Genomic DNA, 57671 nt, shown 5'->3' with positions numbered 1-57671 from the left:
ACATGCAGGGCCGGTTGCAGGGCAAGAGATTCCACGCCCCCTACTTCCTCGAGCACGTGGTCGCGCACGGCAGCGAGGGTTGCAACTACCTGCTCGCCGTGGACGTGGAGATGAACACGGTCGACGGGTATGCCATGTCGAGCTGGGAACGCGGCTACGGCGACTTCGCGATGAAGCCCGACCTGACGACGCTGCGCCGGGTGCCCTGGCAGCCGGGGACGGCTCTGCTCCTGGCCGACCTGGAGTGGCTGGACGGCTCCGGCCCGGTGGTCGCCTCACCCCGGCAGATCCTCCGTCACCAGCTCGACCGGCTGGCCCGGCACGGGCTGACCGCGTACGCCGGCACCGAGCTGGAGTTCGTGCTCTACCGCGACTCGTACGAGGATGCCTGGCGGCGTGGCTACCGGGAGCTGACCCCCGCCAACCAGTACAACGTGGATTACTCGCTGCTCGGCACGGCCCGGGTCGAGCCGCTGCTGCGGCGCATCCGCACCGAGATGGCCGGCGCGGGGCTGACGCCGGAGAGCGCGAAGGGCGAGTGCAACCTCGGCCAGCACGAGATCGCCTTCCGTTACGACGAGGCGGTCGCCTGCGCCGACCACCACGTCGTCTACAAGAACGGCGCGAAGGAGATCGCCGCCCAGGAGGGCATGGCGATCACCTTCATGGCCAAGCCGAACGCCCGGGAGGGCAACTCCTGCCACATCCACTTCTCGCTGCGGGACGTCGACGGCAATCCCGCGCTGCCCGGTGACGGGCCGGCGCGGTTGAGCGTGACCGGTCGGCGGGTGCTCGCCGGGCTGCTCGCCACGATGCGCGAGTTCAGCCTCTTCTTCGCGCCGAACGTCAACTCGTACAAGCGCTACCAGCCGGGGTCGTTCGCGCCGACCGCGCTGCGCTGGGGTACCGACAACCGCACCTGTGCGCTGCGGCTCGTCGGGCACGGCCCGGATCTGCGGGTGGAGAACCGGGTGCCCGGCGCGGACGTGAACCCGTACCTCGCGATCGCCGCGCTGGTCGCCGGGGCGGTGCACGGGATCGAGCAGGAGCTGGAGCTCGGCGAGGAGTGCACCGGCAACGCCTACGCCGACCCGTCCGTCGAACGGGTTCCGGGCACGCTGCGCGACGCACTCACCCTCTGGGAGCCCTCGGCGCCGGCCGCCGAGGCCTTCGGCGCCGAGGTGGTCGCGCACTACGCCAACCACGCCCGGGTCGAGCTCGCCGCCTTCGACGCCGCGGTCACCGACTGGGAGCTGTTCCGTGGCTTCGAACGCCTCTGACCCGCCCACCCGCGCCGTCCGGGGCGGCTGTGCGGGCGTCCTCACCAGCGGGTCGACGGCGGGGGGAGGGTGGATGTGACGACGCTGGTGAACCCGGCCACCGGGGAGCGGATCGGCGAGGTTGCGGCCACCGGGCCGGAGGAGGTCGACGCGGCCGTCGGACGGGCCGCGAGGGCGTACGAGCGGTGGCGGTGGACGGCGCCGGGGGAGCGGGCGCGGCTGCTGCGCCGGTTCGCGACAGTCGTCGACGCGCACCTGGCGGAGCTGGCGCAGCTGGAGGTGCGCAACAGCGGGCACACGATCGGCAACGCCCGCTGGGAGGCCGGCAACGTCCGGGACGTGCTCGACTACTACGCCGGTGCCCCCGAGCGGCTCACCGGCCGGCAGATACCGGTGCCCGGCGGGCTGGACGTCACCTTCCACGAGCCGCTCGGCGTGGTCGGGGTGATCGTGCCGTGGAACTTCCCGATGCCGATCGCCGCCTGGGGCTTCGCCCCGGCGCTCGCTGCCGGCAACACCGTGGTGCTGAAACCGGCCGAGCTGACCCCGCTCACCGCGCTGCGCCTGGCCGAGCTGGGCCGCGAGGCGGGCCTGCCCGCCGACGTGCTCACCGTGCTTCCCGGCGAGGGCGCGGTGGTGGGGGAGCGTCTCGTCACCCATCCGGCGGTACGCAAGATCTGCTTCACCGGCTCCACCGCCGTCGGCACCCGGATCATGGCGGGCTGCGCGGCGCAGGTGAAGCGGCTGACGCTGGAGTTGGGTGGGAAGTCCGCGAACGTGGTCTTCGCCGACGCCGACCTGGCGAAGGCAGCGGCCACCGCGCCGTACGCGGTCTTCGACAACGCCGGCCAGGACTGCTGCGCCCGGTCCCGGCTCCTCGTTCAACGCTCGGTGTACGACCGGTTCCTGGAGCTGCTCGAACCGGCGGTGCGCGCGTTGCGGGTCGAGGACCCGGCCCGGGAGACGGCCGAGATGGGCCCGTTGATCTCGGCGGCCCAGCGGGAGCGCGTGGCCGGTTACGTCGACGGAGCGACTGTCGCCTTCACCGGCGTCCGGCCGGACGGGCCCGGCTTCTGGTACGCGCCGACGGTGCTGCTCGCCGACTCGCCGGCGGACCGGCACTGGCGGGAGGAGATCTTCGGTCCGGTCGTGTCGGTGCTGCCGTTCGAGGACGAGGCGGACGCGATCCGGCTCGCCAACGACACCGATCACGGACTCTCCGGCTCGATCTGGACACGCGACGTCGGCCGGGCGCTCCGGATGGCCCGGGCCGTCGAGTCCGGGAATCTCAGCGTCAATTCGCACTCCTCGGTGCGCTACTGGACTCCCTTCGGCGGGATGAAGCGCTCCGGCCTCGGCCGCGAGTTGGGCCCCGACGCGCTGCACGCATTCACCGATGTGAAGAACGTCTTCATCGCGACGGAGGAGTGAACAGGGTGCGGGATCGGTTGCGGGACCGGGTGGCCGTGGTCACCGGCGCGGGCAGCGGGATCGGACTGGCCACGGTTCGGCGGTTCGCCGCCGAGGGTGCCCGCGTGGTCTGCGTGGACATCGACGCCGAGGCGGGCGAGCGGGCCGCGGCCGAGGTGGGTGGCGAGTTCGTCGCGGCGGACGTGGCCGACGAGACCGCCGTCCGGGACCTGTTCGACGGGGTGGTCGAGCGGCACGGCCGGGTCGACGTGGCGTTCAACAACGCCGGCATCTCCCCGCCGGACGACGACTCCATCCTGGAGACCAGGCTCGACGCCTGGGAGCGGGTGCTGCGGGTCAACACCACGAGCGTCTACCTGTGCTGCAAGTACGTGATCCCGCACATGCGGCGGCAGGGCCGGGGCTCGATCATCAACACCGCTTCGTTCGTGGCGTTGATGGGCGCGGCCACCTCGCAGATCGCGTACACCGCGAGCAAGGGCGGCGTCCTGGCGATGACCCGCGAGCTGGGTGTGCAGTTCGCCCGGGAGGGGATCCGGGTGAACGCCCTCTGCCCCGGCCCGGTCGCGACCCCGCTGCTGCTCGAACTCTTCGCCGCCGACCCGGAACGGGCCGCCCGCCGGTTGGTGCACGTGCCGATGGGCCGGTTCGGTAGCCCCGAGGAGATCGCCGCGGCGGTGGCGTTCCTGGCCAGCGACGACGCGTCCTTCATGACCGCCACGCAGTTCGTGGTGGACGGCGGCATCACCGGCGCGTACGTCACCCCGCTCTGACACCGTCTCTCCCCGGCGGTGGCCGACGGCGGCGACGGCCCGCCCGGCCCGAGCGCGGCCCGAGCGCGGCCCGAGCGCGGCCCGAGCGCGGCCCGAGCGCGGCCCGAGCGCGGCCCGAGCGCGGCCCGAGCGCGGCCCGAGCGCGGCCCCGAAGCAGCGCGCCGTGAGGCAAATGTGTTACGTCGCGGGTCCGCCGGGGTACAAGGCCGTGCACGGCACGTTGAAGATCATCCTTGAAGCGGCCGGGCCGGGAGGTTGCATGAGTTCGGCGCTGGGGGACGCGGGCGCGGCGCCACTGTCGGCCGCCGACGCGGAACTGCCCCCACAGCTGGCCGCGGCGTTCGCCGCCGGCGGCGAGATGGGGCGGCGTCTCGCGAACTTCGACTGGTCCGGCACGCCGCTGGGGCACCCCCGGCACTGGCCGGCCGCTCTCGTGAACGCGGTGGGCATGATGCTCGCCTCCAGCGCGCAGATCGTCATGTTCTGGGGCGAGGACGAGCTCGCCTTCTACAACGACGCCTACCTCCCGACGATCGGCGGCAAGCACCCGGACGCGCTCTGCCAGCCGGCCCGTACGCACTGGGCCGAGACCTGGGACGTGCTCGCGCCGTTGCTGGCGGGGGTACGCCGGACGGGTCGCTCCTACCACGCCGAGGACCATCCGTTCCTGCTCGACCGGCACGGGTTCCTGGAGCAGACGTACTTCAACGTCTCGTACGATCCGGTCCGCGTCGCGGACGGCTCGGTCGGCGGTGTCTTCTGCATCGTCGCCGAGACGACCGGCCGGGTGCTCGGCGAGCGGCGGCTGCGTCTGCTGGCCGAGCTCGGCTCCGAACTCGCCGATGTCGGAACCGCCGGCGTGCTCGGACAGGCCGTCGCCGCGGTGCTCGACCGGCACCGGTCGGACGTCCCGTTCGCCCAGGTCTGGCTGCGCGACGAGGCGCAGCAGCTCACCCTCGTGGGGCACAGCGGTGGTGTGCCACCGGCGGCCGCACCGGCGGCGCTCGTCCGGGCGCTCGACGATCGCGTCGGCGGTGTCGAGGCGGGCGACCTGCTCGACGAACCGCCGGTCGACGCCGCCGACCGGGCGCTCGTGCTGCCGATCACCGCGGCGAACCAGACCGCCGGTGCCCTGGTCGTGGGGGTGTCCCGCCGTCTGCCGTTGACCGGCGGCTACCGCGACCTGTTCAACCTGGTGGCGGTCCAGATCTCCCGATCGGTGGAACGTGGCCAGATCATCCGGCGCCTGCGGGCACTCGCCGACGCGGCGGTGGCGGTCAACACCGCCCGCTCGACCGCGGACGTGCTCCGCGTCGCCGCCCGGCACGCGCTCGACCTCGTAGAGATGGTCCGGGTGGTGGTGACCGCGGGCGGGATCCGTGCCGAGGAGGACACCGGCGACGGTGCCACGACGGACCCCTCGTTCGTGCTCCCGCTCACCGGCACGGGCACCGCACCGCTGGGAGAGCTTCGGGTGTGGGGTCCGGCAATCGACGGCGCGGAGACCGACGAGGCGGCGCTGACCCAGCTGGCGCGGCTGGTCGGCGTGCGGCTGGAGAACGCGCAGCTCTTCGAGGCCGAGCACCGGGTCGCCACCACGCTGCAGCACAGCCTGCTGCCCCGGTCGCTGCCCCGGCTGGCCGGCGCGGTGGTGGCCAGCCGGTACCTGCCGGGCACCGCCGACGTCGAGGTCGGCGGGGACTGGTACGACGCGATCGTCCTGAACGATCAGGAACTGGTGCTCGTCATCGGGGACGTGGTCGGCAAGGGCGTGCAGGCCGCCGCCGCGATGGGTCAGCTGCGCAACGCGCTGCGTGCGTACCTGCTCGAGGGCTTCGACCCGGGGGAGTCGTTGACCCGGTTGAACCGCCTGGTCGCGTCGACCGAGCACCGTTCCTTCGCCACCGTGTTCTGCCTGCTCTTCCATCCGGGCACCGGGCGCCTGCGGTACGCGAGCGCCGGCCACCCGTCCCCGTTGCTCATCGGCGGAGGCGGAGTCACCTTCCTGCACGACCGTGCGTTGGGGCCACCGGTGGGGGCCGTGCCGGACGGTACGTACCGCACCGTCGAGGGGGAATTGCGGTCCGGTAGACGGCTCCTGCTCTACACCGACGGCCTGATCGAGGACCGGCAGGTCGACATCGACGAGGCGCTGGCACAGCTGTGCGTCGACGCGGCCGGCCCGAGCGAGCACGTGGCGGACCTGATCGACGCCGTGCTGGGGCAGGTCGACGGACGGCCCCGGCGGGACGACGTGGCGGTGATCGCGCTGGAGGCGGCCGAACCGCACCGGTTCAGCCTGCGTCTGCCGGCGGACCCGGCGCGGCTCAGCGTGCTGCGCAAGCGGCTGGAGGATTTCCTCGTCGCCCACGGTGTCGGCGAGACGGATCTCTTCGACCTGACCGTGGCGATCTCCGAGGCCGCCGCCAACGCGATCGAGCATCCGGTCGACCCGGCCGAGCCCACGATCGGCGTCGAGGTGGCGATCGAGGAGCGCACCGTGGTCGCCACGGTGCGGGACAGCGGGCGTTGGCGAGAGCCGACCGGTGCCGGCTTCCGGGGCCGTGGGCTGTCGCTGATCCGGGCGTTGGGGGAGCTGTCCGTCGGGCGTACCCCGACGGGCACCGAGGTGACGCTGCGCCGCCGGTTGCAGGAGTGAAGGTTGAGGCCCGCCGGTGTGGCCGGGCGGTGGACGGCGCCGGCGGTCAGTCCGGTCGCAGCCAGACCTGACCGCCGAGGCCGGAGACGTCGAGCACCCGGCGGACCTGCCGGGACGGCAGCACGGTGAGCGCGTCGGGAAGCTGCCGGGCGAGCCGGACCAGGGCGTGGATCGCGGCCGAGTCGAAGAACGTGACAGCACGCAGGTCGAGCGTCACCCGGGCGGCGGGTTGGCGCAACGCCGTCTGGAACATCGTGTCCGCGGTGGCCATGTCGACCTCACCGGTCACCGTGACGCGGACGTGGTCGTCGGCGGTCTCGACGGTGGCCGAGAAGACGGGCGGCCGGGCCCCTAGATCCACCCCGCAACCATGGCACACCGGGGCAGACAGGGCAACAAGCGTCGGACGCCCACCGCGACGGGACCGTGCCGTGTCGCGGCGATAGGCTTGTTCCATGACCGTCCGTGCGCCGCTGACCCCAGGCACGCTCTCCCCGATGCGGGCTGTTCCCGCCCGCATCACCCGCCCGGAGTACGTGGGCAAGAAGGCGCCCAAGGAGTGGCGTGGGTCGCACGTGCAGACCCCGGAGACGATCGAGAAGATGCGGGTCGCCAGCCGGCTGGCCGCGCAGGCGACCCAGCTCGCCGGGGAGCACTGCAAGCCGGGCGTCACCACCGACGAGATCGACCGGGTGGTGCACGAGTTCCTCTGCGACCACGGCGCGTACCCGTCGACGCTCGGTTACCGGGGCTTTCCGAAGTCGTGCTGCACCAGCCTCAACGAGGTCATCTGCCACGGCATCCCGGACTCGACGGTGCTGCAGGACGGCGACATCATCAACGTCGACGTCACGGCGTACCTCAACGGGGTGCACGGCGACACGAACGCCACCTTCTGCGTCGGCGAGGTGAGCGAGGAGGCCCGGCTGCTGGTCGAGCGGACCCGCGAGGCGATGATGCGGGGCATCCGGGCGGTCGCCCCGGGCCGGCAGATCAACGTGATCGGCCGGGTCATCGAGTCGTACGCCAAGCGGTTCGGCTACGGCGTGGTGCGTGACTTCACCGGCCACGGCATCGGCGAGTCCTTCCACAGCGGGCTATACGTGCCGCACTACGACAGCCCCCGGCCGACCGAGGTCATCGAACCGGGCATGACGTTCACCATCGAGCCGATGATCACGCTGGGCACGTACCAGTACGACATGTGGGACGACGGCTGGACCGTGGTCACCAAGGACCGGAAGTGGACGGCCCAGTTCGAGCACACCATCCTGGTGACCGAGGACGGCCACGAGATCCTGACCCTGCCGTGACAGACGGTCCGGCCGCGTTGCGTGAGGCGCACCATGCGGACGTCTCCGGTGGCTGGCTGCGGCCGGCCGTGTTCGGAGCCATGGACGGGCTGGTCACCAACATCGCCCTGATCGCCGGTGTCGGCGGTGGCGGGGTGTCGTCGCGCAGCATCGTGCTCACCGGCGCGGCCGGGCTGGTGGCCGGAGCGATCTCGATGGGGCTGGGCGAGTACACGAGTGTCCGGTCGGCCAACGAGCAGGTCGCCGCGGAGGTGGCCAAGGAGCGGCGGGAGTTGGAGCGGCACCCCGAGGCGGAGGCCCGGGAGTTGGCCGACGCGTGGGTGGCCCGAGGGCTGCCCCGCGACCTCGCCCAGCAGGTCGCCGAGGCGGTTCGACGCAACCCGGAGGAGGCGCTGCGGGTGCACGTCCGGGAGGAGTTGGGCGTGGACCCGGACGACCAGCCCAGTCCCTGGGCGGCCGCGATCTCGTCGTTCTTCTTCTTCTCCGCCGGGGCGTTCGTGCCGTTGCTGACCTACCTGCTCGGCTTCACGAGCCTCTGGCTCGCCCTGGGCGTCGGCGGGCTCGGCCTCTTCGCCGCCGGGGCGGTGGTGGCCCGGTTCACCAACCGGTCCTGGTGGTCCGGTGGGCTCCGGCAGCTCCTGCTGGGCACCCTGGCGGCCGCCGCCACCTACGCCATCGGCACCCTGATCGGCACAAACGCCCTCGCCTGACCCCCTCACCAGGGCATGCCGCCTCTGTCACGGAAAGCGTGGTCATCCGCGCGTGAATGGCGACTCTTTCCGTGAAAGAGGCCGTTCGGGAAGTGGGGGAGGTCAGGGGGTGAGGAGGTCGTCGACGGTGCCGTCGACGGGTTGGCCGCGGGCGGCCAACTCGCCGGCCTGCCGGGTCAGCACCGCGCCCACCTCCGTCATGTCCGCACCGGCCAGGCCGGTACGCCGAACCGCGTCACCCGGGTCACGGAAGTAGGTGCGGCCGAGCAGGCCGTTGACCGTCGCCGCCGCCAGCCGGGCCTTGCCGAGCATGAGCAGGGCCTGGTCCGTCTCGTACCACTCGGCGAGCTTGGCGGCCCGGGCGTGCGCCGCGTACCCCCGGTACCAGGCCCGGCGGGCGGCGGCACTGAATTCGGCCGGCCGCGCCCGGGCCAACCGGCCGAGGTGCTCGTCGCGCAGGGTGCGCAGCCAGCCGGTCGGGTCGTGCAGGGGCCGGGTGGTGACGTACCGGTCGGCGGCCAGCGGCCAGCGTGAATCGATCACCCGGGCCTGCCGGAGGTAGTCGTCGGCGCCGGCCACGGTCAGGTCGACCAGCACCTTGTCCACCCGACGGGTCGCCGGGACCGGCCCCGCACCCGACCGGTAGGTCACCACGAGCACCCCGACCTCACCGTCACCGCCGCCGTCGTCGTCGCCGTGGGCCAGCGGACCGTGCACCGCGATGGCGAGCACATCGGCGGGAAAGCGGCGTTGGGCGGCTTGCGCCACCTGCTCGGCGACCGTCCACCGGGGGTCGGCCAGGTGCCGGTCCATCTCGACGTCCTCGCTGTCGGCATTCACGTCGGCCACTCCTGCGACGTTTGTGGACGCGCGCGTCCGCTGCCAAGTCAGGGGGTCGACGGCGGGCCCGCGTAGCCCGCCCTGTCGACCGCAGGCACCGCCGGCCGGTCACGCCCGCCCCGCTCTCACCACCCTAGTGCGGTGTCGCCGTCGACCGGCGCGCCGCGCCCGGCCGGGACCAGCCGGAAGACGCGGATCTCCCGGCCGCCGGCCCGCCGCTCGTACGTCTGGTACGCCGGCCATTCGGTGACCAGCAACTGCCAGAGGCGGTCACGTTCGGCGCCGGTGGCCGGTTCGGCGCGTACCGGGATCCGGCGACCCTTCACGGCCACCTCCGCCGCCGGGTCGGCGAGCAGGTTCATCGACCAGCCGGGCTGGTGGGTCCGGCCCCAGTTCGAGCCGACCACCACGTACGCGTCGCCGTCCGGTACGTAGAGCAGCGGGTTGCTCCGTGGCTTGCCGGAGCGGCGGCCGGTGGTGGTCAGGATCAGGGAGGGAACGAGCCCGAGTGCGACCACCCGACCCCGGGTGAGCCGCCCCACGGCCCGATCGGCCGGCACCAGGAGGCGGGCGGCGGCGCCGAACCAGCGGTGGTGGCCGACGCGGCGGGTGATGGCTCCGAGCACGGACACGCGGACAGTCTGCCGCCTGCCGGGCTCCGGCGGCACCCTCGGACGGCCGTCCCCGGGGCACGGCCCGCACGGCTCAGTCGAGGCGGCGCTCGATCGGCAGCCGGGACCGGGTGAACAGCCCTGCGCCGAGCATCGCCACCAGTGGCACCACCACGAGGACGCCGAGCGCCGTCCAGGGCACGACGATCGGGTACGGATCCTGGATCGGCCAGGTGTCCGCGTACTGCCGGTTACGCGAGCTGAGGATGATGACGGCGGTGCCGAGGCCGGCCACGATGCCGAGCAGCGAGCCGAGGCCGGCGATCACTCCGGCCTGGCAGAGCGCGAGCATCCGGCGTACCTGCGGACTGGCGCCGACCGCGGCGAGGATGGACAGATCGGCGCGGCCCTCGGCGGCGGCGAGCCCCGTGGCGATCCCCGCCGCGCCCACGGTGATCATGCCTGCCGCGGCGACGAGCAGGAGCAGCAGCGGGTCCTTCGAGGACGGCCGGCCCCGGTTCACATCCAGGACGAACTCGCCGTACGGCCGCAGCGCCTCGGCGAGCCGTTGCTGCTGTTCCTCGTCGGGCGCGTCCGGAACCGGGATCGCCCACGACCGGGTGTACCAGGTCAGGCCGAGCCGGGTGGCCGCCGCGGAGGAGAGCAGCAGCCGGGTGGGCCCGACGGCGTCGGGCAGCGCGTAGCCGGTTAGCACGCTCACCGTGCGGGCCGCGGGCTGCGTCCCCTCGGTCTGGAGGGTCCGGTCCACCGCGACCGCCACGGAGCCCCGGTGCAGGTAGCGCGGATCGGTCACCACCGCGCCACCGGCCCGCAGCACGGCGGTGGCCGTCGCGGTCTGCTCCGCCGAGGCGCGGGTGAGCACCGGCAGCGCGGTGCCGTCGTCCACGAGGACCTGGACGTACTCGCTGTCGAAGCCGGGGCCGGAGAGTTGGCAGCGGGGGTCGGCGCGGGCGAGGCGGCGCTGCTCCACGCTCAGCCCGTCGCCCGGCCGCCAGGGGCAGACCTGATCTGGCGGCAGCACCGGTTCGACCGAGCAGGTTTCCGCCGGTCGGTGCGCCGGATCACATCCCGGAAAGTCCATCGGCGCCACGATGTCCGCGGCGAGGTGGGCGCGGGCGGCCGAGGCGACCTCGGTGAGCGGTGGCGGGCGACCGTCCTGCTCCGTCCAGAAGAGCTGCGCCGTCCCGCTGGGCACGCCGGGCTGAAAGTTCCTGGCGTCCCGGGCCGAGTCACTGGCCAGGTAGGTGCCGAGCGCGACGCTCGCGGCGACGGCGGCCATCACGGCGGAGATGGCGGGTGCGGCGGACGCCCGGTTGCGGCTCGCGTCGCGCAGTGCGATCCGCGGTGCCAGCGGCAACGCCCGGCCGAGCCGGGCGAGCAGGCCGATCAGCGTGGGGGTGCAGAAGACCAGGCCCAGCTCGCCGAGGATCAGACCGATGAGAATCACCCAGGTGCGGTTCTGGGTGGCACCGAAAGCGGCGATCATGGAGCCGCCGGCCGTCAGAGCCGATCCGAGCGCCAACCAGCGGCCGTGGCCGCGGGGCGGAGTACGCCGGCCGGCCAACCCGGCCACCACGTCCTGCCGGGCCGCGGTCCAGGCCGGTGCCAGCGCGGCGAGCACACCGGCCAGCACCGCGACCCCGCCGACCGCCACCAGGGCCACCGGCCAGCAGCGGTACCCGCCGAAGCGGGCACCGAAGACGTACTGCTCGACGAGGGGACGGGCGGCGAACGCCGTGGCGACGCCGAGCAGCAGCCCCGCCGCGGCGCCGAGGAGACCCAGCACCACCCCGTCGGCCAGGACCACCCGGCGCAGCTGTGCGGCATCCCCGCCGGCCACCGCGACCAGGGCGAGGTCGCGGCGCCTCCGGCGTACGCCGACCGCGAAGGCGGGTCCGACGAGCAGCACCACCTCCAGCAGGCCCAGCCCGCTGATCAGCACGCCGGTGCCCAGGGCGCTCATGTCCGCGGTGCCCGCGCCGGGCCAGGCGCGCAGGAACGGGTGCTCCTCGGCGCCGGTATGTCTGATGACGACGAAGCCCCGCTCGTTGAGTCGCTGGACGAGGCCGGCGTCCATCGTCTTCGGCAGGTCGACCAGCCAGCTCGTCTCGGTGCTCCCGGGATCGGGGGGCGGAACCGCGGACGGGTGCAGGGCGATGAGCGGGCCCAGGTCGTCCGGAAACTCGACCACCCCGACGACGCGGTACGAGCCGCCGTCCGCGCCGAGCACCGTGTCCCCGAGCCGTGCGTGCAGGTCCCGTAGGGCGGCCCGGTTCGCCGCTATCTCGCCGGCGGCGACCGGGGCCCGTCCCTGCGGTAGCCGCGCCGCACCCCGGGCGAGCGGATCGCTGAGGTCGAGCGCCCGGCCGATGAAGCTGTTCCTCCGGCCGTCCACCCGGAGGCCGACCGGAGTCCATCCGCGCACCTCGGCGGCCCGGCTCCCCGGCCCGAGCAGCCGCGTGACCACCTCGGTGGTGGGCGGTACGCCTGCGGTCAGGGCCTCCTTGTCGCGGGGAAACCAGTCCTCGCCCCACTCGTCCTGGACGACCGGGAAGTCGCCGGCCCAGTTCAGCTTGGCGTCGGCGACGCCGAGCTGGCGCGCGGTCCGCTCGTCGCGGGTCAGCTCCGACATGTCGTAGCTGGCCGCGAGGAAGGTCGACGCCAGCACCGGCAGCGTGATCATGGCCAGCACCAGACCGGTGCGGCCGCGGGCCCGTCGCGCCTCCCGGCGGGCGATACGCAGCGCCGCCCGCCACGACCCGATCAGTTCGGCGCCGCGCCGCCGGCCATCGACGACGGACGGCGGCGGGCCCGGTGGGAGCGCCGGTCGCGAGCCGGCCCGGAGGCGGATACGGCCGCCGGGGCGTACGGTCACCGGCCGCTGCCGCTCAACAGCTGCTCGACGCTGCTCAGCGGTGCCGTCGAGTCGACCAGCACCCCGTCGCGTAGGAAGATCACCCGGTCCGCCCAGCCGGCGTGCCGTGCCTCGTGGGTGACGAGCAGTCCCGCCGCGCCGGCGTCCACCCGGCGGCGCAGCAGATGCAGCACCGCCTCGCCGGTCTGCGAGTCCAACGCGCCGGTCGGCTCGTCGGCCAGGACCAACCGCCGTTCCCCGACCAGCGCCCGGGCGATCGCCACCCGTTGCTGCTGGCCGCCGGAGAGCTGCTCCGGAAAACGGTCGCCCAGTTCGGGTAGGCCCACCTCGGCGAGCGCGGCCAGGGCCAGCGCGCGGGCGCGCCGCACCCCGGTGCCGTCGAGCTCCAGTGGCAGCGCCACGTTCTCCACCGCGGTCAGGCTGCCCAGCAGGTTGAGGTCCTGGAAGATGTAGCCGACCCGGCGGCGGCGCAGCTGGGCCAGCCCGCGACGATCGAGCGCGGCAAGCGGTTGCCCGTCGACGTGCACTTCCCCGGCGGTCGGACTGTCGAGGCCGCCGGCCAGCGCCAGCAGGGTCGACTTGCCCGACCCGGACGGCCCCATCACGGCGACCAGCTCGCCGGGCCGCACGGCCAGACTCACCCCACGCAGGGCGTGTACGGCGGCCGGGCCGGTGCCGTGGGTGCGGTGGACGTCACGTAGCTCGAGGACCACGGCGTCCACTCCGCTCACCGCCGGGCCTCCTCGTCGGTCGGTGGCACCGCCTCGGCGGAACCGTCCACTTCGACCGGCGGTCGCCGTCCGGGCACGCTCGGCCGGTAGCGCACGAGGCTTGTCTCACAGTGGTCCAACCAGCGCACCTCGGCCTCGGCCTGGAACACCATGGCGTCCAGCACCAGCCGCCAGGGCAGCTCCTCGGGCTTGTCGCTGGCGTACTTCAACCGGGTCAACTCCTGCAACGTCCGCATGGTCGCGGCGCGCTGGGTCTGCACCACCGAACGTACGTCCACGCCGGGGGTGGTGAGTGCCAGGGCCAGCTTGATCGCCAGCTCGTCGCGGGGCCGGTCGGTCCGGCTCACCGGGGTGGCGAACCACAGCGTGAGGTCGGCCCGGCCGGCGTCGGTGATCTCGTACGGGCGCTGCCCGGCTTCGCTCTCCGGTAGCGAACGCACCAGCCCGTCCCGCTCGAGACGGGCGAGCGTGGTGTACACCTGTCCGATGTTCAGCGGCCAGGTCGAGCCGGTCGACTCCTCGAACGCGGCCCGCAGCTGGTAGCCGTACATCTGGCCGCGTTCGAGCAGGGCGAGCAGCCCGTGACGGATGGACATGGCCCGGAGTATGCATACCTGGTATGCGACCCGCAACCGATGGTGATCTGCGCCGCTCCGGGCGCCTCAGGTGGGTCGACCGGGGAACGGCACGGTCAGCGGGGTGATCTTCGCCGTCCGCCGCCAGCGGGTGGCCTGCACGGCGTAGTCGACCAGGGCGTCCAGTGCCTGGTCCCGGTCGCTGCCGCTGGTGGCGGCCAGCGCCGCCCGCCAGTGCGCCGCCGTGCGCTCCTCGACCTCGATCGCCAGCCGCAGCGCGCTCGCCCGGTCGGTGATCGGGAACGGCAGCGTGTACCCGGCCTGGTCCGGCGGAACGGTGGCGCCCGCCGTACTGAGCTGCACGACCAGCGCGTCCCGGCGACGCCGGTGCGCGGCCTCGGCCTGCCGGGCGGCCGTGCGAGCGGAGCCGGAGAGCCGTACGCCGATCGGACCGTACGCGAAGATGGCCGCGTACTCGGCGCTGAGCGCCGCGGCGAGCGCCTCGGCGGGCGTGGGCGGCGCGCTGTGCTGGCTCACTTGAGGGCCTCCAGATGGGTGGCGCGGGCGGCCGCGATCGAGCCGACGAGCGCGGCGCGGGCCGCGGGCGCGGCGGCGCAGGCCGTCAGCGCGCCGTCCCGGCCGACGCGTTCCCGCTGTCGGAGGTCGGCGATGGCGGCGTCCGGGTCGGTGGCGGCGGTGCTGCTCGGTGTCACGCCGGCCGACGGGAGGCCGACACCCAGAACCCGGGCGAGTTCGGCGGCGTGCGCCTGGTGCGCCTCGGCGATCGGGCCGAGCAGCGCGGCAAGGTCGGCGTGCGCCGTGGCGGCGTCCCGGTACGCGGCGGCGAGAGCCAGCGACTCGTCGAGCAGCGGCCGCAGCGGGTCGGGCGGCCGGGGGCCCGCCTCCTCGCGGCCGAGGGGGTCGCAGGCGGTCAGCGGTGCCGCCGCGGCACCGAGGGCCAGCAGCCCTCCGGTGCGCAGCAGACTGCGCCGGGAATGCCGTGATGCGTCGATGCGCTGTGCATTTGTGCCTCTGACCACCGCACAAGTCAACACCATGCGCCGCGGTACGTGGGGCATCGCTGTCGGTGCGCCGCCCGGCCGGGTGGCAGCGCGGCGCGTTACGCTCTGCGCAGCCACCGGGCGCGTCCGCCCCGGTGGCGTGCCGGCATGGGGCGGGACAAGGGTCGCCGTCTGGTAGGAGAGGGTGCGAGATGACGCAGCGTGGCCGTGCGACCAGGTCGACGGGGCGGCCCCGCGGCGCGGAGCGCCCCCGCGGTGGCGACCTCGCCGCCCGGCGCAACCGGTTGCGGGACGTGATCGAGCCGGTGGTCGCCGAGGCGGGCTACGACCTCGAGGACCTCTCCGTCTCCCGGGCCGGCCGACGGCACGTGGTGCGGGTGATCGTGGACGCCGACGGCGGGATCAACCTGGACGCCGTCGCGGACGTCTCCCGGGCGGTCTCCGCCGCGCTCGACTCCGCGGAGGAGACCGGCGGTGACATCGTCGCCGGCGAGTACCAACTGGAGGTCAGCTCGCCGGGTGTGGACCGGCCGCTCACGCTGCCCCGACACTGGCGGCGCAACGTCGGCCGGCTGGTCAAGGTGACCACCCGGGCCGCGGCGGCGCTGCCGGAGCAGCGTGGTGAGCAGCCGGCCGGCGACCGGCAGGTGACCGGCAGGATCGTGGCGGCCGACGACGAGCGCGTGGTGTTGGAGACCGACACCGGCCGCGCGGAGTGGGCCTACGCCGAACTCGGCCCCGGGCGGGTGCAGGTCGAGTTCAGCCGCCTCGACGAGATCGATGAGGCGGACGAGTTCGGTGACACCGGCGAGACCGGTGATTCAGACGAGATCGACGACGAAGATGTGGAGGACGAGGAGAGGTGAACATCGACCTCGCGGCGCTGCGCGCACTCGAGCGCGAGCGGGAGATCCCGTTCGACACGATCCTCGCGGCGATTGAGACCGCGTTGCTCACCGCGTATCGGCACACCGAAGGCGCGGAGCCGCACGCACGAGTGGAGATCGACCGCAAGTCCGGCGCGGCCTCGGTGTACGCGCAGGAACTGGACGACGAGGGCGCGGTGGTGCGGGAGTGGGACGACACTCCGCACGACTTCGGCCGGATCGCGGCAATGACCGCCAAGCAGGTGATCCTCCAGCGGCTGCGGGAGGCCACCGACGAGGCCCACTTCGGTGAGTACGTGGGCCGGGACGGTGACCTGGTCACCGGCGTGGTGCAGGCGCACGAGGCGCGGGCGGAGAAGGGCATCGTCAGCGTCGACCTGGGCAAGCTGGAGGGTGTCCTGCCGCAGTCGGAGCAGGTGCCCGGCGAGCGTTACGTGCACGGCGAGCGCATCCGGTGCGTCGTGGTGCACGTCGCCAAGGGCCTGCGCGGACCGCAGATCACCCTGTCCCGGTCCCACCCGGGGCTGGTGAAGAAGCTCTTCGCGCTCGAGGTACCGGAGATCGCCGACGGCACCGTGGAGATCGGCGCGATCGCGCGTGAGGCAGGTCACCGTACGAAGATCGCCGTTCGCTCCACCGCGCCGGGTGTCAACGCCAAGGGCGCCTGCATCGGCCCGATGGGTCAGCGGGTCCGGGCCGTGATGAGCGAACTGCACGGCGAGAAGATCGACATCATCGACTGGTCGGACGACCCGGCCACCTTCGTCGGTAACGCGTTGTCGCCGGCCAAGGCCCTGCGGGTCGAGGTGGTGGACCTGGCCACCCGGACCGCCCGGGTGACCGTGCCGGACTTCCAGCTCTCGCTCGCGATCGGCCGGGAGGGGCAGAATGCCCGCTTGGCCGCCCGTCTGACCGGTTGGCGCATCGACATTCGTTCAGACGCGGAGCAGGCCGCACCGGCGGGTCGGAGCGGAGCTGATCACGTGCGGGAGCCGGGCAGCGCGATCTCCGGCAGCTAGGGGTAGACTTTCTCAGTGGCACGACGCGCGCAGCCGGAGCGCACCTGTGTGGGCTGTCGGCGGCGAGCGCCGGCCGGCGAACTGCTGCGGGTCGTGGCGGTCGGCGACGAGGCTGGTTACAGTCTCCGACCCGATCCAGCCCGCAGACTGCCGGGTCGGGGAGCGAACATGCACCCGGATCCGGCCTGCTTCGCGCTGGCAGTGCGGCGGCGCGCCTTCGGGCGGGCGCTGCGCATCGCCGGGGTCCTCGACCACGGTGAGCTTGCGGAGCACATCGATGCGCCAACCACGACGTCCGGTCAACCCGACCGGGCGCGGGTCGCTAGCAGGGTAGGACGACCGACATGAGCACACGATGAAGTCGCAGAAATGACCAGGCTTCAAGTGCACGAGTGAGGTCGCTGCGGGTGCTGCCCGCACGACCTCGGAGTGAGGAGTGCAGTGGCAGGTAAGGCCCGCGTACACGAGCTTGCGAAAGAGCTCGGGGTCGAAAGCAAGACCGTTCTCGCCAAGCTCAAGGAGATGGGCGAGTTCGTGAAGTCAGCGTCCAGCACCGTCGAGGCGCCTGTCGCCCGACGGCTGCGGGGCGCATTCGTCGCGTCCGCCGGTGGTTCGTCGGCGCCGTCCGCCCCGGCGGCGGCCGCCCCGAGCCCGGCGCCGACCCCGACCCCGACGCCATCCCCGACGCCGACGCCGGCGCCGACCCCGGGTACCCCTCGGGTCTCGGCTCGGCCCATGCCGCCCCGGCGGCCGGCCGCGGCTACCCCTGGACCGAAGCCCAAGGGCCCGGTCCCCGGCCCGCCGCAGCCGGCGACCCCGGTCGCCAAGCCGGCGAGCGCGCACGACATCGAGGTGGCGGCCGCCGAGGCGCGCGCCGCCGCTCTCAAGGCTGAGCAGGAGGCCGCGGTCAAGGCCGCGCAGGCCGCCCGCCAGCAGCAGCGGGAGAACGTCCGCCGGGAGCCTCCGGCCGAGGGCGGTCCCCGTCCGGGTCCGCGTCCGGGTCCGAACGCGGTACCGCCGCGTCCGGGTACCCCGGCCGCCGGTCGTCCCGGTGGCCCGACCCCGGGCCCGGGTCCCCGACCGGGCGGTCGTCCGCCGGCGCGCGGCGCCGGTAACAACCCGTTCGGCATCCAGGGCGGCCAGCAGCAGCGGCCGCCGGCCGCTGGTGCCGGCGGTCCCCGGCCGAGCCCGGCCGGCATGCCGCCGCGGCCCAGCCCGGCCTCCATGCCGCCGCGGCCCAGCCCGGCCTCCATGCCGAGCCAGCGCCCGACCACCGGTCGCCCCGGCGGCCCCGGTGGCGGTCGTGGTGGCCCCGGTGGCGGCGCAGGTCGTCCCGGTGGTGGCGGCGGCTTCCGTGGCGGTCCCGGCGGTGGCGGCGGCGGTGGCGGTGGCTACCGCGGCGGTCCCGGTGGCGGCGGTGGCGGTGGCTACCGCGGCGGTCCGGGTGGCGGTGGCGGTGCTCCCGGTGGCGGTTTCCGTCCGGGTGCCCCGGCCGGTGGCGGCGGTCGCCCCGGTGGCGGCGGTCGTGGCCGTGGCGGTGGCGCCGCGGGTGCCTTCGGGCGTCCGGGTGGTCGGCCGACCCGTGGCCGCAAGTCCAAGAAGCAGCGCAGACAGGAGTTCGACAACCTGTCGGCCCCGACCATGAGCTCGGGTGCCCCCCGGGGTCAGGGTCAGGTCGTCCGGCTCTCCCGTGGCGCCTCGCTGTCGGACTTCGCCGACCGGATCAACGCGAACCCGGGCTCGCTGGTCCAGGAGATGTTCAACCTGGGCGAGATGGTGACGGCGACCCAGTCCTGCTCTGACGACACCCTGCTGCTGCTGGGTGAGCACCTCGGCTTCAACGTGCAGATCGTCAGCCCGGAGGACGAGGACCGTGAGCTGCTCGCGCAGTTCAACATCGACCTCGACGCCGAGGTCGCGGAGGACCGCCTGGTCAGCCGTGCGCCGGTGGTGACCGTCATGGGTCACGTCGACCACGGTAAGACCAAGCTGCTCGACGCGATCCGCAAGGCGAACGTGGTGGCCGGCGAGGCGGGTGGCATCACCCAGCACATCGGCGCCTACCAGGTCCACGTCCCGCACGAGGGCGAGGACCGGGCGGTCACCTTCATCGACACCCCGGGTCACGAGGCGTTCACCGCCATGCGTGCCCGTGGTGCCCAGGTCACCGACATCGTGGTGCTGGTGGTCGCGGCCGACGACGGCGTGATGCCTCAGACGATCGAGGCGCTCAACCACGCCAAGGCGGCGGACGTGCCGATCGTGGTGGCGGTCAACAAGGTCGACAAGCCGGAGGCGAACCCGGACAAGGTCCGCCAGCAGCTGACCGAGTACGGACTGGTCGCCGAGGAGTACGGCGGCGACACCATGTTCGTCAACGTGGCCGCCAAGCCGGGCATCGGCATCGAGGACCTGCTCGAGGCCGTCCTGCTGACCGCCGACGCGTCGCTGGAGCTGACCGCTCCGATCGACGGGCCGGCGCAGGGTGTGGCCATCGAGGCGCACCTGGACAAGGGCCGCGGTGCGGTGGCGACGGTGCTGGTGCAGAAGGGCACCCTGCGGGCGGGCGACTCGATCGTCGCCGGTGGGGCGCACGGCCGGGTCCGGGCGATGCTCGACGAGAACGGCAACGCGGTGGCCGAGGCTGGTCCGGCCCGTCCGGTGCTGGTGCTCGGTCTGACCGCGGTGCCTGGAGCGGGTGACACGTTCCTGGCGGCCGAGGACGATCGCACGGTGCGGCAGATCGCCGAGCAGCGGCAGGCACGGCGGCGGGCGGCGTCCTTCGCCAACTCGCGCGGCCGGGCCACTCTCGAGACGCTCATGGAGCAGCTCAAGGAGGGCGAGAAGACCTCGCTCAACCTGGTGCTCAAGGGCGACGTCTCCGGTTCCGTGGAGGCTCTCGAGGACGCGCTGTTCAACCTCGACATCCCCGAAGAGGTCCAGCTCAGGATCATCCACCGGGGCGTCGGTGCGATCACCGAGAGCGACGTCATGCTCGCGAGCGCCTCGACCGAGGCGGTCACGATCATCGGCTTCAACGTTCGGGCTGCCAACAAGGTCCGGGAGATCGCCGACCGCGAGGGCGTGGAGATTCGGTACTACACCGTCATCTACCAGGCCATCGAGGAGATCGACGCGGCGCTCAAGGGGCTGCTCAAGCCGGAGTACGAGGAGGTCGAGCTCGGCACCGCGGAGATCCGCGACGTGTTCCGCTCGTCCAAGATCGGCAACATCGCCGGTTGTATCGTCCGCTCCGGTCTCATCCGCCGCAACGCGAAGGCGCGTCTGCTGCGGGACGGGGCGGTCGTGGCCGAGAACCTCACGATCAACTCGTTGAAGCGGTTCAAGGACGACGCCACGGAGGTCCGGGAGGGCTTCGAGTGTGGTCTGACCCTGGGAGGGTTCAACAACTTCCAGGTCGGCGACATCATCGAGACCTTCGAGATGCGGGAGAAGCCGCGCGTCTGATCCCGTACTGACACGCTGATCAAGGGGTTTACGCCGTCCGGCGTAAACCCCTTGATCATGCGGGGTGGGCTGCGGGTATCGTCCGGGGCGATGTTCACCGGAACCGCGGTCTTCGACCTGCTGCTGCCAGGCGACTCCCGGTCGCTCAAGGCGAAGAGATCGTACGTACGACCAATCGTCGCGGCACTGCGCCGCTTCGAGGTCTCCGCCGCCGAGGTGGGGGCGCTCGACCTGCACGGTCGGGCACAGTTGGCGGTGGCCGTGGTGGCCGCCGAGGCCTCGCACGTCCGCGAGGTGCTCGACTCGTGCGAGCGCCTGGTCGCCGGCCGTCCCGAGACCGAACTGCTGTCGGTCCGTCGTCGGCTCTACGGCGAGGACGACTGAACTGCGGCCATGGCCGGCGTCGCCCCCCGCGGTGGCGCCGCCCCGGCTCCGCGCGCCGGGGGAGACCGCGCGGGTAGTGTTCGAGATGTTGGCCGGTCGGGCCGGCGGCGCGTCAGGTGGCCGTGTCCCGGCCGGGAGCGGGACACCGTGGAGGTGGCGAGATGACGGATCCGGCCAAGGTACGCCGGCACGCGGAGCGGGTGCGCGAACTGGTCGCGTCGGTGGTGCGGAGCCAGATCAAGGACCCGCGGCTCGGCATGATCACCATCACCGACGCCCGGATCACCGCTGACCTGCGCGACGCCACGGTCTTCTACACCGTACTCGGCGACGCCGCCGCGCAGGCGGGCACGGCCGCCGCGCTGGAGAGCGCGAAGGGCATGCTGCGCAGCACGGTGGGCAAGGCCCTCGGGCTACGGCACTCGCCGACCCTGACCTTCGTCCTCGACGACGTCCAGGACCAGGTCAAGCACATCGACGACCTGCTCGCGGCGGCCCGCAGTGCCGACGCCGAGGTGCAGCGGATCGCCGCCAGCGCCCAGTACGCGGGCGACGCCCAGCCGTACCGGCTCGACGAGGACGACGACGCGGACACCGAGGACGCCGAGGACACCGAGGACGACAACCCGCCAGCCGGCGGGGAACGGCGGTGAGCGGGTCGTCCGGCACGGCCGCCGTCGTCGAGGCGACACCGGTCGACTCCGGCCCGGGCGCGGGCGACTGGGCGGCTGCCGAGTCGCTGCTGCGGAACCTGTCACCCGACGCGCGGGTGCTGCTGATCTGCCACGTGAATCCGGACGGGGACGCCCTGGGCAGCATGCTCGGCTTCGCCTTGGGTCTGCGCCGGCTCGGCGTACGCGCAATGCAGGCGACCTTCCCGGGCCCGCCGGAGGTGCCCGTGCCGTTCCAGGGCCTGCCGGGACTCGAGCTGCTGGTGCCGGCGACCGAGGCGTACCCGGATCCGGATCTGGTGATCTGCTTCGACGCGGCGAGTGAGTCCCGCCTCGGCGAACTGGTCGATCGCCTGGACACCGCCGGTGCGTCGCTGGTGCTCGATCACCACGCTTCGAACACCCGCTTCGGCGGGGTGAACCTGGTCGACCCGCATGCGGCCGCCACCTCGGTGGTCGCCGAGCAGTTGCTGACCCGGCTCGGCGTCGGGTTGGACGCCGGGATCGCCGAGTGCCTCTACGTCGCGCTCACCACCGACACCGGCTCGTTCCGCTTCGAGGCCACCACCCCGGCGGTGCACCACCTGGCCGCTCGGCTGTTGGCCACCGGCATCCGGCCCGGCGACATCTCCCGGCGGGTCTTCGACACCCGCCCGTTCGGTGCGGTGCGGCTCTTCGGCGAGGTGCTCGGACGGGCCCGGCTCGAGCCGGCCCCGGCCGGCGGTCGGGGACTGGTCTGGACCTGGGCGACCCTCGACGATCTGGCCCGGCACGATCAGCGCCCGTACGTCCTCGAGGCGTTGATCGACTCGGTGCGCTGCACGGCCGAGGCGGACGTCAGTTGTGTGCTGAAGCAGACCGCGCCCGGCGAGTGGGCGGTCTCGCTGCGCAGCAAGGGCGCGGTGGACGTGAGCCGCGTGGCGCTCGCGTTGGGCGGCGGCGGGCACCGCTTCGCCGCCGGATTCACCGGAAGGGGTACGGCCGAGGAGGTCGTCGACCGTATCCGCGGGCAGCTCGACGACGCCGTGATCCCGCCCGCCGCCCCCTGATCCGGGTTCGGCCCGGTCGCATCGTGCTCGTCGGCCCGGCACCGCGTGTTGCGGTGCCGGCGGCCTTTCCGCAGGCGGCGAGCGCAGGGAGAATCACGGGATGGAGCAGCCCCGCGAGCTCACCGTCGAGGCGCCGCGCGCCTGGGACCGTCCCACCTTCTCCATACCGGTGCTGGCCTGCCTCTCACTGGTGGGCGGCCGGTTCGCCTCCTTCTCCACCGAGGCCAATCTCTACGTCCTCGGCACCGGCGGCCTACTGATCTGGCTCGGTCTGAGCAATCGGGTGCCACGCCGGCCCGCCCCGACCCGGCTCGGCTCCGGCGCCGCCTGGTGGGTGTTGCCGATCGTGGTGTTCGGGGTCTTCGAGGGCGTCACCTTCGTGGTCTCGGCGGGCGACGACTTCCCCACCTTCTCCCGGCTGGCCGATCCGCTGATCGAGGGCCAGTTGATCCGTTCGGTGGCCTGGTTCGCCTGGCTGGGCGCGTTCTGGGAACTGGTGCGGCGATGATGCGGGCGTTGGCCATCGGTGGTTTCCTCACCTCGCTGGCCCTCTTCGCCGTCCTGGAGTGGCTGGCCCGCCGGGAGGGTTCCCGGATCCCGACCCTCGGCGAGATGTGCGCGTACGTGATGCGCTACGAGGTGGGTCCGGTGCCGGTGGGCCGGATCGGACTCTTCGGCTTCTGGTGGTGGTTGGGCTGGCACTTCCTGGCCCGTTGACGGCACGGTGCCGACCGTCCGAATGTCGGGAAGCACACCCGACCCGGCTGACTGAACGCTAATTTGGGAAACGGCCCGCGTCGTGCCCGTCGGCGCAGGCCGTGGGGGTGGTGCCGCACCCGGCCCCGCCTCCTTCCAGGGTCGACAGACCCGGGCCCGCGCCGCCCGACCGGCCGCTCCGGTGACCCCGGACCGCCGTAGCGGTGCTTCGCAGGATCGCCCGTGCCGGCCGCCGCTCGCCGGTGGCTCACGCCCTGGGAGGGAGCACCACGATGCAGAGCAAGCCCAAGCCCGAGCCCAAGCCCGTCGACGAGGCCCGCGAGCAGGCCCGCCGCGCACTGCAGACGTCGATGGACACCCGTCAGTGACCCGTATCGACCGGCGGTGACGCTGCCGACGCCCCGCGCCGGCAGCGTCACCGCACCCCGGGCGCGCCCATTGCCCGACCGCCGGCTGGCCCGACCGCCCGGCTGGAAGGCACCCCGCCGGTTCAGTGATCCACTCGAGGTCATTGAAAGTCGGGGTGTCGAGGGCGCGAGATGACCCCGACTTCATGGAAGTCGAGTCGATCATCCGGACCCGGCCGCGCCGCGCCCCGCAGTCGCCCCGTGCGGTAAGTTCTCACCTGTCTTGCGATCCTTACGTCGCGCGTGCCAGGATCGGCGGCGATGACACAGACCGCCCCCGCCCCACCCGCCGCGGCTCGCCGGATCGCCGGGCTCGCCCTACCGGCGCTCGTCGTACTCGCCGCCGAGCCGCTCTATGTCCTGGTCGACACCGCGGTGGTCGGTCACCTCGGCCGGGAACCGCTCGCCGCCCTCGCCGTCGGGGGCACGGTCATGTCGCTCACCGCGTGGCTCGGCACCGTCATGGCGTACGGGACGACGGGGCGGTCGGCCCGCCGGTTCGGCGCCGGGGACCGGACCGCGGCGGTGGCCGAGGGAGTGCAGGCATCCTGGCTCGCGTTCGGCGTCGGAGTGCTCGTCGCGGTGGCCATGCAGTTCGGCGGCGGGGCGCTGGCGCGTACCCTCGTCGGAAGCTCCGGCGAGGTGGCCGACGCCGCCGCGGTGTGGCTGCGGATCGCGGCGCTGGGTGCCCCGGGGCTGCTGCTCGCCGCCGCCGGGAACGGCTGGCTGCGCGGCGTCCAGGACACCCGTCGCCCGCTGCTCTTCGTGCTCGGCCCCAACCTGCTCTCCGCGCTGCTCTGCCCGCTGCTGGTCTACCCGGCGGGGCTCGGCCTGGCCGGCTCGGCGGTCGCCAACGTCCTCGCCCAGACCCTCGCCGGTGGGCTCTTCACCGCGGCGCTGGCCCGCGAGCGGGTGTCGCTGCGGCCCCGCCCCCGCTTGATCCGCCAGCAGTTGGTGCTCAGCCGGGACCTGCTGATCCGGGGCGTGGCCTTCCAGGCCAGCTTCCTCTCCGCGACGGCCGTGGCGTCCCGCTTCGGCGCGGCGGCGGTGGGCGCGCACCAGATCGCTCTGCAACTGTGGTTCTTCACCGCGCTGCTCCTCGACGCGCTGGCGATCGCCGCGCAGTCGCTGGTCGGCGCGGCGCTCGGCGCCGGCGACGAGGCCGGCGCCCGGGCGCTGGCCCGCCGGATCGGCCTGCTCGGCGGCGTCTGCGGCGTCGCCTTCGCGGTGCTGATCGGCGCCGGCGCGGGTATCGTGCCGTCCCTGTTCAGCGCCGACCCGGCGGTGCGCGACCAGGCCATGGTGGCGTGGCCGTGGTTCGTCGCCATGCAACCGCTGGCCGGGGTGGTCTTCGCCCTGGACGGCGTGCTGATCGGCGCGGGCGACGTGCGTTACCTGCGCAACCTGACCGTGGTGGCGGCGTTGGGCGGGTTCCTCCCCGCGATCTGGCTCGCCCACGGACTCGATCTCGGGCTGGGTGGGATCTGGGCCGGGCTCACCCTCTTCGTGGTGCTTCGCCTGGTCGCGTTGCTGCTCCGAATGCGCTCCGGCGGGTGGGCGGTCGTCGGCGCGGTCCGCTGACGCTCCACCGTGCCCGGCCCCGCCACCGCCACAGTGACCGCCGGGCCCCGCGCAGCGCCGGGCTCCGCTCGACCGTGACGTCCGCCGCCGACCGCGGTGTCGACGCGTGGCCCGCCGGTTGCTTCTGGCAGGCTTGGCGGCCGTGAGCGCAGACGGTCTGATCGTGGTGGACAAGCCCGGTGGCATGACGTCGCACGACGTGGTGGCGCGGATCCGCCGCCTGGCCCGGACCCGGCGGGTGGGGCACGGCGGCACGCTCGACCCGATGGCGACCGGTGTGCTGGTCATCGGAGTGGGGCGGGCCACCCGGCTGCTCACCTACGTCATCGGCGCGGGCAAGAGCTACACCGCCACCATCCGGCTCGGCCAGGCGACGGTCACCGACGACGCCGAGGGCGACGTCGTCCGGACCGTACCCGCCGGCCAGGTCAGCGACGAGGCCGTCCGGGACGCGCTCGCCGCGCTGACCGGCGAGATCGACCAGGTGCCCAGTGCGGTCAGCGCCATCAAGATCAACGGGCAGCGGGCGTACAAGCGGGTGCGCGAGGGGGAGAGCGTCGAGCTACCGGCCCGGCGGGTCACCGTCTCCCGGCTGGAACTGCTCGCCGTCCGGCGGGACCAGCCCGACGTGGTGGACGTGGACGTGGACGTCACCTGCTCGTCCGGGACGTACATCAGGGCCATCGCCCGGGACGCGGGCCTCGCGCTCGGGGTGGGCGGGCACCTGACGGCGCTACGACGTACCGCTGTGGGAAGCTTCTCCCTCGCGGAGGCCGCCACCCTCGACGAGCTGGAGCAGCGGGCCCCCGACGTGGTCAATTTGCCGCTCGCCGCGGCGGCCGACCGGTTCTTCCCACGCCGGGACGCCACCGCCGCCGAGGCCGCGGTGCTCTCGCACGGCGGGCCGCTGGACCCGGCCGGCATCGCCGGTCCGTACGCCGTCTTCGATCCGGCCGGTGGCCTGATCGCTATCGTCAGCGAGCGGGAGGGCCGGGCCCGGGCCGAGATCGTGCTCGCCCCGGCCTGACGGGGGCAGCCGGCCGGACGCCGGCATTGGTGGAGGCAGCGGGCGCCGGGGAACCGGTGACGAAACCAGGGGGAGGAGCGGCATGCAGCGGTGGCGGGGGTACGACGCGGCGCCCGGTGGATGGGGACGGTCGGTCGTCACCATCGGCGTCTTCGACGGCGTGCACAGGGGGCACCAGGCGACCATCGGTCACACCGTCACCCGGGCGCGGGAGCTGGGCCTGCAGTCGGTGGTGGTCACCTTCGACCCGCACCCGGCCGAGGTGGTCCGGCCCGGCTCACACCCGGCGGTGCTGACCGAGCCGGCCCGTAAGGCCGAGCTGATCGAGGCGCTCGGCGTCGACGTGCTCTGCGTGGTGCCGTTCACGCCCGAGTTCTCCCGGCTCTCCGCGGAGGCGTTCGTGCACGACGTGCTGGTCGAGCACCTGCACGCGGCGCGGGTCGTGGTCGGCGACAACTTCCGCTTCGGGCACCGGGCCGCCGGTGACGTGGCGCTGCTGGAGCGGCTGGGTCGGACCTTCGGCTTCGCGGTGGAGGGCGCGCCGCTGGTGTCCACGGACGGCACGGTCTTCTCCTCGACGTACATCCGCTCCTGCGTCGACGCCGGTGACGTCGGCGCGGCGGCGGCCGCGCTGGGCCGGCCGCACCGGGTGGAGGGCGTGGTGGTCCGCGGCGACCAGCGCGGGCGCGAGCTGGGCTTCCCCACCGCCAACCTGCTCTGCCACCGGTTCGCGGCGATCCCCGCCGACGGCGTGTACGCGGCCCGGCTGATCCGCCGGGGCCAGCGGGAGCCGTTGATGTCGGCGGTGTCGGTCGGCACCAACCCCACCTTCTCCGGACGGGAGCGGCGGGTGGAGGCGTACGCCCTGGACTTCTCCGGCGACCTCTACGGCGAGCGGCTGGCGCTGGACTTCGTGGCGCACCTGCGCGGCCAGGTCCGCTACGACTCGATCGAGCCGCTGATCGCGCAGATGCACCAGGACGTGGAGCGGACCCGCAAGGCTCTCGGCTGACTTCCTCGGTCCGGTCGGCCCACCCCCGGTCGGCGGGTCGCCTTCGGTGCCGGCGCGGCCGCCCGCGTGGCACCCCACCGCCCTTGCCGGGCGGACGCGGCCACGGCTGGTAGTCTGGCGGGGACGTCGGACGACCGACGGGGGCCTCGCGTGCCTGCTCGACGCCGCGGGTGCGAGGTGCCGGTCCGGCTCTGGTCCATCGACCGGGGCGACGGACATCAGTGATCAACCCACCGAAACAGGGAGAACATGGCGCTCGACCAGGAAGCCAAGGCCAAGATCCGTGCGGAGTACGCGACCGCCGAGGGCGACACCGGTTCGCCCGAGGTGCAGGTCGCGGTCCTCACCAAGCGGATCGCCGAGCTCACCGAGCACCTGAAGGTGCACAAGCACGACCACCACAGCCGCCGCGGGCTGCTGCTGCTGGTCGGCCGTCGCCGCCGGCTGCTCAACTACGTCCAGAAGAAGGACATCAACCGCTACCGGTCGCTCATCGAGCGGCTCGGTCTGCGTCGGTGACGTGACGGGGGAGTGGCCGGCCGGCCACTCCCCCGCTCCGGTACCGCAGGAAGAAAACAGGGCAGCGCGACCAACCGAGTAGGGAGCCGGTCAGCGCACCGGTCTCCGGTAGTGGCCCCCGGGGTACCCGGCATTCAGCCGTGGCCCGGGCGCTTCGATCGAAGACCGGCCGTCTGATCAGCTTCCCGCGTCGCGAGCCCTCCGATGCGAAGGAGCACTACCGCACCATGACCGAGACCAACCTCGGCACCGAATCCCGCACCGCCGTGATCGACAACGGGTCCTTCGGCACCCGTGAGATCACCTTCTCGACCGGCCGCCTCGCCCGTCAGGCCGCCGGCTCGGTCATCGCCCAGTTGGGCGAGACCGTCGTCCTCTCCGCCACCACCGCCAGCAAGCAGCCGCGGGAGTCGTTCGACTTCTTCCCGCTGACCGTGGACGTGGAGGAGCGGATGTACGCCGCGGGCCGGATCCCCGGCTCGTTCTTCCGTCGCGAGGGTCGCCCGAGCGAGGACGCCATCCTCACCTGCCGGCTGATCGACCGGCCGCTGCGCCCGTCGTTCGTCAAGGGCCTGCGTAACGAGGTCCAGGTCGTCGAGACCGTCCTCGCGCTCGACCCGCAGCACCCGTACGACGTCGTGGCCATCAACGCCGCCTCGATGTCGACCAAGCTCTCCGGTCTGCCGTTCTCCGGCCCGATCGGGGCGACCCGGATGGCCCACATCGACGGTCAGTGGGTCGCCTTCCCCACCCACGAGGAACTGGCCCGGGCCACCTTCGACATGGTCGTGGCCGGCCGCGCCCTGCCGGACGGCGATGTCGCGATCATGATGGTCGAGGCCGAGGCCACCGAGCACACCGTGGCGCTGGTCGCCGGCGGCGCGCCCGCTCCGACCGAGGAGGTCGTGGCCAGCGGTCTGGAGGCCGCCAAGCCGGCCATCCGGGAGCTGTGCCGGGCGCAGAGCGAGCTCGCCGAGGTGGCTGCCAAGCCGGTCGCCGAGTTCCCGGTCTTCCTCGACTACAACGACGACGCGTACGACGCGGTGGCCGAGCTGGCCCGCGCCGACGTGGCCGAGGCCCTGAAGATCGCCGGCAAGGCCGACCGCGAGGAGGCCCTGGACCGGATCAAGTCCCGGGTCGCCGAGGAGCTCGGTCCCCGCTTCGAGGGCCGCGAGAAGGAGCTGTCGGCCGCGTTCCGGTCGCTGACCAAGTCCGAGGTCCGCAGCCGGGTGCTGCGCGAGCAGGTCCGCATCGACGGCCGCGGCCCGCGCGAGATCCGTCCGCTGACCGCCGAGGTCGGCGTGCTGCCGCGGGTGCACGGCTCGGCGCTCTTCGAGCGTGGCGAGACCCAGATCCTGGGTGTCACGACGCTCAACATGCTCCGCATGGAGCAGGCGCTGGACACGCTCTCCCCGGAGAAGTCCAAGCGCTACATGCACAACTACAACTTCCCGCCGTACTCGACCGGTGAGACCGGCCGGGTCGGCTCGCCGAAGCGGCGCGAGATCGGCCACGGCGCGCTCGCCGAGCGGGCGCTGATCCCCGTGCTGCCCTCGCGCGAGGAGTTCCCGTACGCCATCCGGCAGGTCTCCGAGGCGCTCGGCTCCAACGGCTCCACCTCGATGGGTTCGGTCTGCGCCTCGACGCTGGGCCTGCTCTCCGCGGGTGTGCCGCTCAAGGCGCCGGTGGCCGGTATCGCCATGGGCCTCATCTCCGACGAGGTCGACGGCAAGACCCAGTACGTGACGCTGACCGACATCCTCGGTGCCGAGGACGCCTTCGGCGACATGGACTTCAAGGTCGCCGGCACGCGGGAGTTCGTGACCGCGCTCCAGCTCGACACCAAGCTCGACGGCATCCCGTCGGACGTGCTGGCCGGCGCGCTCCAGCAGGCCCACGAGGCCCGGCAGACGATCCTCGACGTGATGCAGGCGGCGATCGAGGGCCCGGCCACGATGAGCGACTACGCGCCGCGGGTCACCACCGTCAAGATCCCGGTCGACAAGATCGGCATGGTGATCGGGCCGAAGGGCCAGACCATCAACGCGATCCAGGACGAGACCGGCGCCGAGATCTCGATCGAGGACGACGGCACGATCTACGTCGGTGCGACCAACGGCCCGTCCGCCCAGGCGGCGGTCGAGCGGATCAACGCGATCGCCAACCCGACCCTGCCGAAGGTCGGCGACCGGTTCCTCGGCACGGTGGTGAAGACCGCCGCGTTCGGCGCGTTCATCTCGCTGCTGCCCGGCCGGGACGGCCTGCTGCACATCTCCAAGGTGGGCGACGGCAAGCGGGTCGAGAAGGTGGAGGACTTCCTCAACGTGGGTGACCGCGTCGAGGTGGAGATCGCCGACATCGACCAGCGCGGCAAGATCTACCTGGACAAGGTGCGCCCCGAGGGCGCCGAGGCGCCGGCCGCCCCGGAGGCCGCCGAGGGCGAGCGTCCGGCTGGCCGTGAGCGCGGCGAGCGGGCTCCGCGCGAGCGTGGCGACCGCGAGCGCGGTGGCCGTGGCTCGGAGCGTGGCGAAGGCGGCGAGGGCGGCGGCGAGTCGCGCCCGCGTCGTCGGACCCGGCACAGCTGATCACCGACCGGCCGGACGGTGCCCCCTCCGGGCGCACCGTCCGGCCGGTCTTTTCTCGTTCCACCCACCCCTCGTCAAAGTGAGAGCAGGTTTCCGTGAGTCGGGCCCAGCGTGCGCCGTTCCCAGCGCGTCGACGGGAGGTGGCGGCGGCCGGGACAGCGCGTTCCGGCGTCGCCGGCCGGGCGGTGACCCGGACCATCAGCGAGGACCCGCTCGGCGGCACGGTGCGACGCACCGTGCTCCCCAACGGGTTGCGCGTGCTCACCGAGGCGATTCCGGCGATGCGCAGCGTGTCGTTCGGGATCTGGGTGTCGGTCGGCTCGCGGGACGAGACCGGCCCGGACTCCGGTGCCGCGCACTTCCTGGAGCACCTGCTCTTCAAGGGCACCCGTAAGCGCAGCGCGCTGGAGATCTCCTCGGCGATCGAGGCGGTGGGCGGCGAGACGAACGCCTTCACCACCAAGGAGTACACCTGCTACTACGCCCGGGTACTCGACGAGGACCTGCCGCTGGCGATCGACGTGATGTGCGACCTCGTGGCCGACTCCGTGCTGGACGCGGCCGACGTGGAGACCGAGCGCGGCGTGATCCTCGAGGAGATCGCCATGCACGACGACGAGCCCGGTGACGAGGTGCACGACCTCTTCGCCCGCGCCGTCTACGGCGACCACCCGCTGGGCCGGCTGATCTCCGGCACGGAGGAGACGGTCACCCCGATGACGCGCCCGCAGATCCAGGGCTTCTACCGCCGGCACTACATCGCCCCGCAGATCGTCATCGCAGCCGCGGGCAACCTGGACCACACGGCGGTGGTCGACCTGGTCCGGCAGGCGCTGAACGGTACGCCGCTGGACACCGAGCCGGCCGCGCCGGCGCCGCACCGTGCGGCGGCCCCGGCCGTACGCACCCGTCCCGCCGCCACGCTCGTGGAGACGAAGGACACCGAGCAGGCGCACGTCATCCTCGGCTGCCCGGGCATCGACCGGATCGACGATCGACGGTTCGCCCTCGGCGTGCTCAACAACGTCCTCGGCGGCGGCATGTCGAGCCGCCTGTTCCAGGAGATCCGCGAACAGCGTGGCCTGGCCTACTCGGTCTACTCCTACGCGAGCCAGTACGCCGACAGTGGCCTGTTCGCCGTCTACGCCGGCAGCGCCCCGGGCAAGGTGGACGAGGTCCTGGAGCTGACCCGCGCCGAGCTGGCCCGGGTGGCCGCCGACGGGCTGACCGAGGCGGAGATCGCCAGGGGCAAGGGCATGTCGAAGGGCTCGTTCGTGCTCGGCCTGGAGGACACCGGCTCGCGGATGAGCCGGCTCGCCAAGGGGGAGTTGCTCTACGGCGACCTGATGCCGGTGAACGAGCTGCTGGCCCGGGTGGACGCGGTGACCATCGAGGACGTCAACGCGCTCGCCGCCGACCTGCTCGCCCGGCCGATGTCGCTGGCGGTGGTCGGCCCGTTCGGTGCCGGCGACTTCGCGACCAACTGACCCGACGCACCGGTGCGGGGGTGACCGCTTCTACCGCCCGCCGGGGTCGCTCGCGTCCCGATTGGGATAGGTTGTGCCCCGTGAGTGAAGAGCAGGAGACAAACCCGGCCGAGCCGCTGCGGGTCGGCGTCCTGGGTGCGCACGGCCGGATGGGTGTCGAGGTGTGCAAGGCGGTCGACGCCGCCGCCGACCTGGAGCTGGTGGTGACGATCGACCAGGGCGACGGCCTCCAGGCCGCCGCCGACGCCGCCGCCCAGGTGGTCGTGGACTTCACCACCCCGGACGTCGTCATGGACAACCTGCAGTGGTGCATCGACCAGGGCATCAACGCCGTGGTCGGCACCACCGGCTTCACCGAGGAGCGGCTGGAGCGGGTACGCGGCTGGTTGGCCGACCGGCCCGGCGTCGGCGTCGTGATCGCCCCCAACTTCGGCATCGGCGCGGTGCTGATGATGCAGTTCGCCGCGCGGGCCGCCCGGCACTTCGAGTCGGTCGAGATCATCGAGCAGCACCATCCCCGCAAACTCGACGCGCCGAGCGGCACCGCGACGCACACGGCCCGGCAGATCGCGCGGGCTCGCGCGGAGGCGGGTCTCGGCCCGGTGCCGGACGCCACGAAGGACGAGGTGCCGGGTGCGCGGGGTGCGGAGATCGACGGCGTACGGGTGCACGCCGTACGCGCCACCGGGCTCGTCGCGCATCAGGAGGTGCTGTTCGGCACCACCGGTGAGACCCTGACCATCCGGCACGACTCGTACGACCGGGCTTCGTTCATGCCGGGCGTGCTGCTCGCCGTGCGCGCGGTGCCTAACCGCCCCGGTCTCACCGTGGGCCTGGACCCGCTGCTCGACTGAGCGGTCCATCGGCGGAAACCGTTCGCCGTCGTACCGTGGCCGCCTCTAGGCTCCCCCGATGATCGATGCTGGGCACCGGGATCGGGACGGACGCGTCATCACCCTGCGGCCGGTGGACGACGACAACTGGCGGATGGTGGCCGATGTGGCGCCCCGCGACGACCAGCGGAACTGGGTGCCCGCGCTGGCCGCGCGGTATCTGCTGCTGACGATGCGGGGCGACGTGTGGAGGTCCCTCGCCGTGTACGCGGACGAGACGGTCGTCGGGCACGTCATGTGGGGCGTCGACGACGACGGCTCGCACTGGATCGGCGGCATGATCATTGATGCCACCGAGCAGGGGCGGGGGATCGGGCGGGCCACCGTGGCGACGCTAGCCGGGTGGCTGGCCGCCCGGGACGGGAAGCCGCCGGTGCGGTTGTCGTACCACCCGGAGAACAAGGCTGCCGCCGCCCTCTACAAGTCCCTCGGCTTCCACCCCACGGGCGCTGTGGAGGACGACGAGCTGATCGCCGAGCTCACCGCCTCACCCCGTCGACCATGAAGTTGTTGCCGCGACACGCCGCGGCGGGCGGCAACAACTTCATGATCAACCAAGGGAGGGTGGGCCGGAGGACTACGCCTGGAGGGGGCGGTCGGCAGGGGCGGAGCGCTGGGCCGGGACGGTCGGCGCCACGTCGACCGTGACGGTCAGGCCGGCCGGGAGGCCGCTGATCGTCGGCTGCCCGGCCCGGTCCACCGCCACGTCGACCGAAGCGCCGGCGACCGTCAGGCGCTGCGCCGCGACCGCGCCGAGCTGTGCGCCGGCGAGCGGGGCGAGCCGGACCGCGCCGCCGGGCACGTCGGGGTAGAGCCCGGTGGCGGCCTGGAGCAGCAGCACCGCCCCGGCCGCGGCCCACGCCTGCGGCCGGCACGCCGCCGGGTAAGGCACAGGCCGGCCGAGCAGCGAGCGGTCGTCGCCGCCGTACAGCTCGGGCAGGCGGTAGTCGAACGCCTCGGCCGCCCCGAGCAGGCCGTCGGCGAGGGTGAGGGCGGTGTCCCGGAAGCCGGCCCGGGCGAGGTTGCCGAGCACGATCGCCGTGTCGTGCGCCCAGACCGAACCGCAGTGGTATGACAGCGGGCTGAACCCGGCGTCGTCGGTGGACATCGTGCGCAGCCCGAACGCCCCGGCCAGCGCGTCGGTGCCGAGCAGCCGGGCCACCTGCGCCTCCTCCTCGGAGTCGAGCAGGCCGGTGCCGAGCAGGTGGCCGATGTTGCTGGTCAGCGAGTCGACGGGTCGCTTGTCACGATCCAGCGCGAGAGCCGGCGCAGGCCCGTACGGCCCGTCGACCCAGAAGGCCGCCCGGAACCTGCGCGCCAACCCGGCCGCGTGCTCGCGCCAGCGGTCCCCGCCGGGGCGGCCGAACGCGTCCAGCAGCCGGGCTCCGTTGATCGCCGCCTCGTGCGCGTACCCCTGGACCTCGGCGAGCACGATCGGCGGCGCGGCCAGGGCGCCGTCGCGGAACCGGACCGCGTCGCCGGAGTCCTTCCAGCCCTGGTTGGCGAGGCCGCGCCCGGTGGTGTCGATGTACTCGACCAGGCCGTCGCCGTCGGCGTCGGCGTGCTCCCCGATCCAGTGCAGCGCCGCCTCCAGGTGCGGCAGCAGCGGCTCGATCTGCGCGGCGGGCAGCCCCCAGCACCAGGCATCGTGGAGCAGGTTGACCCAGAGCATGGTGGCGTCGACGGTGCCGTAGTACGCGGGCGGGAGGCGCAGCCCGTCGCCCGGGGCGAACTCGTGCCGGCGCAGCTCGTGCAGGATCTTGCCGGGTGCCTCGCCGGTGGCCGGGTCGACCCGGGTGCCCTGCCGCCGGGCGAGCACCCGCAGCGTGCCGCCGGCCAGGTCGGTGCCGAGTGGCAGCATCATCCGGGCGGCCCAGAGGCTGTCCCGCCCGAAGAGGGTGAGGAACCAGGGGACTCCGGCGCCGAGGAAGACGTCCTCCGGTGCGCCCGCCTCAACCAGCCGCAGGCCTCGCAGGTCGTCGAGGCTGCGGTCGAGGAGCCGGACCAGCCGGCGGTCGTCGGCCCGCAGCCCCGGCCGGGACCAGGCGGGCTCACCCGGCGGGCAGACCACGACCGCCCGCGGGTCGTCGACGGTCAGCTGCCAACGCAGCACCACCCGGCCGCGGGGCGGTAGCTCGACCGGCCAGGTGAGCCGGGGCGCGGCCGCCCGCTCACCCGTCGTCTCGGCCGTGGCGCCCTCGCCTCTCACGGTGACCGTGATGCCCGACCCGGCCCACACCAACGTGCCGGGCTCGCCCGCCTTGACCTCCAGCGCCTCGGTGGCGCCGCCGGACTTGACCACCTCGATGGGGGCCAGGTCGCAGGCGAGGTCGACGCTCACGACGGTGCGTACCGGCACGGCGGCGGTGGAGACGATCCGGATCTCCTCGCTGAGCCCGCCGGAGGCGACCTGGCGGAGCCGCTCGACCCGGACGGTGGGGTCCGCGCCGGGGTCGCCGAGCCACCGGGCCAGGGAGACGAAGCGTACGTCGTGCGGGCCCACCGCCGCCCGGGCCAGGCTCTCCGGTTCCTGGTCGTCGACCCGCAGTTCGGCTCGGGACAGCACCCGGGCGTCGGCGTGGAAGACGCCCTGGACTCCGGTCGGGCGGATCTGCCCGGCCGCGTCCCCCAGCGCGCTGGTGGGGGCGAGGACGACGCCCACCAACTCGTGCAGCAGGGGTTGCAGTTGGCGTTCGGTCACGATGTGGCTCCAGATCCTGCCACCGGCCGGAACGACGTCTTGACAAAGCCGTTCCGGCCAGTGCAAAGTGCGAAACATTCCAGAAACTTGAACGATCCAATCCTGCCTTATCCAAATTGGATCGTTCAAGATGGCGAGAGGGATTTTGTGGCCGAAAAGGTGACCATCGCGACGGTGGCTCGGCACGCCCGTGTGAGCCGCCAGACCGTGTCCAACGTGCTCAACACGCCGCACATCGTGCGGGAGGAGACCCGGCAGCGGGTCCAGGAGGCGATCGACGTCCTGGGCTACCGCGTCAGCCAGGCCGCCCGGCAGATGCGCACCGGTCGCTCGCGGCTCATCGCCATGCGGATCGAACCGACCCGGGACGGCATCAACGGCTCGGTGCTCGACCGCTTCCTGCACGGACTCACCGAGACCGCGGAGCTGGCCGGCTACCGCGTACTGCTCTACACCGCCGGCGACACCCAGCGGGAGATCGCCGCCTACGACGACCTGCTCAGCGCGTACGACCTCGACGGATTCGTGCTGACCGGCACCGACCACGGCGACGCCCGGACGACCTGGTTGGCCCAACGGGAGGTGGCGTTCGTCGCCTTCGGCCGTCCCTGGGACGACCCCACGGCGCATCCGTGGGTCGACGTCGACGGCGCGGCGGGCACCGCCCGGGCGACCGAGCACCTGCTCGAGCGCGGCCACCGCCGGGTCGGCTTCCTCGGTTGGCCCGCCGGCTCCGGTGTCGGCGACGACCGCCGCAGCGGCTGGCGGGAGAGCCTGCGCGCCGCCGGGATCGACCCGGCGGGCCTGGACCGCGCGGTCGATGACGGCATCGCCGAGGGTGAGTGGTCGATGCGTGACCTGCTCAGCTCCGGCGAGCCCCCGACCGCCGTGGTGTGCGCCAGCGACTCGCTCGCCCTGGGCGCTCTGCAGGCGGTACGGGCAACGGACCCCGCCGTCGCGGTGGTCGGCTTCGACGACACCCCGGTAGCGGCCGCAGTCGGGCTGACCAGCGTCAGCCAGCCCCTCGGCGAGGCCGCCGCCCGCTGCGTGGACCTGCTCACCGCGGTCCTCGACGGCGACCAGCAGTCCCCCGAACCCGTGCTGCTCCAGCCCTCGCTGGTGCTCCGGCACACCGCTTAACCCATCCCCGAACAGGAGAACCAGATGGCACCTCGACCCCTCGCCCGGGTGGCGGTGGCCGGCCTCGCCGCCGTCGCACTACTAGGCTCCGCCGCCTGTGGCAGCGGCTTCGACGACAACTCCGAGGGCACCGCCCAGTCCAGCGGCCCGGCCAACCTGCAGATCCTGATCGGCTCGTCCGGTGACGCCGAGACCAAGGCCGTGCAGGACGCGGCGGCCAAGTGGGCCGGTGAGTCGGGCAACACCGCCACCGTGACGCCCGCGCAGGACCTCACCCAGCAGCTCGGTCAGGGCCTCGCCGGCGGCACCCCACCGGACGTCTTCTACGTCGACGCGGCCCAGTTCGCCGACTACGCGAGCGTCGGCGCCCTCGAACCGTACGGTGACAAGATCAGCAACACCGGTGACTTCTACGAGAGCCTGCGTACCACGTTCACCCACGACGGCAAGCTCTACTGCGCCCCGAAGGACTTCTCCACGCTGGCGTTGGAGATCAACACCGACCTCTGGGCCAAGGCCGGTCTGACCGACGCCGACATCCCGACCACCTGGGATCAGCTCACCGCCACCGCCCAGAAGATCAAGGCGAAGGGACAGGTGCCGCTGGCGCTGGGCGACACGCGGGACCGCATCGGCGCGTTCCTGGTGCAGAACGGCGGCTGGCTGATGAGCGAGGACGGCAAGCAGCCCACCGCGGACACGCCGGAGAACCTGGCCGCCCTCCAGTACGTGAAGGACCTGCTCACCAAGGGGCTGGCCCAGTACCCGAAGCAGCTGGACGCCGGCTGGTCCGGCGAGGCGTTCGGCCGGGGCAAGGCCGTGATGACCATCGAGGGCAACTGGATCAAGGGCGCCCTGCAGAACGACTTCCCGAACGTGAAGTACAAGGTCGTGCCGTTGCCGGCCGGCGCGAAGGGGAAGGGCACGCTCTCCTTCACCCAGTGCTGGGGGATCGCGGCGAAGTCGAAGTACAAGGAGCAGGCGATCAAGTTCGTCGAGGCGATGACCAGCGGCGAGCAGCAGATGTCCTTCGCGCGGGCGTTCGGTGTGATGCCGTCCCGCCAGTCCGTCCGCGACCAGTACCTCAGCGCCTTCCCGGCCGACAAGCCCTTCGTCGACGGCGCCGAGTACGCGCAGGGCCCGGTGAACGCGCCGAAAATGGACAGCGTCCTGCGTGATCTCGAAGCCGGCCTGCAGGGGCTGGCCACCGGTGACCCGAAGACGATCCTGGCGAACTTCGACAAGAACGCCAAGGCGGCGCTCGGCGACTGAGGTGTGTACGCGGGTCCCGGTCTCGGCCGGGGCCCGCGCCGCGCACCTCCTGTCTGATCAGGAGGGACAATGGCAACGGAGGCACCGGCGGCGCGGGTGACCGTACGCGGCGACGCGCCTCGGCGGCGCGGCCGCGGCACCCGGAGCAACGAGAATCTCGCCGGTTGGCTCTTCGTCGCCCCGGTCATCGTGATCCTCGGGCTCTTCCTGCTGCTGCCGATCCTGATGGCGCTCTGGGTGAGCCTCACCGACTGGAACGGCCAGGGCAGCCCGTTCACCCGGAACGTGCCGTTCGTCGGGGTGGAGAACTACACCCGGCTTTTCGCCGAGGACGGGCTGGACCGGCGTGACTTCATGACGAGTCTCCGCAACAACGTCTACTACGTCGGGATCGTGGTGCCGGTGCAGACCGCGCTCGCCCTCGGCCTGGCGTTGATCGTGAACAACCGGAGGCTCAAGGGGAAGGGTTTCTTCCGCAGCGCCTTCTATTTCCCGTCGGTCACCAGTTCGGTGGCGATCAGCGTGGTCTTCCTGTTCCTCTTCGCCAACTCCGGCGCGGTCAACAAGCTGCTCGGCCTGCTGGGCGTCGCCGGCCCGCAGTGGTTCGCCGACCCCCGGGGCGTGCTGCATCTGCTCCTCGGCGCGCTCGGGGTCGACCAGCCGCCCGCCGCACTGACCGGCGGCGGGCCGTTCGGGCTGAGCTGGTGGGACTGGCTCTCCGGCCCGAGCGTCGCGATGGTCTCGATCATCACGCTGGTGGTCTGGACCACCAGCGGAACGTTCATGCTGATGTTCCTGGCCGCGCTGCAGAACGTGCCGGTGGCGCTGGACGAGGCGAGCACCCTCGACGGCGCCGGCCGCTGGCAGCGCTTCCGGTACGTCACGCTGCCGATGATCAAGCCGACCATGTTCCTGGTGGTGACGCTCGGCCTGATCGGCTCCTGGCAGGTCTTCGACCAGGTGTACGTGATGAGCCAGGGCGACCCCGCCAAGACCACCCTCACCCCGGCCTACCTGTCGTACCGGACCGCGTTCCGGGAGTTCGACTACGGCTCCGGCGCGGCGATCTCGTTCGTGCTGTTCCTGATCATCATCGTGTTGACCCTGATCCAGCGCCGGGTGATGGCCGACCGTGACCCGGTCGACCGGCCGCGCGGCCGGTGGCGCCGACGCGTACCGGAAAGGTCGTGAACATGGCCGTGCTGACCGACCGCCCGCCGGCCGCGGCGACACCCACGCGGCGGCGCCACGCCGGCCGCAGCCTGGTCTCCCGGGTCCTGGGGTACGCCACGCTGATCTTCTTCGGGCTGGTCTTCCTCTACCCGTTCGTGATCCAACTCGGGAATTCGTTCAAGACCGAGCCCGACGCGTCCGCCAACCCGCTCTCACCGTTCCCCGACCCGCTCTCGCTGGCCGGCTTCGAGCGGATCTTCGCGGGCACCAGCTTCCCGCTGTGGCTGGGCAACTCGCTGCTGGTCACCGTGCTCGTGACGGCCGGCCGGGTGTTCTTCGACTCGCTGGCCGGGTACGCGCTGGCCCGGCTGCGGTTCCGCGGCCGCGCCTGGCTCTTCGCCACGGTAGTCGCGGTCATGGCGGTACCCCCGGTGGTGCTGCTCATCCCGAAGTTCCTGGTGCTCAACCAGCTCGGCATCTACAACAGCTACACCGGGCTGGTCGTGCCGCTGCTCGCCGACGCGGCCGGCGTGTTCATCATGAAACAGTTCTTCGAGTCGGTCCCGGTGAGCGTCGAGGAGGCGGCTCGCATCGACGGTGCGAGCGTCTTCCGCACCTTCTGGTCGGTGGTGCTGCCGATGGCGAAGCCGGCGCTGATCACCCTGACCATCCTGTCGTTCCAAGGCTCCTGGAACGAGTTCCCGCACAGCCTCGTGGCGGTGCAGGACCCGGACCTGTTCACCCTGCCGCGCGGTCTGGCCGACCTGGTCAGCGGGTCGCTCGGCAAGGGCAGCCAGTACCCGCTCAAGCTCGGTGCCGCTCTGCTCGCCACGATTCCCGTGGCGATCATCTTCGTGGTGTTCCAGCGCTACTTCGTGCGCGACGCCAACGACGGCTCCGACAAGGGCTGAACCGATCGCCTCGGCCCGCCGGCTGGACGTTCAGTCGACCGGCGCGGCCGGGGCGGGCGGGGTCGGGGCGGGCTCGGCGGCGAGCGCCACGTGCAGGCGAAGCTGGGGGACCAGCATGTCGTCCACGTCGAGGGCGCGGGCCGCCCCGTCGGCCGACCAGCCGGTGCTGGTGAGGAACTTGCGGGTCGCCTCGTCGCCGTCGAACGCCCAGGCCACCGCGCGGTCGAAGCCGTCGGAGCGCCACAGCTCGACACTGGCGGCGAGCAGCCGGCTGCCGTGCCCGCGCCGGCCCCACCGTGGTTCCACCAGCAGATCGGTGACGGCCGCGACGCCGCTTCCGAGCGACTCGGCGGGCTCGTTCGGCGCGAGCGCCTCGGCGTCGGCGGGCCCGGAGGCGACGAACCCGACAAGATACGATTGCTCGGCCTGTTCGACGGCGACCAGCACCCGATGGGCGTCCGAGGGCGGTTCCTGCACCGCGGCGGTCCACCGCCGGGCGAGCCACGCCTCGTCCAGGTTCTCCAGGACGTGCCGGGGCAGGATCCGGCGATAGGCGACCCGCCAGGTCGCGAGCTGGATGCGTGCGATCTCGCCGGCGTCCTCCGGACGCGCCGGGCGGACGTACCCGAGAGCCATGGGACGTGAGCCTACGCAGGGCGAGGGAGGCGGCGATCGTGCAGGGTGCCAGTAGGACGGTCGCGCAGGTGGTGGGCGTGTTGCTGCTCGCCGTCGCGGTGACCGCCTTCCTCTCCGTCGCGGCCGTGCGGCACGGCTTCTTCGATCTCCAGGTCTACTACGGTGCGCTCAACTGGTGGGTGCACGACGGCGGGGAGATCTACGACTACCTGCGGCCGCTGACCCAGTACGGCTTCACCTACCCGCCGTTCGCCGCCCTGGTCATGCTGCCCATGGCGTACCTGCCGTGGCTGGCCGCCATCGTCGTCAGCGTGGCCGCCACGGTCGTCGTGACAGTGGTGCTCTTCTGGTGGCTTATCGATCCGATCTCCCGGCGGGCGGGCTGGACCCGCTGGTTCGTCCTCGCCGTGGCGCTCTGCCTGGCCGCCGCGTACGAGCCGATGCGTGAGACGGTCAATTTCGGCCAGGTCAACATGCTGCTGCTCTTCCTGGTCGCGGTCGACCTGCTCCGGCTGCTCCCGCGCGGCAACCGCTGGGCCGGCGTGGGCATCGGGCTGGCCACGGCGATCAAGCTGACTCCGGGCATCTTCATCGTCTACCTGCTGGTGACCCGGCGCTGGCGGGCGGCCGTCACCTCGATGGTCACCGCGGCCGCGGCGACCCTGGTGGCCGCCGCGCTCTTTCCGGACGCCTCGCGGGAGTTCTGGACCGAGGCGCTGTGGAACACCGGCCGGGTCGGCGAGCTGGCGTTCGTCTCCAACCAGTCGCTGCGGGGGGTGGTGGCCCGGCTCGACCCGGTGCATCCGAGCACGCTCGCCTGGCTGGTGCTGGTGCTGGTGCTCGGCACGTTGGCCCTCTGGGCGTGGCGGTCCCACCGCGCCGCGGCCGCCGGTGACGAGGCGACCGGGCTGGCGCTGACCGGCGCGGTGATGTGCCTGGTCAGCCCGGTGACCTGGGTGCACCACCTGGTCTGGCTGCTGCCGGCGCTGATCCTCCTGGTCGACAACGCCATGGCCGCCTCCGCCCGTACGCTGCGGCGCAGTCTGCTGCTGGCCGCCGCGTTCGTCGGGTACGGGCTCCTGACCAGCCGGATCGTCTGGTCCTGGGAGCAGGACTTCACCGGGCTGGACGGTTTCCTCGGCAGCAACACGTACGTGTGGATCAGCCTCGCGCTGATGGCCTTCCTGCCGGTCCGCCGCTGGCCGGCCCCGCCCGGATCAGGCGACGAGGCGTCCGCTGTACCGCAGCTCGACGAGCCGGACGGGCGGGCGCCCGCCGGTGAGCGGAACCGGGTAGGTGGTCCACTCTCCGTCCGGTGACAGTCCGGCCCGCGCGTAGAACCGCCGGGCCCGATGGTTCTCCTCCAGCACCCAGACCCGGTACCCGGTGAAACCCAGGGACGCCAGCCCCGCACAGGCCGCGGCGAACAGCGCTTGCGCCGTACCGTCGCCCCAGTGCGCCGGGTCGACGTACAGGGCGAGGAGTTCGCCGCGGGTCAGGTCGAGGTTGGCCCGATCCTGGTCGACCCGGTACGGCCCGAAGGAGGCGAAGCCGGCGATCCCCGCGTCGCCGGCCTCGGCCAGCAGCGTGGTGAACGGGTGCTCCGGGTCGGCGGTGCCGAGGTCCCGTCGGCGCTGCGCCCAGGCGGTCACGTTCAGCCGGCCCAGCACCTCGTCCGGCATGATGCCGGCGTAACCGGCCTGCCAGCCTCGGATGTGCACCCGGGCGATCGCCTCGGCGTCGTCGGGCTCCTCGGGACGGATGGTGAGCACGGGTCCGTTCTATGCCTCTATGGGCGGGCCGTCCAGCGTCCGCGCCGGGGTGTCGGACCGCTGGGTTAGGGTCGCCGCGATGGCCGCTCCGGAATCGCTCTCGCTGGCCCAGGCCCGCCGGGTGGCGCTCGCCGCCCAGGGCTTCGCCGATCCCGCGCCCACCGGCGTGCCGACCCGTCGTCACCTGCGCCGGGTGCTGGACCGGGTCGGGCTGATCCAGATGGACTCGGTCAACGTGCTGCAACGCGCGCACTACCTGCCGCTCTACAGCCGGCTCGGGCCCTACCCGACCAGCCTGCTCGACACGGCGGCCTACCGCCGCCCCCGCGATCTCTTCGAGTACTGGGGGCACGAGGCGTCCCTGGTCCCGGTCGGGCTGCACGCCGCGCTGCGCTGGCGGATGGCCCGGGCACACAGCGAGGCCTGGGGCGGCATGCGCCGGATCGCCCAGGAACAGCCCGAGCTGGTCGCCTGGGTACGCGACGAGGTGGCCGCCCGGGGTCCGCTGACCGCCGCCGAGATCGAGCACGACGCGCCCCGTGAGACCGGCAACTGGGGGTGGAACTGGTCGGCGGTGAAGCGGGCGTTGGAGTTCCTCTTCTGGGCCGGCGAGGTGAGCGCGGCCGAGCGCACCACCTCGTTCGCCCGCCGCTACGATCTGCCCGAGCGGGTGCTCCCCGCCGCGGCGCTGGCCGCCCCCACCCCGACCGACGCCGAGGCGTACCGGACGCTGGTGGCGGTGGCCGCCCGGTCGCTCGGGGTCGCCGCCGAACTGGAGCTGCGCGACTACTTCCGCCTTCCGGTCGCCGGGGCCCGGCAGGCCATCGCCGAGCTCACCGAGTCCGGCGAACTGCTGCCGGTCACCGTGGCGGGTTGGCGGCAGCCCGCCTGGCTGCACGCCTCGGCCCGGCTACCGCGCTGGGTGCGGGGCAACACCCTGGTCAGCCCCTTCGACCCGCTGGTGTGGGAGCGCAACCGCACCGAGCGGCTCTTCGACTTCAGCTACCGCATCGAGATCTACGTCCCGGCCCCGCAACGCGTGCACGGCTACTACGTGCTCCCCTTCCTCCAGGGGGAGCGCTTCACCGCTCGGGTCGACCTGAAGGCCGACCGGAAGGCACGTGCGCTGCTGGTACCCGCCGCCTGGGTCGAGCCGGGCGCCGAGCCGGGCGAGACCGCAGTGGCGCTCGCCGCGGAGCTCTACCGGCTCGCCGGTTGGCTCGGTCTCGACTCGGTGGCGCCGCCCGCCGCGGGCGACCTGGCCGGTCCACTGGCCGCCGCGTTGGTCGGCGTCGCAGGTGTACGGTGAATCGCGTGACGAGCGTTGACGGGCCCGCCGTCCCACCGCAGCCGCCGGCCGGCGCGGTCCCGCCACCCGGTGCGGCCAACGGAGCTGTCGCGGCTCCCGGCACGACCTCACCGGCCGGCTGGCCGACGGATGTCACGGCGGCATACCCGCCGCCCTACCCGGTGCCGGAGCCCGACCGGTTCACCCGGTTCGTGGTCCGGCTCTACGATCGCTCGCCCCGGTGGGCCGTGCCGCTGGCCGCGCTCGGCTGCGTCGCGTTGGGCATCGCCTACACGTTGATCAGCGATCCGACCCGGTCGGATCCCACGGCGGCACCCAGTTGCATTCTCAAGCTGACCACCGGGCTCGACTGCCCGGGCTGCGGCGGCACCCGTGCGCTCTGGTACGTGGTGCACGGCGACCTGCCCGCGGCCGCCCGGCACCACTTCGTCTTCGTCTTCGCGCTGCCCTTCCTGGCGTACCTCTTCGTCGCCTGGGCGGGCCGGCAGGCGTTCGGCTGGCGGTTGCCCGAGCTGCGCATCAGCAACAAGATGATCGGCGGTTTCATGGTCGCCTGGCTCGCCTTCTCGGTGCTGCGCAATCTTCCCTGGACCCCGTTCACGTCCCTTTACGTCTGACCGGTGGTGAGGAACGGCAGGCTGCGGCGGGAGGTCTTCGCCGGCGTTGTGATCTCCACCCTGCCGGGCGACACGAGGTGGTGCCGAGCCCGTACGCAGAGCGCTGCTGAGCCCTTCCCCGGCGGGTGCTCCCGGGTCGTCCGCTAGGTTAAGAGGATGACGCACGACCACCCTGACACCCCCGCCCGGGCGGTGTCCCGTCCCTTCGGGCGGGTGCTCACCGCCATGGTGACCCCGTTCACCGCCGAGGGCGAGCTCGACCTCGACGGCGCCGCCCGACTGGCGAACCATCTGGTCGACGAGCAGGGCAACGACGCGCTGGTGGTCAACGGCACCACCGGCGAGTCGCCGACCACCAGCGACGCGGAGAAGGAGCGCCTGATCCGGGTCGTCACGGAGGCGGTCGGCGACCGGGCCAAGGTCGTGGCCGGGGTCGGCACGAACGACACCCGGCACACCGTCGAGCTGGCCGTCGCCGCCGAGAAGGCGGGCGCGCACGGGCTGCTGGTGGTGACGCCGTACTACAACAAGCCGCCGCAGAGCGGGTTGCTGCGACACTTCACCGCCGTCGCGGACGCCACCGGCCTGCCGGTGATGCTCTACGACATCCCCCACCGCGCCGGGGTGCCGATCGCCACCGAGACGATGGTGCGTCTCGCGGAGCACGCGCGGATCGTCGCGGTGAAGGACGCCAAGGGCGACCTGACGGCGACCAGCTGGGTGACCAGCCGCACCAACCTGGCCTTCTACAGCGGTGAGGATTCGCTCACGCTGCCCGCCCTGGCTGTCGGCGCGGTCGGCGTGGTCGGCACCTCCACCCACTTCACCGGCGCGCTGACCAAGCAGATGATCGAGGCGTACGACGCGGGTGACAACGCCGCCGCGCTCGCCCTGCACCGCCGGCTGCTGCCGCTCTACACGGGCATCTTCCGTACCCAGGGAGTCATCCTGGTGAAGGCGGGCCTGAAGGTGGCCGGCCTGCCCGCCGGGCCGGTGCGGCCCCCGCTGGTCGACGCCACCGACGACGAGATCACCCAGCTGCGCGCCGACTTCGCCGCAGCGGACCTCGAGCTTTCCGAATGACCGAACGACACGACGGACGCCCGGTGACGGCGTCGCAGAATGAGGTGCAAGCGTGACCGAGGCGCACATCGAGGCGGAACTCCCCCCACCACTGCCGGAGGGCGGGCTGCGGATCATCCCGCTCGGCGGGCTCGGCGCCATCGGTCGGAACATGACCGTCTTCGAGTACGACGGCAAGCTGCTGGTGATCGACTGCGGCGTGCTCTTCCCCGACGTCGAGCAGCCCGGCGTGGACCTGATCCTGCCCGACTTCGGGCCGATCCTGGACCGGCTCGACGACGTGCAGGCGATCGTGCTCACCCACGGCCATGAGGACCACATCGGCGCGGTGCCGTACCTGCTCGCGCACAAGCCGGACATCCCGCTGGTCGGCTCGCAGTTCACCCTCGCCCTGGTCGAGGCGAAGCTCGCCGAGCGGCGCATCCAGCCCTACACGCTCACCGTGCGGGAGGGCGGCCGGGAGCAGCTCGGCCCGTTCGAGTGCGAGTTCTTCGCGGTGAACCACTCGATCCCGGACGCGCTCGCGGTGGCCGTGCGTACCCCCGCCGGCCTGGTGCTGCACACCGGCGACTTCAAGATGGACCAGCTTCCGCTGGACGGCCGGATCACCGACCTGGCCGGGTTCGCCCGGCTCGGCGCGGAGGGTGTGGACCTGCTGCTGTCGGACTCCACCAACGCGGAGATCCCCGGCTTCGTCACCCCGGAACGGGAGATCGGGCCGGTGCTCGACTCGATCTTCGCGAAGGCCAAGGGCCGGATCATCGTGGCCTCGTTCGCCTCGCACGTGCACCGCGTGCAGCAGGTCTTCGATTCCGCGGTGGAGCACGGCCGCAAGGTCGCGCTGATCGGCCGGTCCATGGTCCGCAACATGGGCATCGCCCGGGACCTCGGCCTGCTCAACATCCCGGCCGGCCTGGTCGTCGGGATCGAGGAGGCGACCACGCTGCCTCCCGAGCAGATCGTGCTGATGTCTACCGGTTCGCAGGGCGAGCCGATGAGCGCGCTCGGCCGGATGGCCAGCGGCGACCACCGGCACATCACCATCGCCCCCGGCGACACCGTCGTGTTGGCCTCGTCGCTGGTGCCGGGCAACGAGACCTCCGTCTACCGGGTCATCAACCGGCTGGCCCGGGCCGGCGCGGTGGTCGTGCACAAGGACGTGGCCAAGGTGCACGTCTCCGGGCACGCCCCGGCCGGCGAGCTGCTCTACCTGCTCAACGTGGTCCGGCCCAGCAACCTGATGCCGGTGCACGGCGAGTGGCGCCACCTGCGGGCGCACGCGCGCCTCGGCATCGAGTCCGGCGTGGCCGCCGACCGGGTGGTGCTCTGCGAGGACGGCGACGTCGTCGACCTGGTCGAGGGGCGGGCCAGCCTGGTCGGCCGCGTGAAGAGCCGGTACGTCTACGTCGACGGTCTCGCCGTCGGTGACGTGAGCGAGTCGCTGCTGACCGAGCGGCGGATCCTCGGTGACGGCGGGTTCATCGCCGCCACCGTCGTGGTCGACTCGGTCACCGGCAAGGTGGTGGCCGGCCCGACCGTTTCGGCGAAGGGCTTCTCCGAGGACCCGGGGGCGTTCAACGACGTCATCCCGTTGGTCACCGAGGCGCTGAACCGGGCCGCCGCGGACGGGATCACCGACCCCCACCAGCTTCAGCAGATCGTCCGCCGCACGGTGGGACGCTGGGTGAACGACGCATACCGTCGCCGCCCGATGATCGTGCCCACCGTGGTCGAGGTCTGACCGGACCGACGCGCCACCGGCCCGGCCGCCACGGCACGGGCCGGGTGGCCGTCAGGGCAGCGCCGCGACCGCTTCGGCGTACGCGACGCCCGTGGTGATCGCCGCGTTCAGCAACACAGCGAGCTGCGCCGGGGCCACCCCGTGCGCCAGGTCCGTGCTGACGTCGCCGGCCAGCACCAGCTCACCGTCGGGGTCGTGCACGTACGCCTTCGGCAGCAGCCGGTCGTGGTTCCAGGCGTTGCAGAACGCGTACGCCTCGGCGCGGCGGGCGGCCGGGAGACGACGGGTGGCGAGCGACCGGGCGTGCAGGATCTCGCCCCGTTCCCCGAGCTGCCGGAACTGGATCACCGCATCGCCCCAGCGACCGACCACCGTCGCGTCGGACTCCACCGCGTACCGGTCGCCGCGCCGGTCCAGCGCATCGGTGATCATGGACAGCGTCAGGGGTACCGGCTCCAGGTCGGCCGGCTCCGGATCGTCGTCCGGGCCGTCCGTCCCGTCGGCCGGGTCGTCCGCAGCGAGCGGCACCGGTACGGCCACCGGCCGTTCGGCCAGCCAGGCGGCGATCCGGCCGGACTGGTGCCCGGTGCCGTTTCGGGCGTCGAAGCTGCCGGCCAGCTCGGTGGCCACGCCGAGCAGTACGCCGCCGAGCGTCGCGACATCGAGTTCGGCGACCGGCCGCTGCCCGTACGCCGGCCGGCGCACCGTGCGCCCGCCCAGCCCCGCCTCGACGGCGAGGTTGCAGACCAGCGCTCCGGCGGCGGCGAACTCCATCGCGGAGAGATCGTCGTACGGCTGATCGAGCCGGGGCAGCTGCTCGGCGAGAATGTCGAGCGCCCGACCCGGATGCCCGCCGAGCACACAGAACCGCAGGTGGGTGGCGAGGTGCGGGAAGGAACCCCGTTCGCCACGGTGCCGCCGGTACGCCCGCACGTGCGCGGCGCCGGCCAGCTCCGGCTCGCCCTGCCTCAGCCACGGCAGCAGCGCCGCGGTGAGCGCCCGCTCCGGCTGGTCCGTGCAGTCGACCGCGCCGTCGAGGACGTCGCGCAGCTCGTCCAGCGCGGCGGTCTGGTCGCCCCAGCCGGCCAGCAGCTCCGCCCGCCGCGCCGGTGCGCACCCGGGGCAGCCACCGACCGCGCCGGGTTCGGCGGCCGCCCAGCGCTCGTACCACTCCCGGGCGGTCGGCTCGTCGCCCAGGTGGTCGGCGATCTGGCAGCGGAGCTCGGCCACCGCCTCGGTGTCGGCACCGATCCGGCGGGCCAGGTCGTCGACCGTCCGGGCCTGGTCGAGTCCGACGCGCGGGGTGCCGAGCAGTGCTTCGATCGCGTACCGCTGATAGCGCGTCAGCAGCTCACCCTCGGCCTCGGTGAAGATCTCCGGGCGGCGGTCGAGGACGGCCAGGCAACGCCGCGCCGGTTCGACGAGCCGCCACCGTTCACCGTGGAGCAGGGCCGTCTCGATCAACGCGACCCGCGCCTCGACGGCGGACCGGTCGTCGCCGGCCGCGTCGGCCTGGGCGGCGATCCGCTCCAGCTCCACCAGCCGGGCCGGACCGTCGGGCTGGTCGCGAACCTCGGCGAGCGCGGCCACCAGCTCGCGGCTGCGGCCGGCCGGCGCGCGGCCCTGCCCGACGAGGCCGAGGTCACCGAGCGGGGCGATCCGTCCGCCGGGCCCGCGGGCACCACGGTCCGGGCGGCCCGCAGGGCCGCTGGCGTCCCCGCCGCGCGGACCACCGGGCCCGCTCATCTCACGACGGGGCCGCCCGCCGGGCCCACTCACGGCAGGGGTCCCCGGGGGAGTCGCCCGACCGCCGTGGCGAGCTGGCAGCCCGTGGAGATGCCGCAGTCGAGCAACTGGTCCAGCTGGTGCGGGGTGACGCCGCGTTCCAGGTCCGTGATCACCTCGCCGCAGACCCGGGCCGCACCGTCGTCGTCGACGTGGACGAACGCCTTCGGCCAGAGCCGCTCGTGGTTCCACGAGTTGCAGAAGGCGTGCAGCGCGGGGACCTGCTCGATGTGGAAGGTCGGCGCGACCATGGTGCGGATCTGCAACAGTTCACCGGCCTCACCGAGCCGCAGGAACCACACCAGGTTGTCCTCCCAGCGACCGACCAGCTCGCCGTCGGCGTCGGCGGTCACGGCGTACCCGCGGTTGCCCAGCACCGCGGCGATCAGCTCGTCGGTCAGCGGTCGCAGCCGTCGCGGGTGTCCGGCCAGGGGCCCGTCCGGACCGTCCTCGCTTCCCGGCGACGCCATCGGGCATCCCTTCTGAGGCAGATATCACGTCATGCGGCGGAGTCCGCGCTGCGACGCGCGGACACGACCCGGAAAAGCGGCGATCCACCCGGCCGCGCCGTTACGGTGATGCTATGGCGGGCCGTACCTCTCAGGCGAGCCGGCGGCGCGGCGCGTCGCCGCGCGGTGCGACGAACAACCGCGCCCGCCAACCGGCGAAGAAGACCCGCGCTCCGGTCCGGCGCCGCACCCGAGCCACCCGTCCGGGACCCGCCGTCTACGTCGGACGCGCGATCGGTGCGCTGTGGATGGGACTGGCGCACGGGATGGGCTGGGCGGTCCGGGCCGCCGGCCGTCAGGCGGCCTCGGCCCGCGAGCTCGATCCGGAGCACCGGCGCGACGGGGCCGGGCTGCTGCTGTTCGGCCTCGCGCTGCTCAGCGCCGTGGGAATCTGGTTCTCCGGCGCGGGCCCGGTGGGGGAGCGGCTGGCCGACACCGTACGACTCTTCCTGGGCGCGATCTCCGTGGTCGTACCGGTGCTGCTCGGGATCGGCGCGTGGCGGCTGATGCGCCAGCCGGCCGATCCGCAGCACCGGGGCCGTGGCCTGGTCGGCTGGGGGTCGATGCTGCTCGCCACGGCGGCCATGCTGCACATTGGACAGGCGCCGGTCGACCCGGCGGAACGTGACTTCGCGGGTGGTCTGATCGGCGCCGGCATCGGCAGCCTGCTCGAGCGGGCGGTCACCGCCTGGGTCGCGATTCCGCTACTCATCCTGCTGCTCCTGTTCGGGCTGCTGGTCGTCACCGCGACACCGATCAACAAGATCCCGGAACGGCTCGGGATGCTGGCCGGCACGCTGGTCGCCGCACCGCCCAAGGAGGACGAGCCAGAGGAGGCCCCGGTCAAGCCGGCCCGGAAGCGCCCGGCGAAGCGTACGCCTCCGCCCGTCGACCCGGAGGCCTTCGAGGACCTCGACGGCGTCGACCTGCAGGACACCCTCGTGCTGACCCGCACGCCGCCGACCAAGGTGCCGGTCAGCCGGAAGCCGGCCGAACCGCCGGAGCACTCGCCGCTGCCCACCCGCGCCGAGCAGCTCGCGCTGACCGGCCTGGCGGGCGACTACACGCTGCCGCCGGCCAACCTGCTCGGCAGCGGGGCGGCGCCGAAGACCCGGAGCAAGGCGAACGACGAGGTGATCGCCGCGCTCACCGGCGTCTTCGATCAGTTCGACGTGGACGCCGCGGTGACGGGCTTCACCCGGGGTCCGACGGTCACCCGCTACGAGGTGGAGCTGGGACCGGGCGTCAAGGTCGAGCGGATCACCCAGCTCTCCCGGAACATCGCGTACGCGGTCAAGTCGCCGGACGTACGGATCCTCAGCCCGATCCCGGGCAAGAGCGCGGTCGGCGTGGAGATCCCCAACACCGACCCGGAGAACGTCGCCCTCGGCGACGTCCTGCGCTCCCGGGCCGCCACCGCCGACCACCATCCGATGGTCGTGGCGCTCGGCAAGGACATCGAGGGCGGCTACGTCGTCGCCAACCTGGCCAAGATGCCGCACATTCTCGTGGCGGGTGCGACCGGAGCCGGCAAGGCTCTGGCCCTCGACACGCCGATTGCCACGCCCACCGGTTGGTCCACCATGGCTGACCTGTGCGTGGGTGACCAGGTGTTCGACGAACAGGGGCAGCCGTGCACCGTGGTCGCGGCGACGGCGGTCATGCAGGGGCGCCCGTGTTACGAGGTCGAGTTCTCCGATGGCACGGTCATCGTGGCCGACGCCAACCATGAGTGGCGGACGACGACGCGGGCTGGGCGCACCCAGCGCAGACAGCGGTGGAAGGACGGTTTCTACTGGACGGAGGCCGATCGTGAGCTGATCTCTCATCGGGCGCGAGCGGTGCTGGACGAGCCCGATCGGCCCATATCCACCAGCGAGTTGATGACGGATCTCGGCGATCGTTTCCGGAACGTCCTCTACCAGGTGCTCAGGACGGTACCTGGAGAGCAGATGCTCGGCCGAGCATCCTACGACCGTGGCGGCCGCCGGATCACTCGATGGGTACCGACCTACTCCAGCCACCGTCTGTACGAGGCGCTGGCTCGACGGATTCTCGCTCCCGGCCGTTCAAGCGGCAGGAAAGCCCACGACGAGAGGACCGTGACGACGCGGGAGATCGCGGAGACCCTGCGCGTCGGCCCCAACGGAAAGTGGGCGAACCACGCCGTTGATGTGGCTCGGCCGCTGCTCTGCTCGGATCAGCAGCTGCCCATCGCGCCCTACACCCTTGGTTGTTGGTTGGGAGACGGCACGGCAGGCACCGCCGGTTTCACGTGCGCCGAGGACGAGATTTTGGATCAGATCCGGCTGGACGGTTACGAGGTCATCAGACAACCCAGAGGCCGTATCCATTACACGATTTCCAATCGGCAGCAGCGCGAACTGCGCGTCTCGGAAGCTCTGCGCCTCGTGTCTCAGGGCATGAGCGGACCGGCAGCGGCCCGACGGGTCGGCGTGTCTGTCACTGCCGTGTACTTGGCCCGCAGGAGAGCGGTGTCCGAGGGTGAACTGCCGGCCGGCCCGGTAAGGAGCACCGACCGAGCCTCGTACCGCACTATGCGCGCCCTGTTCCGTGAAATCGGTGAGAAGCATATTCCAACGGTCTACCTCCGAGCGTCCGAGAGTCAGCGGCGGGCGCTGCTGGCCGGATTGTTGGACACCGACGGCACCGTGTCGAAGCGTGGGGGAGTGGAACTCGCACTTACCTGCGAGCGGCTGGCTCACGACGCTCTCGAACTCATTCTCAGCCTGGGTTACCAGGCGACCATGACCACGAAGGCGGTCAGGGGCAGGCGTCCCGAAACGTCGACCTGTTACCGGATCCACTTCACACCTGATGACAAGGTCTTCCGACTGACCAGGAAGCTTGCCCGTCAGGTGACGCAGACTCGTCCCAGCACGTCGCGGCGCTACATCGTGGATGTGCGACCGGTGCCGTCGGTCCCGGTGCGATGCATCGAGGTGGACAGCCCGAGTCATCTTTTCCTGGCCGGGCGCACCCTCGTTCCGACGCACAACTCCAGCCTGCTGAACTCTCTGCTGGTGTCGATCCTCACCCGGGCGACACCTGACGAGGTGCGGCTGTTGCTGGTTGACCCCAAGCGGGTCGAGCTGACCGGCTACGAGGGCATCCCGCACCTGGTCACGCCGATCGTGACCAACCCGAAGAAGGCGGCCGACTCGCTGGAGTGGGTCGTCCGCGAGATGGACATGCGCTACGACGACCTCGCCGCCAACGGGGTCCGGCACATCGACGACTTCAACCGCAAGGTGCGCAACGGCGAGATCAAGGCCCCGCCGGGCAGCGAGCGGGAGCTGCGGCCGTACCCGTATCTACTGGTGATCGTGGACGAGCTGGCCGACCTCATGATGGTCGCCCCGCGGGACGTGGAGGATTCCATCGTCCGGATCACGCAGCTCGCCCGGGCCGCCGGTATCCACCTGGTCCTGGCCACCCAGCGCCCCTCGGTCGACGTGGTCACCGGTCTCATCAAGGCGAACGTGCCGTCCCGACTCGCGTTCGCCACCTCGTCGCTGGCCGACTCGCGGGTCATCCTCGACCAGCCCGGCGCGGAGAAGCTGCTCGGCCGTGGCGACGGGCTCTTCCTGCCGATGGGTGCGTCGAAGCCGATCCGCATCCAGGGCGCCTGGGTCACCGAGCGCGAGATCGCCGATGTGGTCAAGTTCTGCAAGGACCAGCGCGAACCGGAGTTCCGCTCGGACGTGCTGACCGTGGCGCAGGAGAGCAAGAAGAAGATCGACGAGGACATCGGCGACGACCTCGACCTGTTGCTGCAGGCGGTCGAGCTGGTGGTGACCTCGCAGTTCGGCTCCACCTCGATGCTGCAGCGGAAGCTGCGGGTGGGCTTCGCCAAGGCCGGCCGGCTCATGGACCTGATGGAGACGCGGGGCGTCGTCGGGCCCTCGGAGGGCTCCAAGGCCCGGGACGTGCTGGTCAAGCCGGACGAGCTCGAGGAGGTCCTGGTCGGCATCCGCGGCGGCGGCGACTGACACCGCACCGGCGGAGGAGTTCCTCGCGATCCGCACCGTCGCCGACTTGGCCGCCGGCGTCCGGATGGCGACCGGGCCGGCGGGTCGCGACGGAGCCCGCCGGTCGGCCGGCGGGCTCCGGGTAATTGCCGGTCAGGAGTTGATGATCGCCATCGCGATGACGTAGCCGAGGATCGCCCCGACCACGCTCGCCGCGGCCGCGTACCAGCCGAGCGGCTTGTCGCCGAGCACCGCGCCGACGATGCCGAGGATCAAGCCGATCACCCCGAAGATCAGCGGGGACAGGAAGAGCGCGAGGACCGCGAAGACGAAGCCCAGGATCGTGCAGACGCGTGCCGCGCTGCTGCGGGGGCGGGCGGTGGTCGGAATGTCGGCCATGACGTCCTCCGTGGTGAGAGCAGTGGCTGTCGGCGGAGCACTACCCAGTTCGTCGCCGGCGTACGCACGGGAGTCGATGCCGGTGGATCGCACCGGGCGGGTGCCCACCGGCGCGGCTCAGTGGAAGAACTTCAGACCGACCACGCCGGCGATCACGAGGAGGAGGCAGAGGATCCGGGGCAGGCTGGTCGGCTCGTTCAACGCGAGCATGCCGACCAGGGCGGTGCCCACCGCGCCGATGCCGACCCACACCGCATACCCGGTGCCGACCGGGATGTCGCGCAGCGCGTACGCCAGGCCGGCCATGCTGCACACCAGGGCGACCACGAAGACCACCGAGGGCAGGGGGCGGCTGAACCCGGCGCTGCGGTCCAGGGCGACCGCCCACGCCGTCTCGAGGAGTCCGGAGAGCACCAGCACGATCCAGGCCATCGCCGCCACCTTCGCACAGCGCCCGGACCAACGGGCCGGGACGAGTCGGTTCACACATGTCGGGGCGTCTTCGCCTGACCGGGTACGCCCGCCGCTCGTCCGGGGTGGCCGAACCAGCACCACCGGAGCCGACGGTAGCACCGCCCGCCGGGGTGCGTGGCGATCATCGGGTCGGACGTCGGCGGGGACGGGCCGACCACACCACGACCATTGACCTAAACCTCGCTTCAACTTGCAGTATTACCGGTCATGACCCTCTTCTACTCCGACGCGGAGGTGTCTGCCGCGCTGGACGCCGCCACCACGGTCGACGCCATGCGTGCCGCCCTGCTGGCCGCGTACGACGGGAGGCTGGCCGCCCCGCCACGGGCCTCGGCGTCGCTGGACGGAGGTCGGATGGTGTTGACCGCCGGTCACCTCATCGGCGAGTGGTACGGCTACCGCTCGTACGACACGTTCGGGCACCCGGAGTCCCAGCAGCTCGTGGTGCTGCACGACGGGCGGACCGGCGCGGTGCGGGCGGTGGCGGTCGGCGAGGAGCTGGGCTCCAGGCGTACCGGTGGACTCGGCGGGGTGGCGGTCGACGTCCTGGCCCGTCCGGACGCGGCGACCGTCGGCGTGATCGGCTCCGGTCGGCAGGCCTGGACGCAGGTGTGGGCCACTGCCGCGGTGCGCCCGGTGCGGGAGGTGACCGTGTACAGCCGCTCGGCTGCCCGGCGGGAGGCGTTCGCCGCCCGGGTCCGCACCGAGCTGGGCATCGCGGCCCGGCCGGTGGACGACCCGGCGACCGCCGTCGCCGGCCGGGACGTGGTGGTCCTCGCCACCACCAGCCCCACCACGGTGGTCGACGCCGCCGACATCTCGCCAGGTACGCACGTGAACGCCGTCGGGTTCAAACAGCGGGACCGCGCCGAGTTCGGTCCAGACCTGCTCGCCGCCGCCGACGTCCTGGCCACCGACTCGCCGGCCCAGGCAGGCGCGTACACCCCGCCGATGCTGGCCGCCGAGCCCCCGCACGCCGAGCGCCTGCGCGACCTCGGTGCGGTGCTCGCGGGCGCCGAGCCCGGCCGGACCGACCCGGAACAGATCTCCGTCTTCTGCTCGGTCGGCCTCGGCGGCACCGAGGTCTTCCTGCTGGACCGCCTGGTCCGAGTCGGTGCGACCACGGTCTGAGCGGTCGCGGGCACGACCGCGCCGGAAACCGGGGGCTGGTGATCAACGGCGCCCTCGCTCGCCCGGCGGGCCGCCGTTGACCGGCGCTCCGGGGCGGCCCGGTACCCTCGGATGGTGTCTGCCACCTCCGCTTCCGACCACTCCAGCTCGGCACGTCTTGCGCTGCGCCGCGACCTGGAGCAGTCGTCCGACCACTCCAGCTCGGCGCACCGCGATTCGGCGCCCGCTGCCGAAGGCCGCCGCGTCGCTCTGCTGACCCTGGGCTGCGCCCGCAACGAGGTCGACTCGGAGGAGCTGGCCGCCCGGCTGCACGCCGACGGCTGGCAGGTCACCACCGACGGTGAAGGCGCCGACGTGGTGGTCGTCAACACCTGCGGCTTCGTGGAGAAGGCCAAGCAGGACTCGATCCAGACGCTGCTCGCCGCCGCCGACACCGGCGCCAAGGTCGTGGCGGCCGGCTGCATGGCCGAGCGGTACGGCCGGGAGCTGGCCGAGAGTCTGCCGGAGGCGCAGGCGGTGCTCAGCTTCGACGACTACCCGGACATCGCCGCCCGGCTCGACGCGGTGCTCGCCGGTGAGCAGGTCGGCGCGCACACCCCGCGCGACCGGCGGGAACTGCTTCCGCTCACCCCGGTCAACCGTCGTGCGGCAGCGGTGTCGCTTCCGGGCCACGGCACCCCGACCCGCGTCGCCGTCGAGGCCGACGAGCACACCCCCGCCCACCTGCGCCCGGTGCTGCGCCGCAGGCTGGACACCGGCCCGGTCGCCTCGCTGAAGCTGGCCAGCGGCTGCGACCGGCGCTGCGCGTTCTGCGCCATCCCCGCGTTCCGTGGTGCGTTCGTCTCGCGTACGCCCGACGAGCTGCTCGCGGAGGCCGAGTGGCTGGCCAAGACCGGCGTCCGCGAGCTGGTGCTGGTGAGCGAGAACTCCACCTCGTACGGCAAGGACCTGGGTGACCCACGCGCGCTGGAGAAGCTGCTGCCGCAGCTCGCCGCGATCGACGGCATCGTCCGGGTGCGGGCGAGCTACCTCCAGCCGGCCGAGACCCGGCCCGGCCTGATCGAGGCGATCGCCACCACGCCCGGCGTCGCGCCCTACTTCGACCTGTCGTTCCAGCATTCGAGCGAGCCGGTGCTGCGCCGGATGCGTCGTTTCGGTTCCACCGACCGGTTCCTCGAGCTGCTGGCCGGCGCCCGGGCCCTCGCGCCCGAGGCGGGGGCGCGCAGCAACTTCATCGTCGGTTTCCCCGGCGAGACCCGCGCCGACGTGAACGAGCTCGTCCGGTTCCTCTCCGAGGCGCGACTCGACGCGATCGGTGTGTTCGACTACAGCGACGAGGACGGCACGGAGGCCGCCGGGCTGTCCGGGAAGGTCTCCGCCGCGACGATCAAGCGCCGGTACGACAAACTCAGCGCCCTCGCCGACGAGCTGTGCACGCAGCGGGCCGAGGAGCGGCTCGGCTCGACGGTCGAGGTGCTGGTCGACTCGATCGACGACGGCGTGGTGGAGGGGCGTGCGGCGCACCAGGCGCCCGAGGTGGACGGCTCCACCACCCTGGTCGCCCCCGAGGGCGGCGGAGTCGACCTGGCCGCGCTGCGCCCGGGCGACCTGGTACGCGCGACGGTGACTGGCACCGAAGGGGTCGACCTGTTCGCCGTACCGAATGAGATGATCTCGGCGGCGCCCGGCGCGGCACGGTGACGGCGGGCCCGGACGGAGCGGGGAGGCCACGTGGTGGGGTACGGCAGACGCCACGGCCGGCCGTGCGGGGTGCGGCGGTGACCGAGGCGACCGACTCCACGCCGGCTCGGGTGGTCGGCCCGGTGCCGCTGCTCAACGCGGCCAACGCGCTCACCGCGCTGCGGCTGGTGCTGGTACCGGTCTTCGCCGCCACGGTGGTCGTCTCCGCCATGACCCACGCCGGCTGGCAGATCGCCGCCTGTCTGATCTTCGCGTTCGCCTCGGCGACCGACCTGGTGGACGGCTGGATCGCGCGCCGGTTCGGGCTGGTCACCTCGGTGGGGAAGGTGGCCGACCCGATCGCCGACAAGGCGCTCACCGGTGCCGCCCTGGTGCTGCTCTCCTGGTACGACCGGCTGCCCTGGTGGGTGACCGCGCTCATCCTCGTGCGTGAGCTGGGCATCACCGCGATGCGATTCTGGGTGATCCGGCACGGCGTCATCGCCGCCAGTCGCGGTGGCAAGATCAAGACGACGCTCCAGATCATCGCCATAGCCTGGTACCTCTGGCCGATGCCGGCCGCGCTCGCCCCGGTCGGCCCCTGGATCATGGGCGCCGCCGTGGTGGTGACCGTGGCCACCGGCTTCGACTACCTGGCCCAGGCCGTACGCCTACGCCGCCCCCGCCCCGACGCCTGACCCCCACCCGTTACCTTTTTGATCGTCCCCAGCCGGGGACCCTCGGTCGCCTGGCCCGGTATGACTTTCTGCCCCTGTCGTTTGGATGATCCGGGGGGTGT

General features: G+C 72.6%; 51 protein-coding genes, 1 pseudogene and 1 riboswitch (1 of these 53 running past the window's edge). Of the genes and pseudogenes, 37 read left to right on the top strand and 15 right to left on the bottom strand.

Features of this window, described 5'->3' with window-relative positions:
• From BXA10_RS27305 to BXA10_RS27290, 4 genes are all read left to right on the top strand, one after another.
• On the top strand, positions 1 to 1280 hold the 3' portion of the coding sequence (locus BXA10_RS27305; protein WP_084753388.1) for a glutamine synthetase family protein. Its footprint begins 82 nt before the window's first position; only the last 1280 of its 1362 coding nucleotides appear in the window; its start codon lies beyond the left edge, outside the window; the stop codon is at positions 1278 to 1280.
• Between the two features lie 75 nt (positions 1281 to 1355).
• Complete coding sequence (locus BXA10_RS27300) at positions 1356 to 2711, top strand: aldehyde dehydrogenase family protein (RefSeq protein ID WP_076473709.1); 1356 nt, start codon at positions 1356 to 1358, stop codon at positions 2709 to 2711.
• A gap of 5 nt (positions 2712 to 2716) precedes the next feature.
• The gene (locus BXA10_RS27295; RefSeq protein ID WP_076473730.1) at positions 2717 to 3484 is read left to right on the top strand and encodes a 3-oxoacyl-ACP reductase; all 768 of its coding nucleotides are present in this window, start codon (positions 2717 to 2719) and stop codon (positions 3482 to 3484) included.
• Positions 3485 to 3743: 259 nt separating this feature from the next.
• Complete coding sequence (locus BXA10_RS27290; protein ID WP_076473708.1) at positions 3744 to 6143, top strand: ATP-binding SpoIIE family protein phosphatase; 2400 nt, start codon at positions 3744 to 3746, stop codon at positions 6141 to 6143.
• 46 nt (positions 6144 to 6189) lie between these two features.
• Here the strand turns inward: BXA10_RS27290 and BXA10_RS27285 are convergent, their stop codons facing one another.
• On the bottom strand, positions 6190 to 6504 hold the full coding sequence (locus tag BXA10_RS27285) for an STAS domain-containing protein (RefSeq protein ID WP_245828558.1): 315 nt from the start codon (positions 6502 to 6504) through the stop codon (positions 6190 to 6192).
• Positions 6505 to 6598: 94 nt separating this feature from the next.
• Between BXA10_RS27285 and map the strand changes: the two genes are divergently transcribed.
• Positions 6599 to 7456, top strand: coding sequence for a type I methionyl aminopeptidase (gene map, locus BXA10_RS27280; RefSeq protein ID WP_076473707.1), 858 nt, complete (start codon positions 6599 to 6601; stop codon positions 7454 to 7456).
• Positions 7453 to 8166: a VIT1/CCC1 transporter family protein gene (locus tag BXA10_RS27275; RefSeq protein ID WP_076473706.1), complete on the top strand. Its 714-nt coding sequence runs from the start codon at positions 7453 to 7455 to the stop codon at positions 8164 to 8166. The genes map and BXA10_RS27275 overlap by 4 nt, the downstream gene beginning before the upstream one ends.
• Positions 8167 to 8268: 102 nt before the next feature.
• Here the strand turns inward: BXA10_RS27275 and BXA10_RS27270 are convergent, their stop codons facing one another.
• The 7 genes from BXA10_RS27270 to BXA10_RS27240 form a co-directional block, all read right to left on the bottom strand.
• The gene (locus BXA10_RS27270) at positions 8269 to 8979 is read right to left on the bottom strand and encodes a hypothetical protein (protein WP_076473728.1); all 711 of its coding nucleotides are present in this window, start codon (positions 8977 to 8979) and stop codon (positions 8269 to 8271) included.
• Between the two features lie 152 nt (positions 8980 to 9131).
• Positions 9132 to 9638, bottom strand: a complete 507-nt coding sequence (locus tag BXA10_RS27265; RefSeq protein ID WP_076473705.1) for a nitroreductase/quinone reductase family protein — start codon at positions 9636 to 9638, stop codon at positions 9132 to 9134.
• Between the two features lie 73 nt (positions 9639 to 9711).
• Positions 9712 to 12513: an FtsX-like permease family protein gene (locus BXA10_RS27260; protein WP_245828556.1), complete on the bottom strand. Its 2802-nt coding sequence runs from the start codon at positions 12511 to 12513 to the stop codon at positions 9712 to 9714.
• Positions 12510 to 13235 (bottom strand): ABC transporter ATP-binding protein, encoded by a 726-nt coding sequence (locus tag BXA10_RS27255; protein WP_076473704.1) that lies wholly within the window; start codon positions 13233 to 13235, stop codon positions 12510 to 12512. Before BXA10_RS27255 ends, BXA10_RS27260 begins: the two co-directional genes overlap by 4 nt.
• A gap of 5 nt (positions 13236 to 13240) precedes the next feature.
• Positions 13241 to 13840: a PadR family transcriptional regulator gene (locus BXA10_RS27250; protein WP_076473703.1), complete on the bottom strand. Its 600-nt coding sequence runs from the start codon at positions 13838 to 13840 to the stop codon at positions 13241 to 13243.
• Between the two features lie 66 nt (positions 13841 to 13906).
• The gene (locus BXA10_RS27245; protein WP_076473702.1) at positions 13907 to 14356 is read right to left on the bottom strand and encodes a ferritin-like domain-containing protein; all 450 of its coding nucleotides are present in this window, start codon (positions 14354 to 14356) and stop codon (positions 13907 to 13909) included.
• Complete coding sequence (locus BXA10_RS27240) at positions 14353 to 14802, bottom strand: hypothetical protein (protein WP_076473726.1); 450 nt, start codon at positions 14800 to 14802, stop codon at positions 14353 to 14355. Before BXA10_RS27240 ends, BXA10_RS27245 begins: the two co-directional genes overlap by 4 nt.
• A gap of 230 nt (positions 14803 to 15032) precedes the next feature.
• On the opposite strand from BXA10_RS27240, the gene rimP reads away from it, so the two are divergent.
• The 17 genes from rimP to BXA10_RS27155 all read left to right on the top strand — a co-directional run bounded on the left by rimP (position 15033) and on the right by BXA10_RS27155 (position 33052).
• Entirely contained in the window at positions 15033 to 15707 is a 675-nt protein-coding gene (gene rimP / locus BXA10_RS27235) for a ribosome maturation factor RimP (protein ID WP_076473701.1), read from the top strand.
• Positions 15704 to 16747, top strand: coding sequence for a transcription termination factor NusA (gene nusA / locus BXA10_RS27230; protein ID WP_076473700.1), 1044 nt, complete (start codon positions 15704 to 15706; stop codon positions 16745 to 16747). The genes rimP and nusA overlap by 4 nt, the downstream gene beginning before the upstream one ends.
• Before the next feature lie 15 nt (positions 16748 to 16762).
• On the top strand, positions 16763 to 17095 hold the full coding sequence (locus BXA10_RS27225) for a YlxR family protein (RefSeq protein WP_076473699.1): 333 nt from the start codon (positions 16763 to 16765) through the stop codon (positions 17093 to 17095).
• A 93-nt stretch (positions 17096 to 17188) separates the two neighbouring features.
• A complete protein-coding gene (infB, locus tag BXA10_RS27220; protein WP_076473698.1) occupies positions 17189 to 20215 on the top strand; it encodes a translation initiation factor IF-2 in 3027 nt (1008 codons plus the stop codon).
• Between the two features lie 90 nt (positions 20216 to 20305).
• Positions 20306 to 20599, top strand: coding sequence for a DUF503 domain-containing protein (locus BXA10_RS27215; RefSeq protein ID WP_076473697.1), 294 nt, complete (start codon positions 20306 to 20308; stop codon positions 20597 to 20599).
• A 161-nt stretch (positions 20600 to 20760) separates the two neighbouring features.
• Complete coding sequence (gene rbfA / locus BXA10_RS27210; protein WP_076473696.1) at positions 20761 to 21252, top strand: 30S ribosome-binding factor RbfA; 492 nt, start codon at positions 20761 to 20763, stop codon at positions 21250 to 21252.
• Positions 21249 to 22319, top strand: a complete 1071-nt coding sequence (locus tag BXA10_RS27205) for a DHH family phosphoesterase (RefSeq protein ID WP_076473695.1) — start codon at positions 21249 to 21251, stop codon at positions 22317 to 22319. Before rbfA ends, BXA10_RS27205 begins: the two co-directional genes overlap by 4 nt.
• A gap of 100 nt (positions 22320 to 22419) precedes the next feature.
• Positions 22420 to 22827: a hypothetical protein gene (locus tag BXA10_RS27200; RefSeq protein ID WP_076473694.1), complete on the top strand. Its 408-nt coding sequence runs from the start codon at positions 22420 to 22422 to the stop codon at positions 22825 to 22827.
• Complete coding sequence (locus BXA10_RS27195; RefSeq protein ID WP_175649327.1) at positions 22827 to 23036, top strand: DUF6186 family protein; 210 nt, start codon at positions 22827 to 22829, stop codon at positions 23034 to 23036. The genes BXA10_RS27200 and BXA10_RS27195 overlap by 1 nt, the downstream gene beginning before the upstream one ends.
• A 668-nt stretch (positions 23037 to 23704) precedes the next feature.
• On the top strand, positions 23705 to 25024 hold the full coding sequence (locus tag BXA10_RS27190) for an MATE family efflux transporter (protein WP_076473692.1): 1320 nt from the start codon (positions 23705 to 23707) through the stop codon (positions 25022 to 25024).
• Positions 25025 to 25166: 142 nt separating this feature from the next.
• Positions 25167 to 26051, top strand: coding sequence for a tRNA pseudouridine(55) synthase TruB (gene truB / locus BXA10_RS27185; RefSeq protein WP_076473725.1), 885 nt, complete (start codon positions 25167 to 25169; stop codon positions 26049 to 26051).
• A gap of 82 nt (positions 26052 to 26133) precedes the next feature.
• Positions 26134 to 27063, top strand: a complete 930-nt coding sequence (locus BXA10_RS27180; RefSeq protein ID WP_076473691.1) for a bifunctional riboflavin kinase/FAD synthetase — start codon at positions 26134 to 26136, stop codon at positions 27061 to 27063.
• A 249-nt stretch (positions 27064 to 27312) separates the two neighbouring features.
• Positions 27313 to 27582 (top strand): 30S ribosomal protein S15, encoded by a 270-nt coding sequence (rpsO, locus tag BXA10_RS27175; protein ID WP_043962418.1) that lies wholly within the window; start codon positions 27313 to 27315, stop codon positions 27580 to 27582.
• Positions 27583 to 27809: 227 nt separating this feature from the next.
• The gene (locus tag BXA10_RS27170; RefSeq protein ID WP_076473724.1) at positions 27810 to 30167 is read left to right on the top strand and encodes a polyribonucleotide nucleotidyltransferase; all 2358 of its coding nucleotides are present in this window, start codon (positions 27810 to 27812) and stop codon (positions 30165 to 30167) included.
• 95 nt (positions 30168 to 30262) lie between these two features.
• Positions 30263 to 31654 (top strand): M16 family metallopeptidase, encoded by a 1392-nt coding sequence (locus BXA10_RS27165; protein WP_076473690.1) that lies wholly within the window; start codon positions 30263 to 30265, stop codon positions 31652 to 31654.
• A gap of 80 nt (positions 31655 to 31734) precedes the next feature.
• The gene (dapB, locus tag BXA10_RS27160) at positions 31735 to 32508 is read left to right on the top strand and encodes a 4-hydroxy-tetrahydrodipicolinate reductase (protein ID WP_076473689.1); all 774 of its coding nucleotides are present in this window, start codon (positions 31735 to 31737) and stop codon (positions 32506 to 32508) included.
• Between the two features lie 58 nt (positions 32509 to 32566).
• Complete coding sequence (locus BXA10_RS27155) at positions 32567 to 33052, top strand: GNAT family N-acetyltransferase (protein WP_076473688.1); 486 nt, start codon at positions 32567 to 32569, stop codon at positions 33050 to 33052.
• Positions 33053 to 33124: 72 nt separating this feature from the next.
• Here the strand turns inward: BXA10_RS27155 and BXA10_RS27150 are convergent, their stop codons facing one another.
• Positions 33125 to 35248, bottom strand: coding sequence for an amylo-alpha-1,6-glucosidase (locus BXA10_RS27150; RefSeq protein WP_084753382.1), 2124 nt, complete (start codon positions 35246 to 35248; stop codon positions 33125 to 33127).
• Between the two features lie 174 nt (positions 35249 to 35422).
• On the opposite strand from BXA10_RS27150, the gene BXA10_RS27145 reads away from it, so the two are divergent.
• The 4 genes from BXA10_RS27145 (at position 35423) to BXA10_RS27130 (ending at position 39744) form a co-directional block, all read left to right on the top strand.
• Positions 35423 to 36388 (top strand): LacI family DNA-binding transcriptional regulator, encoded by a 966-nt coding sequence (locus BXA10_RS27145; protein WP_245828554.1) that lies wholly within the window; start codon positions 35423 to 35425, stop codon positions 36386 to 36388.
• A 24-nt stretch (positions 36389 to 36412) separates the two neighbouring features.
• Positions 36413 to 37660, top strand: a complete 1248-nt coding sequence (locus BXA10_RS27140) for a sugar ABC transporter substrate-binding protein (protein ID WP_076473686.1) — start codon at positions 36413 to 36415, stop codon at positions 37658 to 37660.
• 69 nt (positions 37661 to 37729) lie between these two features.
• The gene (locus BXA10_RS27135) at positions 37730 to 38851 is read left to right on the top strand and encodes a carbohydrate ABC transporter permease (protein WP_076473685.1); all 1122 of its coding nucleotides are present in this window, start codon (positions 37730 to 37732) and stop codon (positions 38849 to 38851) included.
• Positions 38852 to 38853: 2 nt separating this feature from the next.
• Positions 38854 to 39744: a carbohydrate ABC transporter permease gene (locus tag BXA10_RS27130; RefSeq protein ID WP_084753380.1), complete on the top strand. Its 891-nt coding sequence runs from the start codon at positions 38854 to 38856 to the stop codon at positions 39742 to 39744.
• A 30-nt stretch (positions 39745 to 39774) separates the two neighbouring features.
• On the opposite strand, the gene BXA10_RS27125 is transcribed toward BXA10_RS27130, so the two are convergent.
• Positions 39775 to 40380: a GNAT family N-acetyltransferase gene (locus tag BXA10_RS27125; RefSeq protein WP_076473684.1), complete on the bottom strand. Its 606-nt coding sequence runs from the start codon at positions 40378 to 40380 to the stop codon at positions 39775 to 39777.
• A 35-nt stretch (positions 40381 to 40415) separates the two neighbouring features.
• Here BXA10_RS27125 and BXA10_RS27120 point away from each other — a divergent pair, with 35 nt between their 5' ends.
• A complete protein-coding gene (locus BXA10_RS27120; protein ID WP_076473722.1) occupies positions 40416 to 41699 on the top strand; it encodes a glycosyltransferase 87 family protein in 1284 nt (427 codons plus the stop codon).
• On the opposite strand, the gene BXA10_RS27115 is transcribed toward BXA10_RS27120, so the two are convergent.
• Entirely contained in the window at positions 41598 to 42152 is a 555-nt protein-coding gene (locus tag BXA10_RS27115; protein WP_076473683.1) for a GNAT family N-acetyltransferase, read from the bottom strand. The genes BXA10_RS27120 and BXA10_RS27115 overlap by 102 nt on opposite strands.
• Positions 42153 to 42231: 79 nt before the next feature.
• Between BXA10_RS27115 and BXA10_RS27110 the strand changes: the two genes are divergently transcribed.
• From BXA10_RS27110 to BXA10_RS27095, 4 genes are all read left to right on the top strand, one after another.
• Complete coding sequence (locus BXA10_RS27110; protein WP_076473721.1) at positions 42232 to 43461, top strand: winged helix-turn-helix domain-containing protein; 1230 nt, start codon at positions 42232 to 42234, stop codon at positions 43459 to 43461.
• Positions 43458 to 44078 carry a DUF2752 domain-containing protein gene (locus BXA10_RS27105; RefSeq protein ID WP_076473682.1) on the top strand — a complete coding sequence of 207 codons (621 nt, stop codon included), beginning with the start codon at positions 43458 to 43460 and terminating at the stop codon, positions 44076 to 44078. The genes BXA10_RS27110 and BXA10_RS27105 overlap by 4 nt, the downstream gene beginning before the upstream one ends.
• A gap of 156 nt (positions 44079 to 44234) precedes the next feature.
• On the top strand, positions 44235 to 45161 hold the full coding sequence (gene dapA / locus BXA10_RS27100; RefSeq protein WP_076473681.1) for a 4-hydroxy-tetrahydrodipicolinate synthase: 927 nt from the start codon (positions 44235 to 44237) through the stop codon (positions 45159 to 45161).
• A 52-nt stretch (positions 45162 to 45213) separates the two neighbouring features.
• A complete protein-coding gene (locus BXA10_RS27095; RefSeq protein WP_076473680.1) occupies positions 45214 to 46902 on the top strand; it encodes a ribonuclease J in 1689 nt (562 codons plus the stop codon).
• A gap of 51 nt (positions 46903 to 46953) precedes the next feature.
• Here the strand turns inward: BXA10_RS27095 and BXA10_RS27090 are convergent, their stop codons facing one another.
• Together BXA10_RS27090 and BXA10_RS27085 are read right to left on the bottom strand one after the other, a co-directional pair.
• On the bottom strand, positions 46954 to 48648 hold the full coding sequence (locus BXA10_RS27090) for a type III secretion system chaperone family protein (protein ID WP_084753378.1): 1695 nt from the start codon (positions 48646 to 48648) through the stop codon (positions 46954 to 46956).
• Positions 48649 to 48677: 29 nt separating this feature from the next.
• The gene (locus BXA10_RS27085) at positions 48678 to 49157 is read right to left on the bottom strand and encodes a YbjN domain-containing protein (RefSeq protein WP_076473679.1); all 480 of its coding nucleotides are present in this window, start codon (positions 49155 to 49157) and stop codon (positions 48678 to 48680) included.
• Positions 49158 to 49270: 113 nt separating this feature from the next.
• Here BXA10_RS27085 and BXA10_RS32770 point away from each other — a divergent pair.
• Positions 49271 to 52018, top strand: a pseudogene (locus tag BXA10_RS32770) (DNA translocase FtsK 4TM domain-containing protein); the annotation flags it as partial.
• A 57-nt stretch (positions 52019 to 52075) separates the two neighbouring features.
• Positions 52076 to 53209 (top strand): FtsK/SpoIIIE domain-containing protein, encoded by a 1134-nt coding sequence (locus tag BXA10_RS32625; RefSeq protein ID WP_342742908.1) that lies wholly within the window; start codon positions 52076 to 52078, stop codon positions 53207 to 53209.
• Between the two features lie 132 nt (positions 53210 to 53341).
• Here the strand turns inward: BXA10_RS32625 and BXA10_RS27065 are convergent, their stop codons facing one another.
• Together BXA10_RS27065 and BXA10_RS27060 are read right to left on the bottom strand one after the other, a co-directional pair.
• Entirely contained in the window at positions 53342 to 53587 is a 246-nt protein-coding gene (locus tag BXA10_RS27065; RefSeq protein ID WP_076473719.1) for a hypothetical protein, read from the bottom strand.
• Positions 53588 to 53704: 117 nt separating this feature from the next.
• Positions 53705 to 54019, bottom strand: a complete 315-nt coding sequence (locus BXA10_RS27060; protein ID WP_076473678.1) for a DMT family transporter — start codon at positions 54017 to 54019, stop codon at positions 53705 to 53707.
• Between the two features lie 58 nt (positions 54020 to 54077).
• Positions 54078 to 54142, bottom strand: a riboswitch (guanidine-III (ykkC-III) riboswitch).
• A gap of 126 nt (positions 54143 to 54268) precedes the next feature.
• On the opposite strand from BXA10_RS27060, the gene BXA10_RS27055 reads away from it, so the two are divergent.
• The 3 genes from BXA10_RS27055 (at position 54269) to pgsA (ending at position 57570) form a co-directional block, all read left to right on the top strand.
• Positions 54269 to 55192, top strand: coding sequence for an ornithine cyclodeaminase family protein (locus BXA10_RS27055; RefSeq protein WP_076473677.1), 924 nt, complete (start codon positions 54269 to 54271; stop codon positions 55190 to 55192).
• 111 nt (positions 55193 to 55303) lie between these two features.
• A complete protein-coding gene (gene rimO, locus BXA10_RS27050) occupies positions 55304 to 56893 on the top strand; it encodes a 30S ribosomal protein S12 methylthiotransferase RimO (protein ID WP_245828552.1) in 1590 nt (529 codons plus the stop codon).
• A gap of 77 nt (positions 56894 to 56970) precedes the next feature.
• A complete protein-coding gene (pgsA, locus tag BXA10_RS27045; protein ID WP_076473718.1) occupies positions 56971 to 57570 on the top strand; it encodes a CDP-diacylglycerol--glycerol-3-phosphate 3-phosphatidyltransferase in 600 nt (199 codons plus the stop codon).
• The last annotated feature ends 101 nt before the right edge of the window (positions 57571 to 57671 follow it).

The sequence above is a fragment of the Micromonospora avicenniae genome, from assembly GCF_900156065.1.
Classification (GTDB): domain Bacteria; phylum Actinomycetota; class Actinomycetes; order Mycobacteriales; family Micromonosporaceae; genus Micromonospora; species Micromonospora avicenniae.
Note: the sequence above shows the minus strand (reverse complement) of the source record. Positions and strands in the feature narration are given on the sequence as shown.

Excerpts from the sequence above, each read along its gene's own strand:
- BXA10_RS27170 (WP_076473724.1), top strand. The coding sequence starts at position 27,810 with ATGACCGAGACCAACCTCGGCACCGAATCCCGCACCGCCGTGATCGAC.
- BXA10_RS27135 (WP_076473685.1), top strand. The coding sequence starts at position 37,730 with ATGGCAACGGAGGCACCGGCGGCGCGGGTGACCGTACGCGGCGACGCG.
- BXA10_RS27195 (WP_175649327.1), top strand. The coding sequence starts at position 22,827 with ATGCGGGCGTTGGCCATCGGTGGTTTCCTCACCTCGCTGGCCCTCTTC.
- dapA (WP_076473681.1), top strand. The coding sequence starts at position 44,235 with ATGACGCACGACCACCCTGACACCCCCGCCCGGGCGGTGTCCCGTCCC.
- BXA10_RS27140 (WP_076473686.1), top strand. The coding sequence starts at position 36,413 with ATGGCACCTCGACCCCTCGCCCGGGTGGCGGTGGCCGGCCTCGCCGCC.
- BXA10_RS27190 (WP_076473692.1), top strand. The coding sequence starts at position 23,705 with ATGACACAGACCGCCCCCGCCCCACCCGCCGCGGCTCGCCGGATCGCC.
- BXA10_RS27085 (WP_076473679.1), bottom strand. The coding sequence starts at position 49,157 with ATGGCGTCGCCGGGAAGCGAGGACGGTCCGGACGGGCCCCTGGCCGGA.
- BXA10_RS27125 (WP_076473684.1), bottom strand. The coding sequence starts at position 40,380 with ATGGCTCTCGGGTACGTCCGCCCGGCGCGTCCGGAGGACGCCGGCGAG.
- BXA10_RS27155 (WP_076473688.1), top strand. The coding sequence starts at position 32,567 with ATGATCGATGCTGGGCACCGGGATCGGGACGGACGCGTCATCACCCTG.
- BXA10_RS27130 (WP_084753380.1), top strand. The coding sequence starts at position 38,854 with ATGGCCGTGCTGACCGACCGCCCGCCGGCCGCGGCGACACCCACGCGG.
- BXA10_RS27110 (WP_076473721.1), top strand. The coding sequence starts at position 42,232 with ATGGCCGCTCCGGAATCGCTCTCGCTGGCCCAGGCCCGCCGGGTGGCG.
- BXA10_RS27200 (WP_076473694.1), top strand. The coding sequence starts at position 22,420 with ATGGAGCAGCCCCGCGAGCTCACCGTCGAGGCGCCGCGCGCCTGGGAC.
- rimO (WP_245828552.1), top strand. The coding sequence starts at position 55,304 with ATGGTGTCTGCCACCTCCGCTTCCGACCACTCCAGCTCGGCACGTCTT.
- BXA10_RS27180 (WP_076473691.1), top strand. The coding sequence starts at position 26,134 with ATGCAGCGGTGGCGGGGGTACGACGCGGCGCCCGGTGGATGGGGACGG.
- BXA10_RS27270 (WP_076473728.1), bottom strand. The coding sequence starts at position 8,979 with ATGGACCGGCACCTGGCCGACCCCCGGTGGACGGTCGCCGAGCAGGTG.
- BXA10_RS27090 (WP_084753378.1), bottom strand. The coding sequence starts at position 48,648 with ATGAGCGGGCCCGGTGGTCCGCGCGGCGGGGACGCCAGCGGCCCTGCG.
- BXA10_RS27250 (WP_076473703.1), bottom strand. The coding sequence starts at position 13,840 with ATGTCCATCCGTCACGGGCTGCTCGCCCTGCTCGAACGCGGCCAGATG.
- BXA10_RS27290 (WP_076473708.1), top strand. The coding sequence starts at position 3,744 with ATGAGTTCGGCGCTGGGGGACGCGGGCGCGGCGCCACTGTCGGCCGCC.
- rimP (WP_076473701.1), top strand. The coding sequence starts at position 15,033 with ATGACGCAGCGTGGCCGTGCGACCAGGTCGACGGGGCGGCCCCGCGGC.
- BXA10_RS27065 (WP_076473719.1), bottom strand. The coding sequence starts at position 53,587 with ATGGCCGACATTCCGACCACCGCCCGCCCCCGCAGCAGCGCGGCACGC.
- BXA10_RS27215 (WP_076473697.1), top strand. The coding sequence starts at position 20,306 with ATGTTCACCGGAACCGCGGTCTTCGACCTGCTGCTGCCAGGCGACTCC.
- BXA10_RS27055 (WP_076473677.1), top strand. The coding sequence starts at position 54,269 with ATGACCCTCTTCTACTCCGACGCGGAGGTGTCTGCCGCGCTGGACGCC.
- rpsO (WP_043962418.1), top strand. The coding sequence starts at position 27,313 with ATGGCGCTCGACCAGGAAGCCAAGGCCAAGATCCGTGCGGAGTACGCG.
- BXA10_RS27060 (WP_076473678.1), bottom strand. The coding sequence starts at position 54,019 with ATGGCCTGGATCGTGCTGGTGCTCTCCGGACTCCTCGAGACGGCGTGG.
- map (WP_076473707.1), top strand. The coding sequence starts at position 6,599 with ATGACCGTCCGTGCGCCGCTGACCCCAGGCACGCTCTCCCCGATGCGG.
- rbfA (WP_076473696.1), top strand. The coding sequence starts at position 20,761 with ATGACGGATCCGGCCAAGGTACGCCGGCACGCGGAGCGGGTGCGCGAA.